54 protein-coding genes (1 of these 54 only partly in view) are annotated in these 57671 nt (G+C 46.4%); 27 read left to right on the top strand and 27 right to left on the bottom strand.

Annotated elements, in window-relative coordinates:
- From NV375_RS08240 to NV375_RS08220, 5 genes are all read left to right on the top strand, one after another.
- Positions 1 to 878: the 3' portion of a low specificity L-threonine aldolase gene (locus NV375_RS08240; protein WP_258807685.1), read on the top strand. It extends 229 nt beyond the left edge of the window; 878 of the gene's 1107 nt are visible here — the last part of the coding sequence; its start codon lies off the left edge, out of view; the stop codon is at positions 876 to 878.
- Positions 879 to 897: 19 nt separating this feature from the next.
- Positions 898 to 1704: an SDR family oxidoreductase gene (locus tag NV375_RS08235; protein WP_258807684.1), complete on the top strand. Its 807-nt coding sequence runs from the start codon at positions 898 to 900 to the stop codon at positions 1702 to 1704.
- A 52-nt stretch (positions 1705 to 1756) separates the two neighbouring features.
- Complete coding sequence (locus tag NV375_RS08230) at positions 1757 to 2029, top strand: CopG family ribbon-helix-helix protein (protein WP_258807683.1); 273 nt, start codon at positions 1757 to 1759, stop codon at positions 2027 to 2029.
- Positions 2026 to 2316 carry a type II toxin-antitoxin system RelE/ParE family toxin gene (locus NV375_RS08225; protein ID WP_258807682.1) on the top strand — a complete coding sequence of 97 codons (291 nt, stop codon included), beginning with the start codon at positions 2026 to 2028 and terminating at the stop codon, positions 2314 to 2316. Before NV375_RS08230 ends, NV375_RS08225 begins: the two co-directional genes overlap by 4 nt.
- Before the next feature lie 99 nt (positions 2317 to 2415).
- Entirely contained in the window at positions 2416 to 4011 is a 1596-nt protein-coding gene (locus NV375_RS08220) for an ABC-F family ATPase (protein ID WP_258807681.1), read from the top strand.
- Here the strand turns inward: NV375_RS08220 and NV375_RS08215 are convergent.
- Positions 4008 to 4898: an amidohydrolase family protein gene (locus tag NV375_RS08215; protein WP_258807679.1), complete on the bottom strand. Its 891-nt coding sequence runs from the start codon at positions 4896 to 4898 to the stop codon at positions 4008 to 4010. The two genes, NV375_RS08220 and NV375_RS08215, sit on opposite strands and share 4 nt — an antisense overlap.
- 193 nt (positions 4899 to 5091) lie before the next feature.
- On the opposite strand from NV375_RS08215, the gene NV375_RS08210 reads away from it, so the two are divergent.
- A complete protein-coding gene (locus NV375_RS08210) occupies positions 5092 to 6159 on the top strand; it encodes a DUF2891 domain-containing protein (RefSeq protein WP_258807678.1) in 1068 nt (355 codons plus the stop codon).
- A 22-nt stretch (positions 6160 to 6181) separates the two neighbouring features.
- Here NV375_RS08210 and NV375_RS08205 read toward each other — a convergent pair whose 3' ends face one another.
- From NV375_RS08205 to NV375_RS08175, 7 genes are all read right to left on the bottom strand, one after another.
- Positions 6182 to 6568 carry a nuclear transport factor 2 family protein gene (locus NV375_RS08205; protein WP_258807677.1) on the bottom strand — a complete coding sequence of 129 codons (387 nt, stop codon included), beginning with the start codon at positions 6566 to 6568 and terminating at the stop codon, positions 6182 to 6184.
- Between the two features lie 74 nt (positions 6569 to 6642).
- Positions 6643 to 7881 (bottom strand): RNA polymerase sigma factor, encoded by a 1239-nt coding sequence (locus NV375_RS08200; RefSeq protein WP_258807676.1) that lies wholly within the window; start codon positions 7879 to 7881, stop codon positions 6643 to 6645.
- Positions 7882 to 7886: 5 nt separating this feature from the next.
- On the bottom strand, positions 7887 to 8231 hold the full coding sequence (locus NV375_RS08195) for a YciI family protein (protein ID WP_258807674.1): 345 nt from the start codon (positions 8229 to 8231) through the stop codon (positions 7887 to 7889).
- An 8-nt stretch (positions 8232 to 8239) separates the two neighbouring features.
- Positions 8240 to 8704, bottom strand: a complete 465-nt coding sequence (locus NV375_RS08190; RefSeq protein WP_258807673.1) for an SRPBCC family protein — start codon at positions 8702 to 8704, stop codon at positions 8240 to 8242.
- 113 nt (positions 8705 to 8817) lie between these two features.
- Positions 8818 to 9249, bottom strand: coding sequence for a nuclear transport factor 2 family protein (locus NV375_RS08185; RefSeq protein ID WP_258807672.1), 432 nt, complete (start codon positions 9247 to 9249; stop codon positions 8818 to 8820).
- Between the two features lie 16 nt (positions 9250 to 9265).
- On the bottom strand, positions 9266 to 10114 hold the full coding sequence (locus NV375_RS08180; protein ID WP_258807671.1) for a CopD family protein: 849 nt from the start codon (positions 10112 to 10114) through the stop codon (positions 9266 to 9268).
- The gene (locus NV375_RS08175; protein ID WP_258807670.1) at positions 10111 to 10464 is read right to left on the bottom strand and encodes a copper resistance CopC family protein; all 354 of its coding nucleotides are present in this window, start codon (positions 10462 to 10464) and stop codon (positions 10111 to 10113) included. Before NV375_RS08175 ends, NV375_RS08180 begins: the two co-directional genes overlap by 4 nt.
- Positions 10465 to 10934: 470 nt before the next feature.
- Here NV375_RS08175 and NV375_RS08170 point away from each other — a divergent pair, with 470 nt between their 5' ends.
- The 3 genes from NV375_RS08170 (at position 10935) to NV375_RS08160 (ending at position 14847) form a co-directional block, all read left to right on the top strand.
- Positions 10935 to 11393, top strand: a complete 459-nt coding sequence (locus NV375_RS08170; protein ID WP_258807669.1) for an ATPase — start codon at positions 10935 to 10937, stop codon at positions 11391 to 11393.
- Between the two features lie 2 nt (positions 11394 to 11395).
- Positions 11396 to 13657 (top strand): cation-translocating P-type ATPase, encoded by a 2262-nt coding sequence (locus tag NV375_RS08165; protein WP_258807667.1) that lies wholly within the window; start codon positions 11396 to 11398, stop codon positions 13655 to 13657.
- A 140-nt stretch (positions 13658 to 13797) separates the two neighbouring features.
- Positions 13798 to 14847: an isopenicillin N synthase family oxygenase gene (locus NV375_RS08160; RefSeq protein ID WP_258807666.1), complete on the top strand. Its 1050-nt coding sequence runs from the start codon at positions 13798 to 13800 to the stop codon at positions 14845 to 14847.
- 7 nt (positions 14848 to 14854) lie between these two features.
- On the opposite strand, the gene NV375_RS08155 is transcribed toward NV375_RS08160, so the two are convergent.
- The gene (locus tag NV375_RS08155) at positions 14855 to 15592 is read right to left on the bottom strand and encodes an endonuclease/exonuclease/phosphatase family protein (RefSeq protein ID WP_258807665.1); all 738 of its coding nucleotides are present in this window, start codon (positions 15590 to 15592) and stop codon (positions 14855 to 14857) included.
- A 179-nt stretch (positions 15593 to 15771) separates the two neighbouring features.
- On the opposite strand from NV375_RS08155, the gene NV375_RS08150 reads away from it, so the two are divergent.
- Positions 15772 to 16599, top strand: a complete 828-nt coding sequence (locus tag NV375_RS08150; protein WP_258807664.1) for a MipA/OmpV family protein — start codon at positions 15772 to 15774, stop codon at positions 16597 to 16599.
- 8 nt (positions 16600 to 16607) lie between these two features.
- Here NV375_RS08150 and NV375_RS08145 read toward each other — a convergent pair whose 3' ends face one another.
- Positions 16608 to 18434 (bottom strand): SLC13 family permease, encoded by a 1827-nt coding sequence (locus NV375_RS08145; protein WP_258807663.1) that lies wholly within the window; start codon positions 18432 to 18434, stop codon positions 16608 to 16610.
- A gap of 706 nt (positions 18435 to 19140) precedes the next feature.
- Here NV375_RS08145 and NV375_RS08140 point away from each other — a divergent pair.
- The 13 genes from NV375_RS08140 (at position 19141) to NV375_RS08085 (ending at position 27273) form a co-directional block, all read left to right on the top strand.
- The gene (locus NV375_RS08140; protein WP_241967844.1) at positions 19141 to 19383 is read left to right on the top strand and encodes an AbiEi antitoxin N-terminal domain-containing protein; all 243 of its coding nucleotides are present in this window, start codon (positions 19141 to 19143) and stop codon (positions 19381 to 19383) included.
- Positions 19310 to 19492 carry a type IV toxin-antitoxin system AbiEi family antitoxin domain-containing protein gene (locus tag NV375_RS12640; RefSeq protein WP_405035608.1) on the top strand — a complete coding sequence of 61 codons (183 nt, stop codon included), beginning with the start codon at positions 19310 to 19312 and terminating at the stop codon, positions 19490 to 19492. The genes NV375_RS08140 and NV375_RS12640 overlap by 74 nt, the downstream gene beginning before the upstream one ends.
- Positions 19493 to 19543: 51 nt before the next feature.
- A complete protein-coding gene (locus NV375_RS08135; RefSeq protein WP_258807662.1) occupies positions 19544 to 19939 on the top strand; it encodes a hypothetical protein in 396 nt (131 codons plus the stop codon).
- Between the two features lie 11 nt (positions 19940 to 19950).
- On the top strand, positions 19951 to 20577 hold the full coding sequence (locus NV375_RS08130; RefSeq protein ID WP_258807661.1) for an RHS repeat-associated core domain-containing protein: 627 nt from the start codon (positions 19951 to 19953) through the stop codon (positions 20575 to 20577).
- Positions 20578 to 20635: 58 nt separating this feature from the next.
- Entirely contained in the window at positions 20636 to 20980 is a 345-nt protein-coding gene (locus NV375_RS08125; protein WP_258807660.1) for a hypothetical protein, read from the top strand.
- Between the two features lie 66 nt (positions 20981 to 21046).
- Positions 21047 to 21538, top strand: coding sequence for a DUF411 domain-containing protein (locus NV375_RS08120; protein WP_126772063.1), 492 nt, complete (start codon positions 21047 to 21049; stop codon positions 21536 to 21538).
- A 2-nt stretch (positions 21539 to 21540) separates the two neighbouring features.
- Positions 21541 to 21759, top strand: coding sequence for a twin-arginine translocase TatA/TatE family subunit (gene tatA, locus NV375_RS08115; protein ID WP_258807659.1), 219 nt, complete (start codon positions 21541 to 21543; stop codon positions 21757 to 21759).
- Entirely contained in the window at positions 21749 to 23512 is a 1764-nt protein-coding gene (locus NV375_RS08110) for a copper resistance system multicopper oxidase (protein ID WP_258807658.1), read from the top strand. The genes tatA and NV375_RS08110 overlap by 11 nt, the downstream gene beginning before the upstream one ends.
- 11 nt (positions 23513 to 23523) lie before the next feature.
- Positions 23524 to 24267, top strand: coding sequence for a copper resistance protein B (locus tag NV375_RS08105; protein ID WP_258807657.1), 744 nt, complete (start codon positions 23524 to 23526; stop codon positions 24265 to 24267).
- A 26-nt stretch (positions 24268 to 24293) separates the two neighbouring features.
- Positions 24294 to 24644 carry a copper resistance CopC family protein gene (locus NV375_RS08100; protein ID WP_011234483.1) on the top strand — a complete coding sequence of 117 codons (351 nt, stop codon included), beginning with the start codon at positions 24294 to 24296 and terminating at the stop codon, positions 24642 to 24644.
- Positions 24645 to 24658: 14 nt separating this feature from the next.
- Positions 24659 to 25489 carry a copper resistance D family protein gene (locus tag NV375_RS08095; RefSeq protein ID WP_258807654.1) on the top strand — a complete coding sequence of 277 codons (831 nt, stop codon included), beginning with the start codon at positions 24659 to 24661 and terminating at the stop codon, positions 25487 to 25489.
- A 17-nt stretch (positions 25490 to 25506) separates the two neighbouring features.
- Entirely contained in the window at positions 25507 to 25941 is a 435-nt protein-coding gene (locus NV375_RS08090) for a nuclear transport factor 2 family protein (RefSeq protein WP_258807653.1), read from the top strand.
- A gap of 21 nt (positions 25942 to 25962) precedes the next feature.
- A complete protein-coding gene (locus NV375_RS08085) occupies positions 25963 to 27273 on the top strand; it encodes an APC family permease (protein ID WP_258807652.1) in 1311 nt (436 codons plus the stop codon).
- 26 nt (positions 27274 to 27299) lie between these two features.
- Here NV375_RS08085 and NV375_RS08080 read toward each other — a convergent pair whose 3' ends face one another.
- The 4 genes from NV375_RS08080 to NV375_RS08065 form a co-directional block, all read right to left on the bottom strand.
- A complete protein-coding gene (locus NV375_RS08080) occupies positions 27300 to 28046 on the bottom strand; it encodes a MauE/DoxX family redox-associated membrane protein (RefSeq protein ID WP_034732797.1) in 747 nt (248 codons plus the stop codon).
- 329 nt (positions 28047 to 28375) lie between these two features.
- A complete protein-coding gene (locus NV375_RS08075; protein WP_000137810.1) occupies positions 28376 to 29665 on the bottom strand; it encodes an ISL3-like element ISPpu12 family transposase in 1290 nt (429 codons plus the stop codon).
- 21 nt (positions 29666 to 29686) lie between these two features.
- Entirely contained in the window at positions 29687 to 30199 is a 513-nt protein-coding gene (gene lspA, locus NV375_RS08070; protein ID WP_004726826.1) for a signal peptidase II, read from the bottom strand.
- A 3-nt stretch (positions 30200 to 30202) separates the two neighbouring features.
- Positions 30203 to 31099: a cation transporter gene (locus NV375_RS08065; protein ID WP_004781121.1), complete on the bottom strand. Its 897-nt coding sequence runs from the start codon at positions 31097 to 31099 to the stop codon at positions 30203 to 30205.
- Positions 31100 to 31194: 95 nt separating this feature from the next.
- Between NV375_RS08065 and cadR the strand changes: the two genes are divergently transcribed.
- Positions 31195 to 31602 (top strand): Cd(II)/Pb(II)-responsive transcriptional regulator, encoded by a 408-nt coding sequence (cadR, locus tag NV375_RS08060; RefSeq protein WP_001219642.1) that lies wholly within the window; start codon positions 31195 to 31197, stop codon positions 31600 to 31602.
- A 138-nt stretch (positions 31603 to 31740) separates the two neighbouring features.
- Here the strand turns inward: cadR and NV375_RS08055 are convergent, their stop codons facing one another.
- From NV375_RS08055 to NV375_RS08045, 3 genes are read right to left on the bottom strand one after another with little or no spacing between them, the layout of a single operon-like run.
- Entirely contained in the window at positions 31741 to 34938 is a 3198-nt protein-coding gene (locus NV375_RS08055) for an efflux RND transporter permease subunit (RefSeq protein WP_258807650.1), read from the bottom strand.
- 11 nt (positions 34939 to 34949) lie between these two features.
- Positions 34950 to 36095, bottom strand: coding sequence for an efflux RND transporter periplasmic adaptor subunit (locus NV375_RS08050; RefSeq protein WP_055437779.1), 1146 nt, complete (start codon positions 36093 to 36095; stop codon positions 34950 to 34952).
- A gap of 3 nt (positions 36096 to 36098) precedes the next feature.
- Entirely contained in the window at positions 36099 to 37349 is a 1251-nt protein-coding gene (locus NV375_RS08045; RefSeq protein ID WP_258807649.1) for a TolC family protein, read from the bottom strand.
- A 211-nt stretch (positions 37350 to 37560) separates the two neighbouring features.
- Between NV375_RS08045 and NV375_RS08040 the strand changes: the two genes are divergently transcribed.
- The 3 genes from NV375_RS08040 to NV375_RS08030 all read left to right on the top strand — a co-directional run bounded on the left by NV375_RS08040 (position 37561) and on the right by NV375_RS08030 (position 38916).
- On the top strand, positions 37561 to 37746 hold the full coding sequence (locus NV375_RS08040) for a hypothetical protein (RefSeq protein WP_034733748.1): 186 nt from the start codon (positions 37561 to 37563) through the stop codon (positions 37744 to 37746).
- 80 nt (positions 37747 to 37826) lie between these two features.
- Positions 37827 to 38348: a HindVP family restriction endonuclease gene (locus NV375_RS08035; RefSeq protein ID WP_258807646.1), complete on the top strand. Its 522-nt coding sequence runs from the start codon at positions 37827 to 37829 to the stop codon at positions 38346 to 38348.
- Between the two features lie 409 nt (positions 38349 to 38757).
- Positions 38758 to 38916, top strand: coding sequence for a hypothetical protein (locus NV375_RS08030; protein ID WP_258807645.1), 159 nt, complete (start codon positions 38758 to 38760; stop codon positions 38914 to 38916).
- A 298-nt stretch (positions 38917 to 39214) separates the two neighbouring features.
- Here NV375_RS08030 and NV375_RS08025 read toward each other — a convergent pair whose 3' ends face one another.
- From NV375_RS08025 to NV375_RS07980, 10 genes are all read right to left on the bottom strand, one after another.
- Positions 39215 to 39667, bottom strand: coding sequence for an antitoxin Xre/MbcA/ParS toxin-binding domain-containing protein (locus NV375_RS08025; protein ID WP_258807644.1), 453 nt, complete (start codon positions 39665 to 39667; stop codon positions 39215 to 39217).
- A 219-nt stretch (positions 39668 to 39886) separates the two neighbouring features.
- On the bottom strand, positions 39887 to 41425 hold the full coding sequence (locus tag NV375_RS08020; RefSeq protein ID WP_258807643.1) for an HNH endonuclease signature motif containing protein: 1539 nt from the start codon (positions 41423 to 41425) through the stop codon (positions 39887 to 39889).
- A gap of 558 nt (positions 41426 to 41983) precedes the next feature.
- Entirely contained in the window at positions 41984 to 43405 is a 1422-nt protein-coding gene (locus NV375_RS08015; protein WP_258807642.1) for a DUF723 domain-containing protein, read from the bottom strand.
- A 159-nt stretch (positions 43406 to 43564) separates the two neighbouring features.
- A complete protein-coding gene (locus NV375_RS08010; protein WP_258807641.1) occupies positions 43565 to 44368 on the bottom strand; it encodes a hypothetical protein in 804 nt (267 codons plus the stop codon).
- Between the two features lie 883 nt (positions 44369 to 45251).
- Complete coding sequence (locus NV375_RS08005; RefSeq protein ID WP_258807640.1) at positions 45252 to 46493, bottom strand: hypothetical protein; 1242 nt, start codon at positions 46491 to 46493, stop codon at positions 45252 to 45254.
- Complete coding sequence (locus tag NV375_RS08000) at positions 46490 to 49402, bottom strand: tyrosine-type recombinase/integrase (RefSeq protein ID WP_258807639.1); 2913 nt, start codon at positions 49400 to 49402, stop codon at positions 46490 to 46492. Before NV375_RS08000 ends, NV375_RS08005 begins: the two co-directional genes overlap by 4 nt.
- On the bottom strand, positions 49399 to 51654 hold the full coding sequence (locus NV375_RS07995) for a hypothetical protein (RefSeq protein WP_258807638.1): 2256 nt from the start codon (positions 51652 to 51654) through the stop codon (positions 49399 to 49401). The genes NV375_RS08000 and NV375_RS07995 overlap by 4 nt, the downstream gene beginning before the upstream one ends.
- The gene (locus tag NV375_RS07990; RefSeq protein WP_258807637.1) at positions 51654 to 52223 is read right to left on the bottom strand and encodes a hypothetical protein; all 570 of its coding nucleotides are present in this window, start codon (positions 52221 to 52223) and stop codon (positions 51654 to 51656) included. Before NV375_RS07990 ends, NV375_RS07995 begins: the two co-directional genes overlap by 1 nt.
- A gap of 307 nt (positions 52224 to 52530) precedes the next feature.
- Positions 52531 to 56370: an SIR2 family protein gene (locus NV375_RS07985; protein ID WP_258807636.1), complete on the bottom strand. Its 3840-nt coding sequence runs from the start codon at positions 56368 to 56370 to the stop codon at positions 52531 to 52533.
- A gap of 154 nt (positions 56371 to 56524) precedes the next feature.
- Positions 56525 to 57409 carry a hypothetical protein gene (locus NV375_RS07980; RefSeq protein ID WP_258807635.1) on the bottom strand — a complete coding sequence of 295 codons (885 nt, stop codon included), beginning with the start codon at positions 57407 to 57409 and terminating at the stop codon, positions 56525 to 56527.
- Positions 57410 to 57671 lie beyond the last annotated feature (262 nt).

Genomic DNA, 57671 nt, shown 5'->3' with positions numbered 1-57671 from the left:
TGGCGCAACCGCTGGCGCTACGAATTCATGCCGAACAACGCGGGCGCAAGGGCATTGCGCTGCATCCGACGTCGCATTTAGTGTTGCATGAACAAGATGGCTATCAGCAGCTTTGGGGTTTGCAAGGTCAGCAGGTGGGGCAAGCCGATAGCGTGTTGACGGCTGATGACTTAGCGGCGGTCAATGACCCTTCACAGCTTGCCGCGTTACTGCTCGAATTGCCCATGCGCGAAATTGGCGGACAACTCCCGAGCTGGGATGATCTGCAAGCGCAGGTGCAATGGGCACGCAAAAACAACATCGCAGTGCATCTTGATGGAGCGCGTTTGTGGCAGTGTGAACACTATTACCAGCGTAGCTTTGCGGAAGTCTGTGCGCTCTTCGACAGTGTCTACGTCAGTCTTTACAAGGATTTAGGTGGCATCGCTAGCGCTATCCTCGCTGGCTCGACAGAATTTGTCGCACAGGCGCGAGTTTGGTCACGGCGTGCGGGCGGTAATTTAATTTCAATGTACCCCTATGTACTGGCGGCCGAGCAAGGACTTGAAGAAAACCTGAGCGTCATGCCCAAAGTCGCAGCATTTGCACAAAAGCTGGCGCCTTTGTTGGCAAGCATTCCCGGCGTAAAGGCTAATCCACAACAACCGCAAGCAGCGATGTTTCATTTGCACATCGAAGCTAAAGAGGCAGAGCTTATTGAAGCGGTAGCGCGCCATGCAGAGCAAGAGAGCGTATTGGTCTTGCCGCTGCCACGCGCGCAGCAGAACGGCTGCTGCATTTGCGAAATACCTCTCGGTCGCAATGCCTTACAACAACCGGCACAGTTTTGGTACGAACACTTGCGGGCCTGTTTAGCGACTATAATTAAAGCTAACTAACAAGAGTGGAATAAATCAGATGGGCAGACTCAACGATAAAATTATCATTATTACGGGCGCTGCCCGCGGTATTGGCGAGGGTGTTGCGCGCGCCTACCATACAGAGGGCGCAACGGTTATTTTGACCGACATATTAGTAAATGAGATCAAGTCACTGGCCAAAGAGCTAGGTGAGCGTGCTTTCGCCCATGAACTTGATGTCAGTCAAGAAGACCAATGGCAGGACTTGATGCACTGGGTCGAGCAAAAATTCGGTCGCCTAAACGGTTTATTCAATAACGCAGGTATTACTGGCCTTGAAGCGGCAACAGGGCCCCATGACCCTGAACATGTTTCACTCGAAGAGTGGCACCGAGTGCATGCAGTGAACTTAGACGGCACTTTCTTGGGCTGCAAGCATGCGATTCAATTGATGCGTCGCACGCAAAGCGCGGGCAGCATCGTCAACATGTCATCACGTTCAGGTTTGGTCGGCATTCCTGGAGCAGCGGCTTATGCCTCATCAAAAGCTGCGATTCGTAATCACACCAAAACTGTAGCGTTGTATTGCGCGCAGGAAGGGTTGCCCATCCGCTGCAACTCCATTCACCCCGCCGCTATCATGACGCCCATCTGGGAGCCTATGCTCGGTGAAGGCGCGCAGCGCGAAAAAAACATCAAAAAAATCGTCGCCGACTGCCCCATGCACCGCTTTGGCGAAGTTAGCGAAGTGGCCGCCGTCTGTGTGTTGCTCGCCTCGGACGAAGCCAACTACATGAATGCGTCAGAGATCACGATTGATGGCGGCGTGCTCGCCGGTAGTTTTAATGCAAATGCTGGTGATTAAATCACATTCGACTATAATGTAATACATTGTAGTCAAAGATGGGTCGGAAGCCATGGGTGTTACCACTGTTCGTTTACAAGACGAGATTGAACAAGAGATTCAAGCTATCGCTGATAAATTGCATCGCTCGAAAGGCTGGGTGATCAAACAAGCGTTGTCGGAATTCATTGAGAAGCAAAAATTAGAGCAACAGCGTTGGAATGAGACCTTGCAAGCAATGGAGTCTGCTGCGCAGGGGAATGTCGTTTCAGGTGACGCTGTCCACGAGTGGCTAGCAAGTTGGGGCACTGACGACGAGCAAACTAAAAAAGGACCGCTTGAATGAGCATGAATTTGGTTTACACGGATGTGGCCATTCAGGATTTAAAGCGTTTAAGAACATTCATTGCGGTTCACAATCCTCAAGCCGCAGCACAGGCCGCAGCCAAGCTTATCGAGAAGATAAGCTTACTAAGAAGCTTTCCCTACCTAGGTTCACCGGTCACTCACGCGCCTGAAATAGGGGCTGTGCGGGACATGGTCTTCGACTATTATGTTGTGCGTTACTCCGTGCATAGCCATACCATTATCATTCTTAAGGTATGGCATAGTCTCGAACAACGGCAAGAGTAGTCAGTCGCGAAACAAAACTTCCTTTGTAATTTGCCGCTAAAACACGTAGATTACGCGCCTATTTTTTGGTCTGCCTTAGGGCAAGAAGAGAGTGCCTACGTGATTTCTGCTGCAAATGTCACCATGCAATTTGGTGCAAAACCTCTATTTGAAAACATTTCTGTGAAATTTGGCGAGGGGAATCGCTATGGTCTGATTGGCGCCAATGGCTGCGGTAAATCGACGTTTATGCGTATCTTAAGTGGCGAGCAAGAGCCTTCGGCTGGGAATGTCTCGATTGAGCCCAACATGCGCGTCGGTAAATTGCGCCAGGACCAGTTTGCCTACGAGCAATACAGTGTGGTCGATACAGTGATCATGGGTCACGAGGAGTTGTGGCAAGTCAAAGCAGAGCGTGACCGTATTTATAGCCTGCCAGAAATGAGCGAAGAAGAGGGCATGGCGGTTGCCGATCTTGAAGTCGCTTTTGCCGAAATGGATGGCTACACCGCAGAGTCGCGTGCCGGTGAACTGCTCTTAGGCGTAGGTATTCCGCTAGAAGCGCACTTCGGCTTAATGAGCGAGCTGGCGCCGGGCCTGAAGTTACGTGTGCTACTAGCGCAGGTGCTGTTTTCTGAGCCAGACATCATGCTGCTCGACGAACCGACCAACAACTTGGACATCAATACCATTCGTTGGCTTGAAGGTGTGTTGAACGAGCGTCAGGCGACCATGATTATTATCTCGCACGATCGTCATTTCTTGAATAGCGTGTGTACGCACATGGCCGACATCGATTACGGCGAGTTGCGTGTTTATCCGGGTAACTATGACCAGTACATGTTCGCAGCCACCCAAGCGCGCGAGCAACTGCTCAATGAAAACGCAAAAAAGAAAGAGAAAATTGCTGAATTGCAGCAGTTTGTCAGCCGCTTCTCGGCCAACGCTTCAAAAGCTAAGCAGGCCACCTCACGTGCCAAGCAAATCGAGAAAATCCAATTGGCTGAAGTGAAAGCTTCCAGTCGGGTCAGCCCATTTATTCGTTTTGAGCAAGAGAAAAAACTGTATCGCCTGGCGCTCGAAATGGAAGGCGTGCACAAGAGCTTCGACGACCTGCAAGTGCTAAAAAACATCAGTGCCATGATCGAAGTCGGCGAGAAAGTAGCGATTATCGGTGCCAACGGTATCGGTAAAACGACCTTACTTAAGTGTCTTGTCGACCAATATCAGCCTGACAGCGGCCTCATCAAATGGTCTGAGAACGTCAATATTGGCTATTACGCACAAGACCATGCCGATTGGTTTAAAGAAAAACTGACGGTCTTTGACTGGATGAGTCAGTGGAAGCAACCGCATCACGACGAACAAGCCGTGCGCGGTGTGCTAGGGCGCATGTTGTTTTCGCAAGATGACATTAAGAAGCCAGTTACCATTCTTTCGGGTGGTGAAAAAGGCCGCATGATCTTCGGCAAACTGATCATGCAGCGCCCGAACGTGTTGATCATGGACGAACCGACCAACCACCTCGACATGGAATCCATCGAAGCACTCAACTTGGCACTTGAACACTACGACGGCACGCTGATTTTCGTCAGTCACGACCGTGAATTCGTATCATCCTTGGCGTCACGCATTATTGAGCTGACCGATCAAGGCATGCGCGACTTCGCGGGTACCTACGACGAGTATCTTAAGCAGCAACAAATCGCTAATTAGTACGTCGGCGTAGACGGCATCGCAGACGTGGGCTCAATGTCAAAGAACCTCGCCGCATTATCAAACATGATTTTTCGGCGCTGTTCATTTGAGAGAAACTCGAAACGTTCAAGTCTCTCAACGATGTCTTTAACTGGCATATTATCGGTGCCGAGCATGATGCGATCTTCGAGACCTGCGTTTAGAAAGCTTTCAAGTAAATTTTGATGTAGGTCTACGGGCATAACGCTATTGAGTATCGACATATCGGCATAAACATTCGGAAACTCGCGCATTAACGCAACCGCTTGTTGGTGAAAACGAACTTCGCCCGCGTGGATTAACCAGATTTTCAGAGTTGGGTGTTTTTCTAATACTGGCTTAAGTAGTAATGGATCTCCGAACTCGGCTCGAAAATTCGGACAACACCCTTTGGGACGACCTCGAACCGGTGGGCCGTCAGCTGCGTGAACACCCACCGGGATAGCCATTTCTGCAGCCAGTGCAAAGTAGGGTTGAAGCCTCTCATCGGTGGGCGGTATGCCATAATAGACATACAGCAGTTCCCCCATGACGTGCATGTTGCCACTGGCAAACTGTTCCTTTAACCACTCTAGGTCAGGCCAGCCGTTACTCTCGGCAAAACAAGGGTATATACGCGGATAAATACCGTCTGTGCAAGGGAATGATGCGCCTACTAAAAATCGGCCTGGTGCCGCTTCCTGCCACTTTAGAGCAAGCTCCTTGTCTGCTCCGGAAAGGACTGCAACCTGCACATGGTTCTCGTTCATTTCGTCAAGTACCGAGGCCAACGTCGTGTTGCGTTCGAACGTTGCATGTAAATGAGCGTTGATTATGGGGCTCGTTTCAATAGTCGTTTGCGCAATCCCAGCTGCACTTGACGACATAAAAAGTACACAGAGAGAGATGTGTTTGAGCATCAGCAACCTCATTATTCTGGCTACTTCATAGGTGAAAAAACTATAGCTCAAGTTGTGGTTTTTAGCGCAAAGCTTTTCAATGGTAGTTCTTCACGGCATGATGACGCTGTTCGATAAACACTTCAGTGATACATACTTGGGTCAAATTATGCATAAGTTTATGAGTACAGCAGTTTTATTCTTCAGCGGAGTTTTAAGCCAGACGGCGCTGGCGTCCGAGCCTTCGCACCAGCTAACACTTAACGAAGCCGACAAGCTCATCACGCTACCGCTGCACTGCGTTGAAACGCCTTACCCTTATAAAACTGGCATTGTGTTGGGCAGCGCGGAAGATTTACAAGAGCCGTCGGAACATCATCCAATTTTCTATGGTTGTTTCGACTGGCATAGCGCCGCCCATGGCTATTGGTCGTTAGTTACCTTGTTGCGTCAATTTCCGGACATGGAACATGCCGCCGAGGCTCGCGCAATTTTAGAGCGTAATATCACTGCCGAGAACGGCAAGCGTGAGGCAGAGTTTTTCAGTAAAGACATTAACAAGTCCTTTGAGCGCACTTATGGTTGGGCCTGGCTACTCAAGCTTTCGGATGAGCTGAAAGCGTGGGATGACCCGATGGCCGAGCAACTCGCTGTGAACTTGCAGCCCTTGGTCGATGTGATCGTGCAACGCTACGCCGAATTTCTGCCAAAACTGGTGTATCCCGTGCGCGTGGGTGAGCATACCAACACGGCGTTTGGTCTGAGCTTTGCCTATGACTATGCGGTTAATCATGATTTATCCGAACTGCGCGATTTAATTGCACAGCGCGCAAAAGACTATTACTTCGCCGATGAAAACTGTCCGATCGCTTGGGAACCCAGTGGCTACGATTTTATTTCACCGTGCCTTGAAGAAATTGGTTTGATGCAACGCGTGTTGCCCAAAGACGAATTCCTACCCTGGCTGCAACGCTTTATGCCGCAGCTAGCAGACAAAGACTATAGCCTCCAAGTTGGCAAAGTGAGTGACCGTACCGACGGCAAGCTCGTACACTTAGATGGTCTAAACTTTAGCCGTGCGTGGAATTTATATGCATTGGCCAACGCTTATCCGCAATACGCGCACTTGAGTGCTGTGGCCGACCAGCACATGGCGTACTCGTACCCGAACTTGATTGGTGATAGCTACGAAGGTGGGCACTGGCTTGCCAGTTTTGCCATCCAGGCGATGAACCAAGCGCAGGATTAACCTGCGCTTTCCTGATGGCTCGCTAATCGCCTTGCGACGGGCACGCCATCGATTCACCATACTTCGTGAGATAGGCCGTAAGCGTTTTGATTTTGTTACCGTCTAATTCATACACATCACAAAAAGCGAAACGCTCAGAACCAAGTTCGCAGCTGATCTCAAGGTTACCGGTCAGCATTGCACGATGGCCATCCAGTAAAAACTGGTGGTGGGTGATGGTCGCTTTGCCACCATCGCCGCAATCCATATTGTTGAGCCAATCGGCGAAAGCCGCTTTACCTTCGATAACGTCGTCGCTATTGGCCATACCGAAGCGAACGTCATCGGTAACGGCGTTTAAAATGACTTCAGTATCGAAGGTTGCCCATGCGTTGCTGAAGCGCCGTAACATTGTTTCGATAGTTTGCATGATCATTTTCCTCTTGTTGAATCATCGTGCGTCATGAATTTTCATAACGTATGAATGAGTCGAACGAGGAAGGCTTAATTCGACGTCAGCAGTTCATTAAGTTGTTCGTGTAAGTAAGTGCGTTCTGAATCTTGTGGCGTCAAGGTCAGTGCACGGCGATAGCTTTGTTCGGCAGCGGCGGTATCACCAAGCTGTCGCAGTAGGTCGGCATGAAAGACATGAAAAAATCGATAGTCGGACAAGGTTTGGCTGCAATTGAGCTCCTCAATCAGTTCTATCGCAGCTTGTGGGCCGGATAATTTACTTACGACAACAGCACGATTGAGCGCCACGACCGGGGATGGGTGTCGTTCTAGCAATAAATCATAAAACGCTAGTATTTCTCGCCAATCGGTTTGCGCAAAACTTTTGGCATCTGCATGTAAACCGGCGATCGCTGCTTGCAAGGTAAAACGACCAATGTCGGCGCGCGGCAGAATCTCACGAAGTAAGGTATCGGCTTCGTGAATTTGCGCTGGGTCCCAAAGTTCGCGGTTTTGTTCCTCTAAAGTTAGCAGCCGTCCGTTGGCTGCAAGTCGCGCCCGATGACGCGCATGCTGAAACAGCAATAAGGCCAGTAAACCTTGCGCTTCGGTATGCTGCACATCGCGCACAAGTTGCCGCGCCAAACGCAACGCCTCGTCCATTAATTTACCATTGATCAGAGCATCGCCACTCGAACAAAAATAGCCTTCATTAAAAACCAAATAGATGACTTGTAAGAGAGCATCCAGCCTCTCTGTCATCTGTGTTGTTTCAGGGATTTCAAATGGAATTTTTGCTTGCCGGATTTTCTTTTTGGCGCGAACAATACGTTGCGCCAATGTGCTGGTAGGCTGCAAAAAGGCTTGGGCAATTTGCTCGGTGGTCATCCCGCAAACTTCGCGTAAGGTAAGTGCAATGCGAGCAGGCTCTGCAAGTGCCGGGTGACAACAGGTAAAAATCAATCGTAACTGGTCATCTTCGATGGCTCGCGCATTGGGTGCGGCGGCTTCGTCGGTAAGATCGGCGAGCGTCGGTAATAATTCGCGAAAGCGTTGATCACGGCGAAGTTTGTCAATGGCCTTAAAACGCCCGGTGGAAATCAACCAGGCTCGTGGTTGTTCCGGAATACCATCGCTCCGCCATTGCGTGACAGCCGCCGAAAAAGCCTCTTGTAAGGCTTCTTCGGCCAGCTCAAAGTCACCCAGCAAGCGAATGAGGGTGGCTAAAATACGCCGAGATTCCTGCTGATAAATCAGTGCAATCTGTTGTTCCGTACTTAGCCCTGGCATGGGTGCTAAACGTCCAGATGGCGGACTGGACGCACTTCTATACTGCCGACTCGCGCCGCTGGAATACCTTTCGCGTACTCAATCGCAGCGTCAAGATTGTTTGCTTCGATCATATAAAAGCCAACAAGTTGCTCTTTGGTTTCCGCAAAAGGGCCATCGGTGATGGTCACTTTGTCACCACGCGGGCGAACGGTGGTCGCTGTTTCCACCGACTGCAATGCTTCGCCGGCTAAAAATGAAGCAGCGGCATCCGTGCGCTGTGTATAAGCAAAACATTCTGAGTCCTCAGGACTTTCTGGCAAGCTATGCAGCTCGGCCTCATCGGCATACACTAAACATAAATATTTCATATGATGGATCACTCTTCGGGAAAGTCAGGCACGTCAGGTTCAACCAAATTTGCAAGCTGTGCTAGCGATTCTTGCCAACCTGCATAACAAAACTCTACCGGAATTTCGGCAGGAATGCCTGCCTGCTCAATTCTCAGTTCAGTACCGCAAGCGACAGGTCGGAAGGTCACTAGAACATCCATGACTTCGTTCATCGGGCCATCGTCAAAGCTATCTTTATGGCGAATGCGCTCGTTTGGAACAATTTCAACGTACTCGACCGTAAACGAGTGACTCGAGCCAGTGGTGAAGTTATTGAACGACATGTTGTAACCGCCACCTTCGCGCACGTTAATGCGATGAATGGTGCCCGTAAAGCCGTACGGAGGCGACCAGTATTCCAGTGCACTTTTGTCTGTGAAGGCGCGATAGACCCTTTCTACAGGGGCTTTCAGTATGCGATGCAGGTGCACAGTACCCGTTGGTTTGCTCATGGGAATTCTCCTCTCTTGTGTTGTTCACTATAGTTATCGAACAAGCAAAGGAGAAATCGACATTCGGTAACTGCAAATGTGCACTTACATCGCGTGAGCTGATTCAGTGCGCGTTAATTCGACCAATGAATCAGAATGATCTGCCAAGCTGATGAATCAAGTTTTTTGGCTGTAATTGTCTCGTTCATCGTCAAATCAATAGCTTTTTCGTTATAAGTTCCCGAGACTTTATAGCGCGACGTAACGACGGCAAGCTCGCCAGCGTTATGCGTCTCGCGTTCAAGCAATTCAAAAGTCACATGCTGACTAAACTTGATGTCTGAAGGTAAGTGGTGCGAGCGATATTCCGCGAGCGAGCGTTCGACGCCACTGCCTTCAAAAATAAGTACGTCTTCAGCGAGAATGTCGTTGATGACGTCAACTTTACCGGCAGCCAATGCCGCGCGAAACTGATCGACTGCATCGCTGGGTTGTTGTGCAGCTGCGCTTGTCGGTATAGCGACGAAAAGGGTCAATGCGCCAATTAGACTTAAAAGGTTTTTCATAAGGTGTGTTCCTAATTTAATGGGGAGAAAATGCGCTGCTGAGTGCGGCAGCGGCAGTTAAAATTCCAATCGCGAGTACGATTTCCCAAGTCACTGAAGTTTGCAGCCGCTTGGCTTTAGCAGGTGTTTGTAGTTGTGGAACGAACACCAGTTTATGTACCGCGGCGAGAAGCAGAATAAGTACCACTAAACTTAGTTTCGTCATAAACACGATATCGTACGAGCTAAACGGAGTGCTGGGCAGCCAAGAGCCTGTAGCGCTGCGGTACAATAGTACACCAGCGAATAAAAGCACAGGAACTGCCCCAGTCATGTGTGCTCCAAATTTGACCATCACGCGTTGTGCCTCTGCAATGGGTAAAGATGTCGCCAACTTGCGCAAGGAATAGAGGCTACCAAACCAAACGCAGGCGACGATAAAGTGTGCGAGTAGCGCTAATTTTCCCCACCATGCGGCATTACTCGCGTGCCCAATGCTTAAGAAGCTCATACTTACAGCGGCTAAGGTCAGTAAATAGGCTATGGCTCTTAAGTGTGGGTTTTGGATTGCACAGTAGATGAACCAAGCCAAAACAACCGCGATTTGGAACTGGGTAAATAATCCGACCGGACCTGCCCAAATGAAGCCGATATAGCTGGAGTCGGTCATTCCCGAAAGGCCTTCACCAGCAAAATTTCCGACATTGATGAAGAAATAAAGCACGCTCATTAGCAAGAGCGTTACGCCCAAGACCAATCCCTTCTTATCGACTTTGGGGCGAGCAAGAGCGGCCACATAGTTAATATAGGGTGCAGCGATTTGAGTTGCATTGAGGCCAATGATAACGGTTAAGACAACAACCCCAGCGACGGTCCAAAAGGTCATTCGCGCACCGAAAAGCTAAAGTTACCCGTTAATTTGTGACCGTCGCTTCCCATAGCCGTCCAACCAACCTTATAGCTACCGATAGGCAAGCTTTCTTTTACAGGTACCTCGAATGTTGCTTGCGGGGTCATGCTCATGACGTGATCCAGCGGGTACATACTGCCGTCTTCAGCATGCAGCATCATTTTGGCAAGACGAACTTCGCCGGCAAAACTCAGTGTAATGACCTTCGGTGATTCTGTGACAACTTCGCCTGCGGCCGGACTGCTCGATACAAGACTAACGTGCGCATTCGCATAGGCACTCAAAAGTAGGCTTGTGCCAATTAATATCTTAACTAAAGTTTTCATAATTTCTCCCGATGAATGAGACGAGTTACTCGCTTTTGTGATACTGGTTTTTGCAAACTTAACATTTTCAGTCTAACGTCATTTATGAACATGATACATAAGAGGTGTTCAATGATGAATCACGAAATGTTTGCTGGTTTAGGATTGGTTTGGTTTTTGCTGGTAGGTGCTATTTTTGTTATTCCCTTATGGCGGATTTGCCAACGAATCGGGTACGCGGGACCTCTCGGACTCTTAATACTGGTTCCGTTCGTTAATATTGCACTGATCTACTTTATCGCGTTTGGTCCGTGGAAGCCGACCGAGAGCAAGAATTAACACCACAAACCGATGCGCCAGAGAAGTAAAGGAACTGGGTGGATGTTTGATCGTGATCAATGATAAGTGGAATAGTCGAGTAGATGTTCCACGTTGGCTTTTATACGCTCAACAAACCATCATCAAAGTTTACGAAGAGTGAGAGCCTGCAAATGCAAGTAGAAACCATTCGAGATGTACTTCATTGGACGATTGCTTTCCATGAAAACTTGAGAGACTGCCTACAACATTGTGCGCAATTAAATAAAGATGAACGCGCTAAACTGATCTTGCGTTATATAGCCGAACATGAAGATAGTCTTGCCCGCATTGTTAAAGGATTCGCTAACACAGCGGAAGCGAAGGCTCTCAATACTTGGTGTTACGACTATATTGATAAACATCCTATTATCCATCACGGACATTGTGAATCACCGTTTCAGGCACTTGATATGCCGCATATCATGGAAAAGACCGTCGACCACCATACCCACGTTATCGAGCTCTTTGAGCACCTGCACACAAGAGTCGATATCGATAGCGCGAAAGAGTTGTTGCAAACCATTCAGAATGTTGAAGAAAACGAAATTAAAAGAATGGTGCAGACAGCGAATCGCTTCTCAGATCTTTAATTGTGCGTAGCTCTCCTGAAACAAAAATTCAGTTGATTGTGCCTGGCATGGGCTCTGACCATTGCGCGGGAATCGTGCGTACGAGTTTGGCGCGGTTACACGGTGTTCAACATATTCAAACGAGCCTTGCCAGCCACCGTGTTTACGTCTCGGTGGACCAAGATGGTCCGAGTATGGAGCTGATCAAGCAAGCCGTTGAACGGGCCGGTTATGATGTCGCGCAAATCACCAATTTAGCAAATGACGACCATTCGCAAGACCATGCAATCGAGGAAGCCTTCTTAAAGCTAGCCGGAAAGCGCCTGCTAATAGCTGGGCTTCCGACGACCGTTATTATGCTTATGATGATGCCACACATGTTCTGGCGCCCCATCGAGGGTTACCTAATGATCGTGGCACTACTGGCATTCCCCGTTGTATTTTTGTTTGGAGGGGCAGCAACGCATAAATCTGCTTGGCGCTCACTGATAAATCGCACATTTAATATGGATGTGTTGATATCTTTGGGTAGTCTTCCACCCTACCTGATTGGGCTATTAGGCTTTTTCTTTGAGATGACATCGTTTATTGAAATGTCTGCGACCATTATGACATTTCATTTGCTGGGTCGGTATTTGGAGGCCCGAGCGAAAGGCCGAGCGTCACAAGCGATTCGGAAACTACTTACGCTAGGCGCTAAAACCGCTCACATCGAGCGCGACGGACAAGAGATTGAAATCCCTGTGAAAGAATTAAAGCTAGGCGATGTTATGGTCATCAGGCCTGGTGATAAAATACCCACAGACGGTGATATTGTTGCGGGCGAGAGTCATCTTGATGAATCTATAGCAACCGGTGAGTCCGTTCCAGTCTATAAATCAAACGGTGATGCGGTCATCGGTGCAACCATCAACAAAGAAGGTCGCCTACGGGTGAAAGTCACCAAAGTGGGTGATGATACTTTTTTGTCGCAAGTGATTAAGTTAGTTGAGCAAGCCCAAGGTTCGCGAGTTCCGATACAGGAGTTTGCAGACCGTATGACCGGACGTTTTGTGCCTCTCGTTATTTTCATCTCATTGTTGAGTTTTGTGATGTGGATGCTTTGGGGGAACCAATTACAACCGCTATTGCATTGGGGAGCCACAATATTACCCTGGGTCCAGCCTGGGGCCGAACACTGGGTAATGGCTACGTTAGCAGCCGTGGCAGTACTGGTGATTGCTTGCCCTTGTGCGCTTGGCTTGGCAACACCTACAGCTTTAATGGTCGGGGCAGGAGTTGGAGCTGAACGTGGCATTCTGATTCGGTCTGGTGAAGCCATACAAACGTGTAAAGATATCAAGGTGATAGTACTTGATAAAACCGGAACTATTACTAAAGGTGAGCCGAAATTAATTGAAGTGGTTACTGCCAACGGCATAACGCCCCAACAATTAATGTTTTGGGCGGCTACTGTAGAGAATGCTTCGGAGCATCCAATTGCCCGTGCCATTGTTGCGGGAGCAGCAGAGCGTGACATTGGATTAGGGGAAGTTACAGAGTTCAACTCAAAGGGAGCACGAGGCGTCGCCGGTAAAGTTGATGAGCTATTCGTCCTGATCGGTAACCGTATGCTATTAGAAGAGTGCGGCGTGACGGGCTTAACTGAGCTAGATGTTGATCTGATGCGGCTGGAAAACAACGGAAGCACAGCAGTCATCGTTGCGGTTGATGGCAAAGCGATTGGGGTACTCGCTGTCGCCGACACGATTAAGCAAGACTCGATGAATGCTATCCGTGCTATGCACCAACGTGGCCTTAAGGTTGTCATGATAACAGGCGACAACCCAAGAGCTGCTCAGGCAGTAGCTGATGAAGTAGGCATTGACGAAGTACATGCAGAGATTTTACCAGCGGGCAAAGTTGACGCCATTCGCGCCCTACAAAACATATACGGGCAGCATGTGGCTATGGTTGGTGATGGCATCAATGATGCACCTGCATTAAAACAAGCAAATGTTGGCATAGCGATTGGCGCCGGTGCTGATGTAGCCATTGAAGCTGCTGACGTAACCCTAGTGCGCGGCGAGCTGTCGGGAGTTGTCGACGCATTGGAACTATCGCAGGCAACGTTTAGCAAAATTGTGCAGAACTTAATTTGGGCCAGCGCATACAACCTAGCGGCGATTCCCCTTGCTGCATTCGGCTTATTGCACCCCATGGTGGGTGTGATTGCGATGACCGCAAGCTCTCTATCAGTGATCGGCAATTCACTATTACTGAAGCGACGCTTTTCGAAAAATTAGGAAGTACGTACTTGCAGTTTTCCTTGTGATCTTATCGATTGCTATAGCATTTCAATCTAACTTAGAAACATTGGTTCGTTCATAAATTGTACGGGGCGGCCTATAGTGAGCGCAGTTACGCTAACGAGGAGCGCTTAATTATGAACGCTGCGACACTACCGATTATTTCTATGGCACAGCTTGATTCTGCCGAAGGTTTGGCACAGTTGCGCCATGCTGCCAGTGAAGTGGGCTTTTTTTACTTGGTCGATCACGGTTTAGGAAGCGATGCGCAGCAAGACTACTTGGCATTGAGCCAACAATTCTTTCAGCTCTCGGCCGCAGAGAAGCAGCAGGTCGATATGATTCATTCGCCACATTTTCGTGGCTACAACGGCGTAGGCAATGAAATGACCGCAGGTCGGCTTGATGCGCGCGAACAGTTCGACTGGATGAATGAGGAGCGAGCGCTTGCGCCAGAACAGCTGCGCGCGCCATGGCAAAAACTTATCGGCCCGAACTTATGGCCTGACGGAATGCCAGCACTTAAACCGGCGTTGCTAACCTTGCAAGATAAACTGAGTGGCATCACCGTCAACTTGCTGCAAAAGCTATGTGAATCGCTGGGCGTCGACCGCAACGCTCTTGATGCCACCATTGGTGAGCAGCCGTACACGCATGCCAAGCTCATTCGCTACCCAGCGCAGCAGTCGACGCAGCAGGGCGTTGGCGCCCACAAAGATCCGGGTTATCTCACCCTAGTTATGCAAGATTCACAAAGTGGTCTCAAGGTGGAGCGAGGTAATGAGTGGGTCGATGTCGAGCCTATTCCAGGGGCATTGGTGGTGAATATCGGCGAACTGTTGGAGCTTGCGTCGAATGGCTTCTTGAAAGCAACAAATCACAAAGTTGAGAGTCCAACGCAAGGCGTTGAACGTTATTCGATTGCGTTCTTTATGGCGGCGCAATTGTCAGCGACCGTACCGGTGCTGTCATTACCGCCTGAGCTAAAGGCACGAGCAACAGGGCCTTCGATAGACCCGAATAATCCGTTGCTCACCGATGTCGGCAACAACGTGTTGAAAGGGCGCTTACGTTCGCACATGCACGTGACTCGCAAACATTATTGCGACGACCCTTTACGGGATTTGCTCGCGAAAAACTTTGCGTACATGCCAACGGCTGATATTTGCGACGAATGTCGCGTTTGAAGGTGCGCTACAACGTAAAGCGTGCATAAAGGGGGTTATGGTCGGACACCTTGCTGGTATCGATCGCTGAGGTTTCTTGCAGGGTAAGGTCGCGATAGAAGATGAAATCGAGCGGGTGTTGCCGATAGGTTTTGATAAGGTGAGGGTCGGCCATAATAGCTTGCTTGAGGCCGACACTTTGACAAAATTGCAGCAAACTTAAGCGGCGTTGACGGCTCCACACGTTAAAATCACCAGCCACAATGAGTGGCCCCTTGTGTTCTAATAAATCTTCTTTAATGAGCTCTATTTCTTGGGAAAATTGGTTAGTACGAACAAAGTTGATCGCGTGGACATTGACGACTAAAAGTGAGCCACCCTCTGCTAACGCATGATAAGAAAGCATATAACTTTTGTGGGTAGCGAACAGACCTTCGCGCTTTCGGCTGAGTCGTGCTTGCGCCTCCCTAAACGCAAACTGGCTTGCCGTGAGTACGCCATAAATAGAGCGACGTGTTTGTATATTCGGCGCAACAGCATAAGACCAATGGGGCAATAGCCAATTGTCTTTAGCTCTCAACTTCGCTTCTTGAAGTAATAAAAATAAACAAGGAAAGTCAGTTAAAACGCGTTCCAGAGTACGCTGAAACTCTGGCGTCTCAGTAAGCTTCTGAGTATTCCAGCACAGCACACCAAACGCTTCACCATGGACAATAGGTTGTTCGTGGATGAACTGCTTAGGGCTCACTATTTTGGGTTTAAGCACACTTCCGCCTTGTTAAAAGTTCGCACTCTTACTACGCCACAACGTCAGACATTAGTTTAGTGTGAAAGATTCAATTCGCGAATTCGGGTGTGCTGTGTGATCTCATCTTAAAATTCGTACGTTCTGCTATCATTGATAAGTAGTCATTACTGACCCACACCTTCTGGAGTGACGCCGACATGAAAACGTATACTGGCTTATTTTTAGCATTGTGCCTAGTTGGGCTCGCCCAACAAGCAGCATTAGCACAGGAAAAAGAAACCGCATTGGTGCCGTTACCGTCGTTGGATGACTTCACGAAGGGTGAGAATGGTTGGGCCTTCGGACTCGGAGGGGGGATTGAATACGAGTCTGCCTACGAAGGTTCAGATGAATTTGGTTTCGAAGTCGATCCTGCTGGCGCAGTGCAATGGCGTAGCGGTGATAATATTTTCTACTTTGCCGGTGAGGCCTTGGGCTGGCGGGGTCTACGCGCTGACAATTGGCTGTTTGAGGCTACTGTTGCCTTTGAAGAGGGCCGCGAAGAAGGTGACTCCGATGAAGGTTACTTGGATGGCCTTGGCGATACCGAAGAAGGCACAGAGATTGTGCTGCAAGCACGTCGCGCCTTCGATGCCGATTGGCGCTATTGGTTAGATGGCCGGGTCATCACTGGTGACAACGGCAACATTGGTATTTTCGGTGTCGGCCGCCGCTTTGGCGAACAAAATGACGGCACCGGCTCTGAACTGGCGCTTGTTGCGGTCTATCACGACAGCGAACGCGCCAACCGAGACTTTGGCATCACCGCCTCACAGGCCGCAGCATCTGGACTCGATGAAACCTATTTGGATAGTGGCCTACGCTCGTTTGGCCTACATTACAACTATCGCCAATACCTCAATGAGAACTGGCTGATTTACGTTGAGGGACTTTATGAGCGTTACAGCAGCGACGTTGAAGAGAGCCCAATCGCGCGCAACAACTATGAAGCGGAGTTAGGCGTCGGGTTTATTTACATTTTCTAGATGGCTCGCTAGAGCGGCCACACGACCAGAAGCAGCGGCATTGAAACGGCGATGACGAGCACTTGAACGGGTAGGCCCAGCTTCCAGTAGTCGCCGAAGCGGAAGCCGCCAGGGCCCAGTATCAAAGTATTATTCTGATGCCCAATCGGTGTTAAAAACGCACAAGAAGCGCCAATGGCAACGGCCATCAGAAATGAATCGGGGTTGACGTTGAGTACGGACGAAATGCTGATGGCGATGGGGCACATGACCGCTGCGGTGGCGGCATTATTCATTAAGTCGGACAAGAACATCGTCACTAACAAAATAGCCAGCAAACCAATGATGGCGTTGCCTTGCGCAACGCTATCGACCAAGAAAGTGGCGATGAGCGCCGCGGTTCCTGTTGATTCCATTGCCCCGGCAACTGGAATTAATGCCCCCAAAAGAACAATGACCGGCCAGTCGACGGCTTCGTAGACTTTTCGTAGCGACACCGTGCCCAATGCCATTGACGCGAGTACACCTAGGGCAAACGACACTGCCGCTGGGAGCCACCCCAATGCGGCGACAGCGATAGCGCCGAGCATGACGGAGCTGGCCTGCCAGATTTTGGCGTTGCTTGGAATGCGGAGATCGCGTTGCGCTAATGGCACACAGCCGTTGTCGGCGGCAAACTCAGCAATTGCCTCCGGTGGACCTTGCATCAGCAGCAAATCACCCGATTGGAAGTTTATTGCTCGCAGCCGCTTCATCGAGCGCTTACCCTCGCGTGAAAAAGCGAGCAAGTTAATGCCATACCGCGTGCGCAAAAGGATGTCTTTGGCGGAGTGTCCAACGAGTCGGGAGCTAGGTTGAACGACTAACTCAAATAGAGCGATCTCGCTTTTTTTGCTTTCTTCGCTGTCGCCATCTTCTTGTTCGGATTTGGTGTGCTCGTTAGCGTCAGTCCCTTCTTCGTCATCTTCGACCGACTCTTCAAGCTTGAGACCCAGAATGGATAAGACATCCTTGAGCGCGTCGGCTTCCGCTTCGAGCATCAATATGTCGCCAGCATGAACGCGACGCCCAGGATTTGCAGCAATGATCTCGACTTCGTGTTGCACAATGCCAATTATTTGTGCATCGATATCTTTAAGTTCAGCCTCGATTTCATGTAACGCTAGGCCGTCAGCTTTGCTGTCGTCTTCGACCCGAACTTCGGTGATGTAAGCACCTGACTCAAAGCCTTCGAGTCCCGATTGTTTGCGTGCAGGCACGAATCGCCAGCCAATGACTGCGATAAAAATCACACCTGCAGCCGCCACGGCAAGGCCAATCGGAGTGAAATCAAACATACCGAAACTACCTAAGCCTGCTTCTTCTCGAAAGCCGGACACAATGATGTTAGGTGGAGTTCCTACCAGCGTGGTCATGCCTCCTAGAATGGTACCGAAGGCGAGCGGCATCAGCACTTGCCCCGCAGTCAGCTCGAGCCGTTGCGAAACATGCACGGCAACGGGCATTAGCAACGCCATAGCGCCGACGTTATTCATAAAGCCCGAGAGCAGGGCACCTAAACCGATCAGGGCGCTAATGCTCACGGTCGCGCCTGCATTCGCTGGCAAAGCGACGCGTGTTAGTGCATCAACCGCGCCTGAATTTTGTAGACCTTGACTCAATATGAGCACACAGGCCACCGTGATGACGGCTGGATGACCAAAGCCGTTGAACGCTGCCGTACCATCGACGAGCCCAGCAATAACACAAGCTAAAAGCGCCGCCAAAGCAACCATGTCGTGCCGCCAGCGACCGAGCAAAAACATCATCACGGTTGCCAGCAGAATGCCGATAATAAGCCACTGATCTAAAGTCATAAGTCTATGACTACCTCGGGTTCATAAGGATATGTCGCACGGCTAGCGCTCGTATATGCATTTAGGTTTCTCTTGGTAATACCTGTAAGTGTACATAAAACTAACGCGCTTTCGCTTCAGTGTATATAACCACACGTTTTTGCGCATAGTGAAATCTTAGTGACGGAGGATTGAACTGATATTGTGGTAAAGGAAGCTGCTCGTGTTTTTGAGACTTAATTTAGCCTAAACGAAGGCAATCGCTACAGGTCAGTAAAAAATGGCGCACCCGACAGGAGTCGAACCTGTGACCTCTGCCTCCGGAGGGCAGTCACGGGTTCGGTGGTAAATCGTTAAAGCTAGGTGTAGCAGGGGCTTAAGCGGTGTTTTGACTTTTTGTTTGGCGTCGAAACCGACTCTTTTTAGACCGTTTAATGACAAAATTGGTCACAGAAAACCGACCCCGAAATTTCAATTTTTGACCTTTGCCTCGCGACAAAAAATTCTGAACCTTCCGAAAAACCTGAGTTTTTAGGTGGAAAAAATTCCACCTTTTTGGCTTGGTTTTAGGCCAGAAGGAACAGGAAATATTTAGTTGGGTGACAATTTATCTAAATCCTCGATAGGCTTTGGGGTTTGAAATTTAATAAAAATTAGCACCATTAGTACTGACATAATTGAAAATATAAACCAACCTGTAGTTTGAAATGATTAACAGGTTGGTACCATGAGTGCGGATATATCATCAAAATTAAACCGGCTGCTGAGCTCCCAACCATTGGGCGTCGTGCTCTGTTCATCTTGGCTTGTTGAAAATGGCTACAGCCTCGACTTGCAGCAACGCTATAAAAAAAGCCAGTGGTTTGAGAGCATCGGGGCGGGTGCATTAATACGCTATGGCGACAAAAGTGAAACGCTTATTTCTTTATCTGGCCGAGAAAGCAAATCACGACTGGGTGCAATATCTTGATTTAAGCAGTGTAAACCTAGGCTCGGGTAAGCGTGCGATAGTAGCCAACGGTGTTTACATCCCGAAATACCAAATCACTGTACCAAAGGAACTGGAGTTAATGGAATGAACGAAGCTTATAAAAGACAGGTAAAGCTGCTACTCGATGTGTTGCCGGAAATTGCGAAAGAAGTTTACTGATGAAATCAAACGGGGCTTGTTATTCGCGCTGATTAGTAGCAATCGACCAACACATGAAATGCTTGCCCTCAACTTACTTGACCAAAGGGCAGCTTTTGAGAACCGGTTTGAAGGCATGAGTAATGTTGTATTTAATTATACTGATTTTGAAGCAACACGAAACAAGCTGATAAAGACGATACGTCGGAGTTTGAACGAGGCGGATAAGCAATTTCTGCTTAGTTTTAACGGCTTAGAACCGGACTGGTCTGTTTATGATTATCATCAATTTCCATCGGTAAAATGGAAGTTGATGAATTTGGCGAAGTTTAAAAGAGAGAGCCCAGAGGTTTATCAACTACAGATGGAAAAGCTTGCCGCCTTGTTAGTGAGTTGAGCATTCTATTTATGACTGCGCTGATTTTTCGGGGGGATTACAGTAGCGGTTATTTTAGTTATGATGCGCTTGGCAACATCATCAGTAAGACCGTAGGGAACGAAAATATCAATTATCACTACAATAGCTCCAATCGATTGGCTAGTGTGTCGGGTGCAGTTTCGCGAACCTTTAGCTATGACAGCCGTGGCAGTGTGACTTCAAATGGAACGCGTAGTTTTAACTATAATCGGACTAACCGTTTAATCAGCTCTGATGGTATCACCTATCAATATGATGGTCATGGTCGACGCGTGTCGAAAACCTCGGGTGGAATTAAGACCTACAGCCTGTATAACCAACAGGGGACGTTACTGGCGACCTACAGGAATGGCAATTACATTGAGTATTACCATTTAGGCTCGCAACTGGTAGCGCGCTATAACGATGCGCCACAGCAGTCGGATGGTCTCGGCTACACAGGTCATTTGGAAGACGATGACCTTGAGCTGACGTATATGCAGGCACGATACTATGATCCAGTTATCGGTCGTTTTTACAGTAACGATCCTATTGGATTCCGCGATGGGCATAGCTTTAACCGCTATACCTACGCGAACAATAATCCTTATAAGTACATTGATCTGCTCCTTATTTGACATTCGTTTAAATGACGTTAAACTAAAATTTATTAACTTGCAAAAAAGCAGGGTGCTCGTGCACATTCGAATTCTGTTAGTAATGGTAGTGTTATTAGTGTCGATGTCGTTTTCGCAAACGGCAGATGCTCACGCATGCCATGATGACGGGCAAATGCAGCACAGCATGGTGCAGAAAGCGGACGCAAGTGATTGTGAGCATGAAGAGCAAAAGCACAATTCGTGCTGTGCTGACATGACCATTCGACATTGCTCCGGTGGCTCAGTTTTGTTTGTCGGACAGTCTCCCTCGTTTAATGCCGCTGCAGTTAATTTCTCTACTAAAGTCGACGCACCCGTTGACACCTTCATTCGTGCTAAACACGCGTCTAATTTATTCCGCCCCCCAATAATTACCGCTTAATAAGTTACTAAAAATTTAGCACACGCTCGGCGTGTTCCTTTAAAACTTATTTGTCGGTGAATAATTATGTCTATCAAACGCAATATCGCTGTTTTAGCGATGCTGTTTTCCGTGCCTGTGTCTGCAACTGGTTCAGAGGAGCGGAAGCTAACCGTTCTAAAAGATCCGAACTGCGGTTGTTGTGAACAGTGGTTACGAGCTTTACCGGATAGCTTTAGTGTGTCTGTACAACATCCGGACAACCTGACTCAACGAAAACGTGATGCCGGTATTAGTGCGGAGGCTCAATCCTGTCACACCGCTATTTCCGATAATGGCTATGTCTTTGAGGGGCACGTTCCTCCTACATTGGTTTCTCATTATTTAGCTGGGAAGAAGTCAGCCAATGGCATTGGCTTAACCGTCCCTGGCATGCCTGTCGGTTCTGTTGGCATGGAGATGGGAACTCGATTTCAGCCTTATACAGTCTATGAAATCAAAAAAGATGGCTCAGTGACACCTTATCAGCAGATAGCAAGTTTAGAGCAGCAGCAAGCACTTTCAAATGGAGGGCTTTAGATATGGGTTTTGGCGGCTTGAGTATGGTTCAGCTAGGAATTTTACTAGTTATTGTCATCCTTCTTTTTGGTAGCAAAAAGCTACGAACCCTGGGCTCCGATCTTGGTAGTGCGATTAAAGGGTTTAAATCATCGGTTTCTGATGAGCCGTCTGGTAAGGAACAGGACGTTCAACGTTATCAAAATTTAACCTCAAAAGAGGAGCGTCATAATGAGCAATGAGTTTAACAAAGGGCGTCGAAAGTTTATTAAATCTGCATTCACTATGGCGTCTGCTTTAGCAATCGCCAAAGTAGCCCCAACTTGGGCTGCTCCTCAGGGACGCAGTTTTAAAGATCAGATCCTGACAAACGATGAGATTGATCTCACCATTGCAAAGTCCCCACTGCTCGTGGGAAATAAAGTAGGAACACCAATAACCATCAATGGCCAAATGCCGGGCCCTTTGATTCGTTTAAAAGAAGGGCAGCGAGCAAAGCTAAATGTGACTAACCGGTTGTCGGAAGACACGTCAATTCACTGGCACGGAATTATATTGCCGGAGAATATGGATGGCGTACCTGGCGTATCTTTCGAAGGGATAAAGCCAGGACGAACGTTCAAATACCGCTACGATGTCGAGCAAAACGGAACTTATTGGTATCACAGCCATTCCGGTTTGCAGGAGCAATTGGGACACCTGGGGCCGTTAGTGATTGAACCGAAAGACGGAGACATTGGTGCTGATCGAGAACATACCATTATTCTCAGCGACTGGACATTCGAAGATCCGGATACCGTGTTTCGTAACTTGAAAGTTGCGGAGGGGTACTATAACTATCAAAAACGTACGATATTTGAGACCTTCGAGGACGTGCGACAGCAAGGGTTAGAGAAAACCTGGAAGCAACGAGAAATGTGGGGGCAAATGCGAATGAGCCCCCGTGATATTGCGGATGTGACGGGCAGTACTTATACCTACCTGATGAATGGCCGCGATTCACAGATGAACTGGTCAGCATTGTTTAAGCCTGGTGAAAAAGTACGCCTTCGTATCATTAACGGTTCAGCAATGAGTTTTTTCGATGTGAGGATCCCTGGGTTGGAAATGACGGTAGTGGCCGCTGACGGGCAACCGGTGAAACCAGTGTCAGTTGACGAGTTCCGCATTGGTGTGGCGGAAACTTACGATGTAATTGTCCAGCCTAAGCAAAACAAGCCTTACACTATTTATGCTGAGAGCTTTGATCGAAGTGGTTATGTCAGAGGTACATTAACGCCCGAACTTGGTCTTGAGGCTGAAGTGCCTGAACTACGGCAAGTTCCTGAGCGAGGCATGGCCGCTATGGGCATGGGAGCGATGGCGATGTCCGGTGATATGAAAGGCAATAGCATGAATATGAAGCATATGGGCGGCAATAACAGCCATATGACGCATAAAATGACACATAAAAAAGAGCTCCCGGTCGAAAACATTAAAATCAAACACCGTGAGTCCGGACATGGCGCCGGGGCGGCTATGATTGCTACAAACCCGGTAAGCCGTTTGCATGAACCCGGGATTGGATTGGAAGACGTTGATCATAGAGTCTTAGTGTATACCGACTTGGTCGGCGCGCATGAATGGCCGGATACGCGGGAGCCCGAACGACAGATAGAGCTGCACTTAACGGGTAATATGGAGCGTTACATGTGGTCTTTTGATGGTCAGAAGTTTACCGAAGTGGATGGCCCGGTTCAGTTTCATCATGGAGAACGACTGAGGTTGGTGATGGTAAACGATACGATGATGGATCACCCCATACACCTACACGGTATGTGGATGGAACTTGAAAACGGACAGTATCCACGCCCACGCAAACATACGATTAGCCTGAAGCCGAGCGAAAAAGTGTCGTTATTGATAACGGCAGACGCGCCGGGTAGTTGGGCGTTCCACTGTCACCTGTTGTATCACATGAAAGCGGGTATGTTCCGTGTGGTCAATGTCGCATAAGGAGGACAATTATGTACGGTAAATCATTATTAGTGGGTGCGGCGTTGTTGCCAGGTTTAGCAGTCGCCGGACATGCGAAAGAGGACTGGCCTGAACCCGTCAAAGAATATTACACCGGGCAAGTACTGTTCGATCGGTTGGAGTTAACGCGAACCAACGAGGAAGAGAACGTTGCCGTTTGGGACATGATGGCTTGGTACGGTGGTGATTATCATCGGTTTGTCTTCAAAAGTGAGGGGGAAAATATTCAAGATGACGGAGAGCCCACTGACTTGGAAAGTGCTGAGTTGTTATACGGCTACCTGATGTCTCCGTTTTGGTCGTTTCAGGCCGGTGTTGGTACGCGAGGCTCCTTATCGTCCGATGCCTCTATGGAAAATTATGCCGTTGTTAGCTTCATGGGGCTGGCTCCGTATTGGTTTGAAATGGACAACTCGTTGATGGTGAACGAAGAAGGCGATGTCCAGTTTGTCAGCGAAACTGAATATGAGTGGCAGTTAACGCAAACATCGTACTTACAGCCTCGCATTGAGTTTACAGCCAATCTGACAGATTCAGACAAATATGAACGGCAAAGTGGCTTGAGCAACTTGCGTGTGGGGTTGCGTTATCGTCACGAAATCAGTCGTGAGTTTGCACCCTACATTGGTGTTTATTGGAACGGCGCGTTAGGCAACACGGCAGATGAAATGAAACGAATGGGTGAGGACACCGCAGAAACAGGCGTGGTCCTTGGGGCCAGAGTTTGGTTTTAATTGATAATAAACAAAGAGGAAACAACATGAAAAACATACTTAAGTTAGCCTTCGGTACCACGTTATTTTTTAGTGCATGGGCCAGCGCTCACGTCGGCCTAACATCCAGTAGCCCGGAGGACGGTGCGACTTTGTCCGAGTCACCAACGGAAATTACGATGAATTTTTCCGGTGATGTTCGTCTGGCTAAAATTATGCTGCACTCAGATGACGGTAAAATGCATCCGCTGGACTTTTCGATGAGCATGACTCCCAAAGCAGCGTACGAAATTGCTGTTAAAAACAATTTGGCGTCAGGTGGTTATACGGTTTATTGGACGGCAATGGGTGGGGACAGTCATAAAATATCGGGTGATTTTAGCTTTGAGGTGAAATGATGACCCTTTGGAGTGTGGCCAGCGTTTTAACGTTGGCCTTTATATTCTGGCTTAACGCGGTGATGACCGCCTCGCCTTATATCGTTTATTTGTCCGGTTTAAAAAAGCAGTCTGAACGAAAGAATAGCCTTGTTGCGTTGCTTCTATTACTGGCAAGCCTTCTGTATTTTTTTCTGAAAGTCGGTAGTTTTGCTGCTGAAGGCTTTGCCGGCATGATTGACACGACCTACATGCAGTTTATATGGACCGGCCCTGTTGGGTTGTTCATGCAACTCCAGGTAACCGTTGCTGTTGTCTGGATTTTTTACTCTGTTGTTAAGGTAACAAGCATACAGTGGATGCTACATGTTGCGGCGGTTGGACTCATGGGATGGAGTTTTTTAAGTATCGGCCACGGTAGTGATGCCGTCTGGTGGGGAAAGCTAGCGCTTTTAACACACTTGTTAGTCGCTTGGGTTTGGTTCGGCAGTCTTAACTCATTGCGAAAGCTGGCAACGTCGGTACCGCTTGCTAAAGCGAAAGCCATTATGGAGCGTTTTGGTGTGCATATGTCTGCAGCGGTTCCAATACTCCTTATTGCGGGCTTGGTTATGTATCGTAGTGCAACAGGGCGATGGATGCCAGAGCTGCCGCTTACGTCGTATGACACGGTACTACTAGCGAAACTTGTGTTTGTGGCGCTGATTCTCCTTGTTGCCGCATTGCATAAATTAAAGTTCGTACCGCAATTAAATGATAACGCGGCCGCCAAGCGACTCAAAAACTCCATAACGGCGGAAATGGTATTGGCTGTCACTATTTTTACCCTGGCCTCTTCGCTAAGCAGCGCGTTTTCCCCTAGTTAATGTAAGGAATAATAAGAATGAAATTATTCATGAGTGTTTTTATGGTTTCGGTGCTGTTTATTTCAGCGTCTAGTAGCGCCGAAAAACTATCTGAACCGACAGTTGTGCTTGATAGGTTTCGAACGGCTTTGACTGAAGGTGACACGGAAGTCGTTAAAGATGTGCTTTCCAATGATGTGTTTATCTTTGAAGGTGGTGGTGTTGAACGATCCTTGGCCGAGTACAGTGCTCATCACCTTAAGTCAGATATTAAGTTTAGCCAGGCGGTTCCTTCACAGTTGCTTGAAAGGACAGTACAAGAAGCCGATGGCCTTGCTGTGATCACTTCTCGGTATAGCGTTTCCGGGGAGTATAACGGGCGTGAGGTTGATTTAACGATGAATGAAACCGTAACCGTATCAAATACGACTGAGTCTGGCTGGAAAATTATCCGGATCCATTGGTCCAACTGAGTTCAATCACAGGAGCTGATTATGGCAGAACACGATCATGAACACGGACATCAGGACTATCAGAAAAGCAGCCTGAGTCTTTGGGGGGCGGTGTCGCTGGGGACTGGTGTGATGATTGGCGCTGGTATTTTTGCACTGACCGGACAAGTTGCTCAGCTGGCAAGAGAGTGGTTTGTCCTGGCGTTTGTGTGCGGCGGTATCATTGCCGGCTTTAGCGCTTACTCTTACGTTAAGTTGGCGAAAGCCTATCCGTCAGCGGGCGGTATTGCGATGTTCCTCAGTAAAGCTTATGGAAAAGGAAGTGTGACGGCGATATTCGCACTCTTGATGTACTTTTCTATGGTGATTAATGAAAGTTTAGTCGCTCGGACATTTGCGTCTTATACCAGCCAGTTAATTTCTTTTGAAGCGCAGTGGCTTATCCCTTTGTTGGCGGTGGGTTTGCTGGTCTTTGCGTTTTTTATCAATATTTTGAGTAATCAGTTTATTCAAACGTTCTCATTTTTTATGGCCTTTGTTAAGACTTTAGGGTTGGTCATTTTAGCGGCTGGTGGTTTGTGGGCCTCAGGCATTCAGTTTGAATCGATATCGGCTATTCCAGAAGAAGCTACGGGTGGCGGTATTTTAGCGGGGATTGCTTTAAGCATACTTGCGTACAAAGGGTTTACAACAATAACCAATAGTGGCGGTGAAATTGTTGAGCCTAAGAGAAATGTCGGGCGTGCCATTATTATTTCGCTGATTATCTGCGCGTTAATATACGTTCTGGTCACTCTGGCGGTTGGCTCGAGCCTGTCCATAGATGAGATTGTGAAAGCGAAAGACTACGCGCTTGCTGAAGCAGCCAGACCCGTCTACGGTGAAACTGGACTCTGGGTGACGGTTGCGTTTGCAATTGTAGCAACGGTATCAGGAGTGATTGCCAGCGCGTTTGCCGTTTCAAGAATGTTAGCCATGTTGACCAATATGGAGCTTGTTCCACACAGTCATTTTGGCATGCCAGGTTCCATTCAGAAGCATACGCTGGTTTACACCATTGTTATGGCTATGATCTTAGCGGCATTCTTCGATTTGAGTCGAATTGCGTCACTGGGCGCTATTTTTTATATCGTGATGGACATTGCGATCCACTGGGGCGTATTACGGCATCTAAGGCAAAAGGTGAATGCCAATATTTACATACTTGTCAGCGCAATCACGCTAGACGTCATCGTTTTAGTCGCTTTTATATGGGTGAAATGGACGAGCGATCCGCTGGTGATTTGGGCGTCTCTTATCGGTATGGCATTGATTGCCGCTGGTGAGATTTTGTTTTTACGTAAAAAGCGTTAAGAAAAAGAGCGCTATGCGCTCTTTTTCTAGTTCATTGTAAAAAACATCCAGACAGCCATAGCGACCATCATGAGGTTTTCAGTGAGCGAAATGAAGCCTAACGGCACATTACTGGAGCCACCGACACAGGCACATTTTAGCTCGCGTTTGTCGACATAAACGGCTTTAAACACCGATATAGAGCCTACGATGCCGATGAATAATGCGACGGGTATGGATATGACATGGGCGAATTCGGCTGCCATTAACAGACCCGCCAAGCCTTCGGCATAGGGATAAATACGGCCATAAGGCACCCATTTTTTGGCGAGAAGATCGTAATTGAGAAACATGGTAGAGAATTTCTCTACGTCCTGGAGTTTGAGCAAGGCCAGAACCACCATAGAGAAACTGATGAACCACTCGATGGTTTGTACGGTAAATACGCGACCAAAAGACAACCACGACGTGGCTACAGAGAGGAGTGCCGTCATAATAAATAATGCAATAACGGGCCGGTAACTGGTTGCGTCAGGGTCAGGAAGAGGCTTTCCAAGAAAGGCTCGAACCTCCTCGTACCCACCGATACGTTTATCACCAATAAACACTTGTGGAGTGGTATCGACGTCGTGCTTTTTCTTGAATTTGTCGGTTTCTTCTCGGCTTTCCAACAGGTTGTCGTCCACATCGTAACCGTTGGCTTTAAGTAAGTGCCTGGTTTTTAAACCAAAAGGGCATTGGTGGTCAGGTGTCGACATTCTGTAAAGCGTGGCTTTTTGAGTTGATTGACTCATAGTGACGTCTCCTTACTTAAAAATGGTACATCTATATACGCATTATAGTCGCTGGAGGATTAGCATCTCTAATTGTGAGATTAAAAATTCATAAAAATTGAAAATATATTTTAAATTTTGAAAAACTGGACAACTTTTTTTGATGGCTTTTTAACCGTTTATAAGAGCTGATTTTTAAAAGAGTTAGGATATTTAAGGGGGGTAAAAGTTGAATATACAAGCTCTACAAGCGCTGCTATTAAAGAGCTTTGTATACAACTTTAGTTTTTTTGGGTATACGGATTTAATGGTTGATGGGGCACCTTCACCCCATCAATCTGATACCACCCTCAGATGGTTGATAGATCGACTCCGTAGTTGAGTTCCTCTGCGAAGTCCGGCAGTCCGTAACCGATGGTTTTCTTGTAGAAAGGAGAGACCTTCGCAGTCGGTGCCTTCTTCTTGTGCTTCGTGGTGTAGAGCATTCGTGCCCGCATCACCTCGAAGGAGTAACCGCGCCCTTCACGGTTCTTGTCCTTGGCCAGTCGGTTGATGGACTCCGTGTAAGCGTTGGTGACGGGCATGTCCGTCTCGAAGTAGGTCATGGTCTCTTCGCGCCAGTTTCCCACTGCCCTGACCAGATCGCTCCAGACTTCCTTTTGGCCCTTCGGGATGGTGGCTATCCACTCGTCCAGGGCGGCTTCTGCCTGGAGCCGTGTGGTGGCGTCCCAGATGCCATAGAAGCGCTCCTTGTGCTCGTAGGCGGCCAGCAGTTGCGGGAACGCGCCTGTCCAGGTCTCCATGATGAGGCGCTCCCGGTCTGAGACTTCGTGAGCGCGTTTCAGCAGGATTTTCCGGTCTCCCTTGAGAGTCCGGCTCTGGGACGGTTTCAGCTCCTTTCTGAGGTCCTTGCGCACTCTCTCTAGGGCATCGTTGGCCATGCGCACCACATGGAACTTATCGACCACGATACGGGCCTGGGGCAGCACAGCCTTGACCGCTGCCCGGTAGGGGTTCCACATGTCCATGCTGACGATCTCGACCTTCTGCCGGTCTTTCAGCTTCATCAGGTAGTTGGTCACCACGTCCTGGCGGCGGGTGGCCAGCAGGTCGAGCAGGGTCCGCTCCTCAATGTTGGTCAGAATGCAGCGGTAGCGCTTGTTCAGGTATAGCTCGTCAATGCCCAGGATGCGGGGCGTCTCGAAGCGGTGCCAGCGCCCCAGCAACTCGGCGCGGGCGTTGAAGATGTCGCGCACCGTCTTCTCGTCCAGGCCGGTCTGTGCCGCCACAAAGGTGTAGGGGTGGTTGAAGGATTCCTTCTCCACGTACTCATGCAGCCGCAGTGTCATACGGAATCCGTCCACCATCTCCGGTAGCTGGGGCCTGAATGTTGTCTTGCAGGCCCGGCAGGTGTATCGGCGGCGGACCACCCAGAGAGTGACCCGCTTGCCGTGGATGGGCAGATCACGATAGGGAACGTCACGCTTGCCGAACCGTACGAACTCACCCTGCACGCCGCATTCCTCGCAGGCGATGGGATCGGGCACGTCCACCTGGAAGTGCATTTCGTCGTCGGTTGATTTGCAGCCCAGTACTTGGTATTGCGGCAGGTGAAGGATGTTGTCGGGAAGTTCGGTCATGGTGTTGTATAGGCGTAGGTGTCAGTCAGATCCATCCGACTCGGCATTGGTGTTTGCTTTTTTACCCAACAAGCTGCTGGAAACTAAAAGTAAGGCACCGAGGACAATTGCAATATCAGCCAGGTTGAAGGCCGGCCAATGCCAGTCTCGCCAATAGAAATCAAAGGAATCCACAACATAGCCGCGAAAGACCCGGTCAATTAGGTTGCCCATGGCGCCACCGAGGATAAGACTGTAAGCGATGGCTTCTCCTTTATGACGATTTTCAAGGATCAGCTTGATCAGAAAAATCGAGACCACTACCGCGATTCCGATAAAAAAGTAGCGCTGCCAGCCTCCACCATTCGCAAAAAGACTGAATGCGGCACCGGTATTCCATACGTGTACCCAGTTAAAGAATGAGGTCACTGAAATAGACTCGCCATATGCCATTGATTGTTGCACCAGCCATTTTATGGCCTGATCAGACGCTGCCAGCAGGCCCGATATGGACAACAGAGCGTACGGTGACAGATGTTTGCCAAAAATGGACATTGCTTAATCCTTGAGCGCCAGAATGCGTCTAGCACCGTTAAGTACAATTACCCCCGCGATGGTGCCGATAATCAGATCCGGATAATTGGACCCGGTCCACGCGACCAGAGCGCCGGCGGTGATGACCCCCAGGTTGATCACCACGTCGTTGGCCGAGAATATCCAGCTTGCCTTCATGTGCGCCCCGCCCTCCCGATGTTTGGATATGAGCAGCAGACAACTGGTATTGGCAATCAATGCGACGAATGCGATAGCCATCATCACCAGCGATTCAGGCTCACTACCGAATACAAAGCGTCTCACCACCTCTATGAGTACGCCCACAGCCAAGATCAGTTGCAGTACACCAGCAAGATGCGCGGCACGTACCTGCATTTTCACGCTATGTCCAACCGCATAAAGGGCAAGCCCGTACACCGCCGCATCGGCAAAATTGTCCAGGGATTCTCCAATCAGGCCGGTGGACCGGGCGATCAGACCGGCAGTCATTTCCACCACGAACAGAAGTGCATTGATGCCGAGCAACCAGCGCAGGGTCCCGGATTCTTGCTTAGCAGAAGCTGCCGAAAACTCGGCGGCCTTGATGGTCTCCGGATTTGCAGCGACGGTTTCCTGAAGCGAGGCGCCTAGCCCCAAGGTCTTCAGTTTCGAGGTGACGGGCTCGACCTCACCGTCATGCACGACCTTCAACCGGCGGTTCGACAAGTCGAAGGACAGTGCCCGAATCCCCTCAACGCCGTTCAGGGCCAGGCGAATCATGCGCTCTTCTGATGGACAGTCCATCTTCGGCACGGCATAAACACTGACCCATTCCCCCGACGCATCGGAGGAGGCCTGCATATCGGTATCCGCCGCAGGCCTTGCATGGTCGCCACAGGGGCCTCCGCAGTTTTTACTCATGATATGACTCCACTTGAATGTGATCGGGTTTTCATTTAAAACTATATAGTAGCTATAATGTCAATAGCGTAGAGAATCCGTTGCGGAGGAACCCGATGCGTATTGGTCAGTTGGCACAGTCAGTAGGGGTAGATACACAGACGATCCGCTTCTACGAACGGCAGGGCTTGTTGCCGCCGCCTGGTCGGCAGGAGAACGGTTACCGTGTCTATACCGAGAAACACGTTGAGCGGCTGGCCTTTATTCGTCGCTGCCGCATCCTGGATCTGTCACTGGCAGAAATTCACGAACTAAAGCGCTATCAGGACGACCCTCATCAGTCCTGTACCGCTGTCAATGCCTTGCTCGATGATCACATCTCTCATGTGCGCTCGCAGATAACCGCTCTACAGGCGCTTGAGAAACAACTCGTTTCACTAAGAGCGCGTTGCAACGATGACCGGGAAGTTAAGGCGTGTGGGGTTCTTGCTGGAATTAGCGAGGGAAGCATGCATCAGCAGTAGGTTGGAGTGCCAACCAGATAATCCGATGAGATGCCGGTTTGCCTCACTCTCATGCAAAGGTAAGATCAACCATTTAATCCGCTTACCCTTTTAATAAAAGGGGGCGACAATAACCGCCCCCTTAAATGCTATTGAACCCTAACGGCTCAGATCCTTAATTTTTTGTTTCGAAAACCAAGGATAGAGCACGGGTAAGATAACCAATGTCAGCAGAGTAGCTGATACCAAACCACCAACAATGACGGTAGCCAGTGGGCGTTGAATTTCAGCCCCTGCACCGGTTGCAAACAGCATGGGAATGAGTCCTAACGCTGAGGTTATTGCTGTCATTAATACCGGGCGTAGTCGCGACCACGCGCCATCAAACACGGCATCATTAACCGCATGCCCATCGGTTATTCTCTGGTTAATACTCTCGACCAGAACCACACCGTTTAGTACCGCCACACCAAACAGTGTGATGAAACCCACGGCGCTGGGCACCGATAAGTACTGTCCTGACACATAGAGTGCCACAATACCGCCGATGACTGCCAATGGTACATTCACCAAAATCAACATGGCTTGACCCATGGTGCCGAAAGCAAAATAAAGCAGCAGGGCGATGAGTGCCAGCGATATGGGAACGACAATGGACAAGCGCTCCTGTGCTCGTTGTTGACTTTCGAACTGGCCACCAATATCGACTGAGTAACCGGTTGGTAAATCCACCTTCTCGTCAATCGCCTTCCGAATATCGGCAACCACGCTACCCATGTCACGACCCTGAACGTTCGATTGAATCACAACGCGACGCTGTACGTCATCACGACGGATTTGCGGTGGTCCTGATTCAATTGCGACGTGGGCGACTTCGCCTAAGGTTACCCAGGCCCCTGAGGGAGTTAACAGGCGTAACGAACGAATAGACTCCGGCGTATCGCGGAATTGCTTGGCCAGCCGCACGTAAATATCATAGCGCTCATTACCGCGAATGATCTGGCCTGCCGAAGCGCCACCCAAGCCATTGTCGACAACGCTCAGTACATCGGTGACATTTAAGCCGTAGCGTGAGAGTTGCTGGCGTTTCGGCGAAACCACGAGTTGTGCTTCACCTTTTATTTGCTCCATCGCTACAGCAACCGCCCCGTCAACTTGCTTGACGGCACTTTCTATTTCCTGGCCTTTACGGGCCAACACGTCAAGCTCGGGTCCAAATAGTTTGATGGCTAGCTGCGATTTTACACCTGAGAGCAGTTCATCAACCCGTGTTGCAATAGGTTGTGAAAAATTAAACAACAAGCCTGGGTGATCATCTAGTTTTGCCTCCATTTTTTCTTGTAAGGCGTAGCGATCCGATGCTGTTGTCCATTCAGACTGCGGCTTAAGACCCACATATATCTCGATGTTGCTGATAGGCTCTGGATCGCCGCCCACTTCGGCTCGTCCAATGCGGCTGAGTGCGTAGGTGGTTTCCGGGAACGACATCAGGATTTTTTCAAGCTTCGGAGCCACCTCTAAGGCCGTTTCAAGGTTAGAGGAGGGGGCTAATGTCACGCGAATATTAATCGTGCCTTCTTCCAGTTCGGGCGCAAACTCTGTGCCGAGACGAGGCACTAACACCAAAGCGCCGACAAACAGCACACCGGCCAGGGCAATAACAGCCTTTTTACTGCGTAACGCCACCGATAATAGTCTTTTATAACCATTATCTAGTGGTTTAAGCAGCTTATTTTCACGAGGCTTAATACCCCGACTGAAAAAGTAACTGGCTAATGCCGGTACAACCATGATGGCCACAAAAACCGCGGAGATAATGGCCAGCATAATACTGATAGCCATGGGCTCAAATAATTTAGCTTCAACACCCTGAAAACTAAACAGTGGCATAAAGACCACCAAGATAATCATGGCGGCAAAGAATACCGGTCGTGCCACTTCGTTAGCCGCTTCCTTAACTCGCAGCTTGATACCATGACTATCGAGTTCGGCTGCCTGAGGATCCGGGTCGCGGTGCTCTGTGCGTTGCTCGGCGTCGTCTTGGTGTTCACTATCCGGACGACTTAAGTGCTTAAAGATATTTTCAACCATCACCACGGAGCCGTCGACCAGCATACCAATGGCAACAGCAATCCCGCCCAGCGACATCAGGTTAGCCGACATGCCCATCGCGGACATTACCATCAGGGCAATGGCGATAGAAACGGGAATGGACAGTAACACTAAAAAAGTAGCGCGTATGTTGAGCAAAAACAGTGCTAATACTGCGATAATAAACACAAAGGCAATGAGCAGTGAATACGCGACCGTAGATACGGCTTTTTGTATTAAATCGGCCTGATCATAATACGGCTCAAAGGTAACACCCTCGGGTAATGCTTGCTGAATAAGCGGAATGCGCTTTTTAATACCGTCGATGGTGGCTTTGGTATTCGAGCCCATGCGTTTGAGCACAATACCCGACACCACTTCGCCCAGCTGGTTGACCTCGCCGTCGACTTTACGCGACATTGAGACCGCTCCCTGGCGAATTTCACTGCCGATTTCGACGTCGGCAACCTGGCCCAGTGTTACGGAAACGCCGTCAACGGTTTTGAGCGGTATTTGTTGTATCTGCTGTAGACCTTTTTTACCGCTTTCCAGCCAGCCGGTGCCGCGAATAACCAACTGCTCCTGACCGCGGGGCATATACCAACCACCAACGTTACCGTTATTCTTGTTGACCGCGCCCATGACGTCTTGCTGGGTAAGGTCGTAAGACAGCAGCTTGGCGGGATTGAGGTTAACCTGATATTGCTTAACTTCACCGCCAAAGGACAAGACTTCGGTAATTCCCTCAACGGGCATCAGTAGCAGTTTAACCACATAGTCGTTAAGACTGCGTAGCTCCATGCTACTGACACCAGAGCCCGGCTCGGCAAGTAGCAGATACTGATAAACCTGGCCGAGACCGGAAGAGTTAGGGCCCATTTCGGGCGTGCCGACTCCCTCTGGAATCAACTCCTTTGCCGCTTGCAGCCGCTCGAATACCAGTTGCCGGGCAAAGTAGATATCGACACTCTCGTCAAATACCACGGTAATGCCCGATAAACCTGTTTTTGAGATTGACCGAACTTCTTTGACGTCGGGCAGGGCATACATCACCGACTCTATCGGATAGGTAATAAGCTGCTCGACTTCGGTCGCTGCTAATCCTGGTGCTTCCGTATTTACCGTTACCTGAACGTTGGTAACATCGGGAAAGGCATCCAGTTTAAGTTTGGGAATAATAAAAAATGACGCAATGCTGATGCTGAATAAAGCCAATACCAATAACAGGCGATTGGCGACAGCAAACTGAATAATGCGCTGAAACATACAACCTCCTGTTAGTGGTTATGTGGGTCAAAACCGCCTTTAGCGATTTGTGAGCGAACGAAAAACGCGCCGTTGTCTACGTATTTTGTGCCTTCGTTAACGCCTCGAATAACTTTCCACGGACCCTTTTCATCAACCAATTCGACTTTCTTCGGTTCAAACTTTCCGGGTTCGTGCTCAATGAATATCTGCCAGTCACCATCAGGGGCCCGCATTAAGGCTGAGTCCTTAACTGCAAGCACCGGTCCATCCGACTTGACTGAGAAATAAACATCCGCAAATAAACCAGGGTGTAATTGGTCCTTTTCGTTATTTACCGCAAGTCGTACCGTTCGGGTGCGGGTTTTATGGTCTATTGTGTGGCCTTCCTGAATGACTTTTGCCGCAAAGCGCTGATTGTCGACACTCACTGTAACAGGATCACCAAACTGCACACTAAGGTCAGCTGAGCCTGGTAGACGAGCATTAACCCACAAGGTTTCTTCTTGCAGCACTTCAACCAAGTGATTACCGGCATTAACTTGCTGGCCTTGCTTGAAGTTATCGCTAACCACAATCCCGCCAATTTCTGAGGTCAGTTGGTATTCGCCGATAGGGTAGTTAGCTTTACTTAAACGCTTAATGTCGCTGGCTGACATACCAAATGCTTTGAGTTGCGCTTGCGCTGAGGTAAAGGCGTTTTTCGCTTCGACAAAGCGTTTTTCACCCACCGTTGACTCACCGAGTGACTGCACGCGTTGCCATTCGTTAAGTGTGACCAAATACTGACTTTGCGCCTCCGCCATGGTGGCGCTGAAGAGGGTTGCCAGTGGCTCACCTTTTTCGACGTGATCGCCAATACTGACAAAACGTTTGAGAACGGTCGAATCGATGCGCGGACTCACGATATAGCTATTAAAGTCGTTAGCAACCACCTCGCCCGGGGCATAAACCGGATATTCAATGACTTGAGTTTGCAAGGTTCGCGTGGTGATATCTGCCATGGATAGCTGCTTGCTGGATAGCTCCACGCCTGAGCTTTCCTTATGTTCACCTTGCTCGTGTTTGCCTTCTTCCTTGTGGGTATCTTCTTTTTCGTCGTGTCCGTGTTCATCCTGCGCCATAACCGAAAAGCTCAGCGCAAGTGCTATTGCTGCGTATAAAGGTTTTACTGACATCGTTTACTCTCCAATCTCTGCGTTTGTTGGCTGGCTTAACGGCGATAACGTCAGTGCTTTACTGAGTTCGCCCGAACGGTACAACCATTCAATGGCGGCCAACCGATATTGTGTTTGCAGCGCTATCCCTGCAAATTGGCTATCGAGCTGCTGTTGCACAGCGGTGAGGTAGTCTGTGGTGGATAGGTCACCGGCGAGCCAGGACTGCTCAATCACCTGCATCGACTCATCCTGCCGAGATTGAAAGTCTCTTTGCCAGCTTTGCCACTGTTTTTTCACAAAACGATAATTGTTAAGAGACGATTTCAGTGCTGCTTGCCATTGTTGCCTTAGTGCAATCAAACGTTTTTCTTCAGCAACAGCTTCGCTATTGGCTGCGCGCACCGCATCGCTGTAGTTATTGCGAATCTGTAGTGGAATGCTGAATGATAAGCCAATTACTGTTTCGTTATCGCTCTCGCCCGCTTCGACGCCTACGGTTGGGTTGGCGGTGGTTAACGAGCGTTTCCAGTCGACATCGGCGCGCTTTAATTGCCATTGCAGGTAAGCGGCTTTTAACGCTGGATGTTGTTGCCAACGAGCCGTTAACGCAGGTTCAACGTTAAATAGCTCCTCATTAATGGAGAGTTGACCGACATCAGACGTTGTTAGCAGAGCGTTTAACTCTGCTTCAGCGGATTGCAGTTGTTGATAAGCCGCTGCCGTTTGTTGCAGTTGCCGACTTAGCGCGAGTACCGTCAGTTGTTCGTCGACGGCACCTAAGTCACCGGCTTTACGTCGTTCGGCAACCAGGCTTATCGCCTGTTTAACGATTTTCTCTTGCTGCTCAGCCAGTGCGTAACGCTGTTTTGCGTCCAGCCATTGCACATAGGCATTCAACAAAGTTTTAGCATGCGATGTCGCCGACTGGCGATAAATACTCACTGCCATAGCCGTCATGGCGTCACTCTGACTGGCCCTTGCTTCATTGCGAGTGCTCCAGTCCAGCGTCTGGCTTAGACCAACAGCGTAATTATTGATGTCACCCTCGCGCTCTAAGCGTGACGATAAGCTAGGGTTGTACAAAGGCTGATTTAATTGTTTGCCCTGTTGGATCAGCGCTTCAGCCTGCTGTTGAGCGGCTTCAACACTGGGGTGTTGCTGCACAGTTTTTTGCCATTGCTCGGGCAACTGTTGTGCATTGGCGTAGCTTGAACTTATTGCCAGACTTACGGCAATAAACAAGCGTTTGCTATGTGTCGAAAACGGACCCATAGATAGACTCCTCAGTCATATTACTGCGTAAAATAATGATTTTTTTGCGCTGCTATAGCAGCTTATTAGGCAGTTATGAGGAGATGGGAGGCCGGAACAGCGGAGATGATAGAGGGTTAGTGTAAAACTCAGTATACCCAGGACGTATTGTGCCCATTCGTGGTAACGCGAGAGTTTTTTCAGTCTTCATGGCATATAAATGAAATGAGCCATGGCAGTGACAGCAGTGATGGCAGTCAAAGCTGATTTCTCCACTTTTAGGGAGATTGCGCTTATCGATGTGGGATTCGTCATGCTCAAAATTGAGGTGTTGCTCAGAAGAGGACTGGTGAGATTGATGCACATCAGCAACCGCCTGACTGATTTGAGTCAGAACAGCAACAAGCACCAGTATTAAAAATCCGAGTCTAAGCATCATTACCTACAGTTCTAAATAAGCAGCTTAACGGTACACTAATTAAAAATAGTTCTCAACTAGTGGCGATTCACACAAATACTTCTGCTGTATACCTATGCACGAATCAAGAGCTTCAGGTAGAAGCGCGAGAAGAAGGTTTTGATTTTATATTTGGTACCGATGTGGCAAATAATGAATTGAGTTTTTTATTCGAGTCAAAATTCGAGCCTTACCAAGAATATTCAAGGACAGACATTAAAGGAATTGATCTCGTACTAAAACTCGGTGACTCATTTATTCGAGCCTTGGAAGTTAAGCTTACAGTTATTCCGGACAATACCACTGCAAACGACAGAGAGTCTGACTGGGGTACCGAGTTGGTGATTAGACCTGCAAGTACTTCTTACGCCGCGCTAGGTATTTTTGATTCGATAAAACCATTTAGAGCGAGACTAAAGGAAATCTTAGAGCCTACCTGTTCGACAATTCAACATTGGGATAATACTGTTGAAATGTTGAGTAAAAGGGAGGAAATCATTGGGTGTTTAAATAAAATATTTACAGAGTGTAGTGGTCAAGAAAAACTGGCCACCGATTTATAGTTAATCCAATATGTTGTCCGGACATATTTGGGCCGCGCTCTCGGGGAATCAATTCTCCGTTGGTAACCCTCAGCTCAAACCGTAAGGTCGGTACGAATGCACCATTACTACCGATAATTGGCATTATCGGAAGCTCATCCGCGAGCGTTTTAGTATGTGTTTATGGGTGCGAGATGTATAGAAAATCAGTGGCTACTCAGTTGGTACAAGATTGAACGTTTAGACTTACCATCGACACTTTGCGTGCTAGTTAAAACAAACGAGAGCGCTTTGTCCCAAATATCGAGAATTTCCAAATCAGCCTTCGGTACGAGGGACTCAAAAAGAAAGAGCCTACTGAAAAGCAAACGCTGATATGAAGTGATTATATGCTACACTAATGAAGAATCCTTAACGTAAGGACATTGTTATGAGCACAACACAAGCTACCTTACTTTTATTTGCCCCGATCGTAATGCTTATCGGTGGTTTAGCTATGTTTTACTGGTCGCACAATAATAAAAAACAGCGTCTAGATGCGAAAGCATCGTTAAAGCGCCTAGCTAACGACTCAAATGAAGCTCAATAACGAGCTTGTCTGAGCCGGAAGCAAACCCCGCTCAATAACACCTTTAAGCACCACTTTAAACAAACATCAAGCAACTTTGTTTTCACAGCATTCTCATAGAATTTTTAGGGAAATTGAATCGAAAGCCCTAAACGGCACATCTGGCTTGATTCGAACCTATAGCCTCTAACTAAGGAGACATTCAGCGCAGACAATCAGCGCCTGTCACGGTTCAATAATGCTACTAATAATTGCTGATTAAAATGGGGGTACAAAGCGAGCGGATGTTTTGTCGCGGCAGTGTTTTTAACTTCATTCGCTAATTAAAAACACCGTATTCCAATCGATGGATAACAGCGATCACCTGCTGAAATTCGAAGAACGAGTTTACATTTTCAACTGGTAAACGCTTACCAAGTGCTTTGCAAGGCTTTTTAAGCCAACGAATAGCATCAGGAAAATTTCCATCAAAAAGCACTTCAGCGGCTGTTATAACTTCAATTAAAGCATAAATGCGATTGCTTTCTGCAGTGTTAAAGCATCGGTGCTTTCTTCTTTGGACTGTTGTCCGATGAGGAAGATTAAGCGCATTCAAAATCTCGGTTGCCGACAACCCTGTTTCGTGAGCTATAGAAGAGACGATGTCAAACTTAAAACCTTTTACGATGGCGCGGCTGATTTCCGGGTAGTTTTCAGGCAACACGAGCTTCTCTTTAAGGTTGATTACTAAAGCCTGTTGCACGGGTTTTGGGATATAGTGGCCGTGGTGCATTTTAAGTCCCCCTAAGCGAAAGCTCTGTCGGCTCATCTCTTTGTGCACTGAACAAAACTTATATGAAGTTGAATATGTAACATAACAACCGGAATTGCCGGCACACAAATCAATAATGACCCACTAAGAATAGCATTTTCTTTCGGCTCTACAGCTAGTTTGTCGATAGAGTTAATTTTTACACTCTCAAAAAGTGTCCGGAAATCTAACCCTTAGCAGTTAAAAGCTTTCTATTTCCGATTTTTTTCGTGCGGCCACAGCTTCTTCGTACGTTTCAAAAACTCCTAGCGTTTTCCTGCGGTTAAATGCTCTCCATCTTTGTTTGCGTTGCGAGTCGCGCATCACACCACTACAACCGGATGAATTACTTTTCATTAATGGCAAATTAGAAGAATTTTGTTGGTGCGTAACCAAACGTAAATTGTCAATTCGATTGTCGAGCGAATTTAAGTTTATGTGGTCAATTTCTAAATCTGTATCTGGCACCCAAACCCCATAATTATATAGCCAGGCTAAATGTGAAGAGGGATAATCTCTACCGAGGAGACAGCAGTAGTGATACCTGTTTCTTTGAAAACCTATAGGTTTATCTTCATCGACCTTTGAGTTAAAAACGGCATCTCCTTTCGTCCTAAGCTGTCTTCTTTTATGAAAAAAGTTGCCAGTTTCGGGTTCGTATCGAAGCAGTCGTTTTAAGATAGCTTGCTTCTTTATCGGATCGTATTCACTTTTAAAGTAATCAAAGCAATCTTCAGCAGGTATCCAATTATTTGGTCTTAAATCTTGTTTATCACCATTCAGGCATATAAGGCCGTTAGAAGGTTTGGGCTTGCCCATGTATGACCAAACTAGTTCGTGGCCGACATATCGACTCTTATTGAAATTAATTAAGACGGGTTCAGTACCTGTATATCGGCCCGCTCTTTTCCCTGCGAAAAGATTATTGAATCGTTTATCACTCGCTGTTCTTTCTTCACGTTTACGCCAGATTAATTGACCTTTTATCGTGTCATAGATAAATGTCTTTCTTACTGCTGAGGTACTAGGAAACTCATTCTTTTTTCGGTAATTTTTAGGTGCGGCTGTCGGAATATACTTTGCTCTGTTACGACAATTCTCTGCTTGTGTCACTGCTCTGAGATTATCCCTCGAATTGTTGGTTTTATCTCTATCTATATGGTCTATTACTAATCCCTTAGGCGGGAATTTACCGTAGAGATAAAGCCAAGCCCATTGATGTGCCTTCCTTTCTTTGTTGGCTATTTTGAACGTCAAGTAACCATCGTGAAGTCGATATTTTACGTCTTTACCTGCGTTTTCTCTGAGAAAAGTTCTATCGTTTGAATTGCGAGGCCTGCGATGTTTCCATACGAATTGTCCTGTTACCTCATCGTAATCGACGAACTCTTTGATGTTCTCGCCATCAATCTCAATAGTCTCTAAATTTTGTTCTGCCCAATTTCTCTTTGAAAAATCGGTATTATCACCGTTCAATGAAAATATGCCATCGCTGCTAGGAAGTGAGCCGTGATTCAGACACCAGACAATAGCAGACGCGTTTAGTTGAACAACTTTACCCAGAATTTTGTTCGCGTACCTTAATCGCAACCTATCCTTCTCTGCATAAAGCATTACAGCTTCTCTAGTATGGAAAGGACCGGAATCTTTTTTCCATTGAAGTCCGAACTCCGGACACCATGTAAATAGTTCTTTAATCTTCTTGGCTGAGGGGTAATTACTAATCTTTAATTTCTTCAAAATACTAACCTCTCCGAGTAGGTTAACAGTATTAATCGTAGAAAGTTGACGGTTAAAAATCAAGCGGAAAAGTTAGGTAAGCCACTGAAATATAATAATTAAAATAATAGTTGATGCAATTTTTGTTTATGTAGAAAAAGATCTGTAAAACGAACTTCAAAAAAAGTGAGGACAAGAGATGCGTGAATTTTATCGAGCCTAGAACTACCTCAAATTGCTTTAACTAAAGAAGACTCTGGTAATGGCTAGCTATCGAACAAACAGTTAAACTAGGTGAGATCAAAAAATTAAAATATAACTGATTAAGATACATCATAGCTGTGGTGACTATTATTAACACAACAACTGATAGTAATGCGATATCGACTCAGGATAATAGTTCACCAAAAAATAGCTCGTCAAATGTGTTATCGAAGCAGTTGGTAAGGCGTCATATTTCTGGAGGCCTTTTATCGTAAAAAGTGATAATGATCATATAAAATGTATCGTGCCCAGTGGTGTTTGATATTCAGACACTTAGTTCAATAGTGGCGTAATTAGAATATATGCGATCCATTTCTAATACTGTTCGAATGTAAATTGGGGGTTTTTACCTAATTCCTGAAATAGTGATATGAGTTCGTTTATTTCACTTACGGCAACGGTTTCAGTATAGCCATCCTTCATGGCCTCTTTTGTTAGTATACCTGTTAAGCGTTTGACTTTGAGTGGTATAAGTATATTTCTTTCTGCCTCATAAATTAACGAACCTGAATGACAGTGAACAGTTGCGATAAGTATATGCTCAAACTCAGTCCAACTGCTTTGTTGAGCCATTCGTATCAGAGGTTCTCGATTTGTGATACCTACTTTTAAGGCTACTAATTGATTTTTATCAATAATTTTTTGCAAGTATAAGAACGCTGGTTTCAGCTTGTCGAAACCACCGGATGATGTAGAGCAAGCCGGGCATTGACGACCAGAGAACAACGCGTCAGGAGATGTTTCCCAAATGAATGCACCGCCCACTTGATGAGGCTTATTGCACTTGAGTGCTACTCTACTTTTTACGCCTTTAAACTCTGCAGATTTAAATTCGACTAACTCGTAAGACATGTGGCTAATTTTCTTTTTAATTTCTTCTAAGGTGTATACATATTTTTTTTGGCATTTTGGACATCTACCGCCTTTGAGTAGATTATTTAATGAAGGGAGCCATGGAGTGCCGAAATCTTGCCCATCACCATGGACGGGGCATTGCAGATTTACGCATGTATGTTTACCTTTAACTGGTTCAATAAAGTTAATAAGTTTGTATGGTGTAGTGAGCTCTACTAAGTCTTTATATTCTGCAGCAGAGCTGTTATATAAACCAGCGCATTTCGGGCAGCCATTGCCACGCAATAAATCCTCGAATCGTGGGATCCACGGAGTTTCAAAGTCTTTACACACACCGTGGATAGGACATGAAACTATTATTCTGCTGCGTTTTCCGACAAAATCCTCGGATAGACCGATATAGGTGTATTTAGTTGCATTAACAACGTCTATCCATTCTGATAGTGAACGCTTGTATACTCTAGAACATTTAGGGCAGCCTTTATTATGAGAGATTAAATTATTGAACGAGGGTATCCACGGTGTTTCAAAATCTGAACCAGTTCCATGGACAGGACAGGACAGTACAACTTTAGATTGTATTCCTTTAAACTCACCAACTAGCGATGAAAACTGGTAGCCTCTACTTTCAACGGCTTCGATATACTCTTCCAAAGTGTATCGATACTTTCCTGCACACTTGGGACAACCTGTACCATTTATCACAGAGTTGACAATCGGTACCCAAGGCGTTCCAAATTGGTCGCCTCGCCCGTGAACAGGACATTCAAGTACTACACGGGTTAACGACTTAACGGGCCTAGATAGAAAATCAATCAATTCATATCGTCCATCGATGGCGTCTCTTAAATTCTTTTCGACCATACCAGAGGGGTTAACCAAAGCGCTCTCCTTAGACTTAGAATGTACTACGCTGATTTTCTTTATTGGGAAGCCACAGAGTAAGTTTTCCGAGTGGACTAAAATCGTTGAATCATTTGGCTAAAAATTCATTATGCCTTACTCTAAACAAAGAAAAATTAAGAACTTGCTTTGGGTTCCTTACCCTTTAGAGTCTAATCGCCATGACTGCAGGTTAGGGTAGTCAAATTCGGCAGATACTGAGAACCCGTCAAATTCATTTTCTAGAAAAAGTGCGAGGGCTGCAACAAGCAGTATTATCCACGTCAATCTATACTGTCGAGTAGCCCTTTGTAATTCAAGCTGTTGAAAATAAAGAAACAATACTATTGAGAAAAGTGAGACCATAACAAAGGCGGGTATATACCGATAATAATTCTCTATGCGTGATATTTCTCCATAGTAGTCCTGCCAAGTTTTCAAACTAAGATTTATTTTTCGGACACCTATGATTTCGCCAGTGACTTCAACAGATGGTATACGCTTACCAATGTATAAATAGTCGATGGCACATCCGTCATTGTTTTCCATAATTCGATACGCAACCTGGAAAGTTGAGCTGTCAATTTGTGTGATTTCACAGGAAACGACGGGACGACTCGATTTAGAAATACTAACGTCTAGTATTGTGACTTCTTTAGGATTGAAGCGTATTCTAAACGGCTCGAGTATATCTGTATCGAGAATTGGTTTTTGTCCCGCGTTCCAAAAATAGTGTGTCGCAATGTAGATATCCTCATGAATGGGTTCGCCTGTATTCGAAATCACTTTTAACGGAAGATCTCTATCACCATCATTAAAATCCAAAACTGTTCTCGGATAATCATCAACGGCATAGATAGGATTCCTATACTGTTGACTCTTATCGTAGAAATGCCACGAAACAATAACGCCTACTAATATACTAATAAAACTAAGAATGTAGCCTGAGAATTCTTTCTTCATGAGTCTCTCGTTTCACGCTGGTTATCGATACTCTAGTTATTAGACTCTTTAAGTTCGTCAATTTTGACTAATATTTTATCAAAGCACGATTCACAGAAATCAAAGTTAAACCTTTCAGAATCACGTTTCGAACCGTACCCAAATCGAGCGACCAATTGAGCATACTCTTCAAAATCGTCGAAGTTGGTAATAACTTTCTTATGAAAATCAGAGATCACGCTTTTATTGCAGATATCGCAGAGAATGTCCGTGACGACAGTTCTTTCTCGTAAACCTTGTTTTCGCATGATTATGTTTTTCCTATACCAATGAGCGATATCGAGAGATTTAATCTAGGGTAATACAAAGTCGCTAATATTGTTAGTAAGTTGCAGAAAGTCCAACTGGTGAGTTTGGCGCCCAATCACTACCGATAATAACCATTATGGGAAGTAATGCGATTTGCTAGACATAGAAGTATGCGTTCAGTATTTTTCGTGACGAGACTAACTGGAATTATTGCTTGAATTTTCGGTAAGGTTCAGCAAGAATGAAAGCGTAAGGATGAAGAACGTTTCGATTAATAGCCCGTCAAACTATTAGTCTCTTGAATAGCGCTCAATCTGAGCGCCGTTCGGACTTCCAGTCGATTTGTCTATTGGCCCTCTGCTTACAGAGTTGTTTCTGCTTCTCGTTTTGATTGAAATTCTAAACTTCGTGTATGTCTGAGCAATACTGATTTTGTTATTCCGAGTTTTTCAGCAAGGAACTTTGCTGATTTTCGGTGTTAGTGGCGTCGAAGATACTCGTCCATTTTAGCTGTCCAAACAATTCTCGTGGTCATCATATTTGCTTCATTTGAAGGCCGCCAAACAGCGGCCTTTTTATCATTAAAAAAAGAAATTTAAGACGCCGCGCTTGGATTCTGTAATTTCTGCAAGGCGACGTAACTTGTGAAAGACGAAGTTGTGACATAGAACTCGTCACTCGAGTTGTCAGGGTTATGCAAAAGCAGATTGACGTCATCGTTGAAGATTTTTAATGCTGCGATTAACGACGATCGTAGCGTTTTAATTTCCTCGAAATCCTCGAGTCCGATGTGCGTTTTAATGACTAAAGAGAGTTGGCCAGCCTCTGGCTCTGACTCAAACTGAATCAACTTCTCTGTGTCGTTTTTAATCAAAGAAATGAAAACGAAATCCTCAATTTTTTTCTGTTTAGCATCGAGCTTTTCGAGTGCTTTGATACACATTTCTTTGTTTAATGTGAGTGCGTCTGCTTCGCTAAACTTCGGTAACGCGCAAACCATTGGGCGATGAATGTGCTCCTGTGTCTTAAGAAAAACAACAGAATCCTTAGTACGCAAAATGATTCGTTCATGCTCTTGTGTGAACAATATTTGCGCATCCGCTGTTGCCCTCAGCAAGTTGATCATCTTTCTTAGCGCGTGAAGCGTACCAGAATCGAGAACCGAGTTGATGTGTAACTCTTTATCAATTGATTGTGTCTTAATGCTAAAGTTACTTGATTCAAAAACTAGAGCACCTGATTTGTTTTGGATGGCGACATAGTCTGCCACGGATGCGCCTTGTGTTTTGTTAAAATCATCGATGAGACTGATTGTGCTATCTGAAGATTTGCTCAACTGAAATGCTTCTTCACTGTGACTGACTGGCGGTAAATCATAGTCAGAAAGTGTGTCTAATATCTTAATGTTCTGTCGAAGTGTCGATGAAGCATCACTCGGAATAAATTTATCTTCATTCGGAAAGAGGTCCGCTTGATTATCGTCGACTGGAGCCTTGCCTGATAGGATTGCCATTGATGCCGCGACCGTATTAATTTCGAGTTTTATATGGCGTGCGAATAATGTTTTTTCTATCAGCGTCGAGAAAAAGACAGCATCAAGTTCTATCCATAATGAATCAGTGAACTCATCATCAAAACTGGCATCTAGCTTGTGCCAGGCCCAGAGCTCTTCGTTTAAAGGTGAGGCAAGCGTAAGTGTGCTTGAGCTTGCATCACAGATGAGAACAATTGCATTGCGATGCAGTGTATCGCGATGTTTTTGAAGCAATGTCGTCTCTTTAAATAACTTCGCCACACGTTTGAGCGGGATGAGGTCAACAATAGTATTCATATTCATAATGAATTTACTTCCTTTTGGTTCGATTCGAATGTGATGTATGAATCAAGAAGATTCAGAATTTCAGGTAAGTAACGCCAGAGCGGCCAGCGCAGGCTCAGCGGCTTGGTGGCAATAGAAATGCAGCCATCAATATCGTGCTCTGATAGTGATTGTGAAAAACCATTTTTATCAATAAGCCGCTTCCATTTTTCTGCTTTCGCATCATGTCCCGATAAGTGAAGTGCGATGCTCAAATTTGTAAGAGAAAGAAGTTTAAGCGCGCGGAAATGTCTCTCAGCGATGCGTAAGTTAGTAATTGAATCTTTTTCAATTGTCTGGCGAAGTGTTTGAATCGCGCGCCGATTCTTGGGGTTCCAAGCTGTATTCGAGACGCTATCAAGAAGCCGAATCCAAGCTCGATTATTTGACGTAAATGGCTTATCGCTTAAGAAGTTGATATCGAGTTCGCCAGCGTGCGCTACGAAGTGAGTGAGTAGGGCTTCTTCGATGCTGCCCCCTGGTGATTGCTTGTAAAGCTTCAGTGCATTCAGATAGTCACTAAATGAAAACTGCTGCGTGACGAGGTCATCATTCTTCGTGATGATTGCTGAACACTGAAGTACATACTTTAACCCGCGGGTGTAAGACTTAAACAACAGCTGCTCGCAACGAGATGCATCGGGTAGGTACGACTCGTATTGTTTTTTGAATTCAAATCGATAATTGCTGGTGGAAACAAGTGCGGCAGCAAGCTCCGATGATAGCGCCTGCGCACGTTGCGCATCGTGCATAAAGAACAAGACGTCGAGTAAGTGTAGATAGCTTCGCGCTGTGACGGCGGGGCTGACGTGACCGAGGATTTGGGCAGCGACATCTAACGTTGGGAAAAATAGGTTTGCTGACTTCCCAATTTTTTTAAGTGATTGCGAAATGCTGCTTATTCGCGCATCAGAAAACGTGTCGTTTTTTAAAAAATATAAACGCTCTCGATAGTCTAAAAGCCCTAATACACAGCACATTGCAAATAGCAGAACTAAGTTGTTTGCTGCTGAATGCCGGAGCGAGTGATTAACGAGCTCATCGTTATTGCATGTTTCACGCAAAATGGCTAAAAACTCGTCATCGAGAGCAGTAAGAGTCGCTTCGTCAAACACAGTTGAATAGCCGAGCCGGCGGCGCTCGTCAATATGCGTTTGTAGCTCGAGCTCAAGTTCAGCTGACAACAGACATGTCGGAATGTGTCGAACGGCTCGCATAGTTTTACGTTGGGTGAGTTGGGACACATAAATCGTCTCGAGATTGAAGCGCACGTCATCAATTTCAAGCAAAGTTGCTTCTTTGCGTCGCAAACCAGTCGCGTAGCTGAGCTTAATAAACAGAGCGAACTGATGACGTTCTGCAATGTTCGACTTAGCAAGAAAAGCTTCGCATGCCTCATTCAAATCTTGCGTGTTTATATAATGAGCGCGCGTCTCAACGCTACCTGCACCCGAATATTCCAGTTCTTGCGCATCGAAAAACTTGAGTTTTGTGGCTTGTGATAAGTACTGTAAAAAGCCAAGCGCAGTGCCTTGTTTGCCGGCTTCGCCAATGGTGCTAAGCGCATCCGCAACGGACTCGGTGAGTTCTTCGAGTTGTTCGTTTGATTCTTGCGCGTTACGCAAAAGTAACTCATCGCACCATGCCGATTTTGCGAAAACTGTTAACGTTGATAAGTACGTTTCAATCGTACTCATTCGTAATTTATCTTTGAAATGACTGCCGTGCAGAGCTAAGTCGATAAGATAGGTTGCGACAGCCGTAGCAGTTAAACTGATATCACTATGAGTATCATATGCGCTTGATAACGCTGCTATCAGATTTACTTTTAGTAGTTTAAATGCGGCTGTATTTCTACGCTGGCGTTTATCTGCCTTTGCGAATGCTTGTACTGCCTTTCGAATACTATCGAGTAATTCAGAGTCGGATGATGCTGTGCGTGCGTCAAATGCAAATTTTCGCATAGCATTGCATTCAAAAAGCTCTGTGAGTTTCTCTAGCTTTACAAATTCTTTCGTGGTGCGTTTGTTTCGCCTTACCTGCGCTGGTGTCGCATTATCAACGAAGGAAGAAGGCGCATCTATGCCAGTCACGGCTTTTATAAAGCTCACATCACTTAGCTGCGAAAAAGCATCTTCAAACGTCGTGGCGGCGATGCTTTGACTAAAAAAAGACACAGCTTGGATTGCGCTTGATAACGTAACCGCTTTTTCATTAAAAGGCTGTTCAGTCGAGTAGGATAGCCAGAGCGATTTAAGTTGAGCTGCGATGACAGTTGTTCTCAGCTCGCGAGGTGGACGGGACTTTAAGAGCTTAAAAGCTTGTAGTGCAACTGCGTCGAGTAAAAATCGCTTCGAAGCTGTAGTTAGTGATGCGAAAAGCGCATCTTTAAAAACCACCAAATCATTGAAGTCAGCGCTAAGGGCAGCGGTTAATTGCGCAACAGAATTTATATTGGCGTGACGGCAAAGGAGCAGCACCAAAACAACGGTCGGTGCTTGAGATTTCTCACGAATGAGCTCTTGTTCAATCATCGTATTAAGAACATCGATGAAAGCAAAAGACGGACTGTCATCGCTAATGACCGGTTTTACTTGCTTAACGGCTAAGCGCGCGGTTGGCGTTGTGAGCGCGTCGTTATACTCCCGACAATATTCGTATAACGCAAAGAAACAAATGCGAACCGCATTGAGTTCGACATCTCTTTTTGCATGCGCGTAAACTTTTTGAGCGCGTTGCGAGAAATAATTTTTTGGCATATTTTCAGACTGAGATAACGCTTTCGCACACTCATCTTGAATGACTCTGTATGCGAAACCAGCACAATCGCGTATGCCTTTCGTTTCAGCGCTAAGTTTTTCAACAAAGAAATCAAAGTTTAACTTCATAACTTGAATTCCTTGATGAGGCGCTGCAGAAGTTGCAACGCTTTTGTATCGTTTTCATGATGATGCGCATCATAGACCTCAAGCTGCTTACGTTGACTCGTGATGAAGTCAGTAATTGAGAGCAGGCTGTGATTGCTAAGCGCATAGACATTGCTGCGTGAATGATTAAGAAATAAGTTCAAAGCAGACTGTAAGAACTGACCTTGCGTTATTGAACTTCGCAAAAACGATTGAGCTGCCGCATGACGGAGCGAATGACTTGTGACTTTCGCAGTAAGTAGTTGAGTCAGTTTGTCGTTGACGAATGCGCTTGAAAAAGACTCCCAATTTTTGTTATCGCTGATTCGTGACACAATTCGCCGTGGTGTTAGAATGGCAAGCATTGATGCGAGAGCTTCAGCAACTGCAATGTGTGCATCAATCAGTTCACAAAGTTTTGATGTGAATACAATCAGTCGTCGCTCTTTTTTATGATGAACTGCTTTATCTTTGACGCTCATGACTCCCAGTTTACTTGAGTAGAATTCGTGATTAGGGAATGGTTCAGCAACTGGTCGCAGCCCAACCGTCATTGAGACGCGCAAATAAATATAAAAAGCTAGCTCGTTGAACGCATGAAAAGCCTCCGTTTTTAAATGTTGCGAGGCTGAATTGACGCTGTGCGCGAGAATTTCATCGAGCAGAGAGCTTCGCAGTGTCATTTCAGAGCCAGCGTGAGAGAGATGCTCTGAGTGCGATACGCTATCCACACGCGTTATCCTCGTAAAGCCGAGTGTTGCGATGAAGCTGCCCCAAGCTTTGTTGATCTGTGTCGCAATTTCGCGATGAAATTGCAGGATGTAATGCTGCTGAACAGTTCCTTGTTGCCTGATCAAGTTGAGTGTTGCTTCCGTCGTACTCTCTCGAGCGTATTGTAAAAACACCCTTTCAAATGCACTTCGCGTTATACCAAACTTATTAAACTCGGATTTTTTAATTTGCGTGTTTATCCACGTGTTGTAGTTGTTTTCGTCAATGCCAAAGGCGTGGGACATTTCACACTCATGACGACGATTTGCATCGATACGAGACAGTGCATTCTGTAGTAATGAAATCAACGGCTCTGGAAGCCGAATCGTTATGAGTTCACTCGTGTAGTAGTACAAGCGTCGTGATTCCTCCGCCGGTCCTTCCACATCAATGAGGCGCGCATTCACGGTGAGTCGTGCATCTTCGAGTTCGTTTTTTACACGTTTTTTTAGTAGATAATCAATAGAGCTTGCCCGAATCATTGATTCTGAAAACTTTGGGGAGCCTCGATTGATGAGAACTATTTCAAGCGGCCTTGGCGTGCCTAAAAGTTTTAGAAAAAATATAAAGAGATAAGCTGACGTTGTTGCATCGATTTGAGAAAACCTTTCGAGGATGAGGTTTTTATCGATATGATTCAAGAGCGCTGCTAGCTCGGCTGGTGTCGCAGCCGCTAAGGTCCATGCCGGTGCGAGTTCTGCATTGTAAAGTGCGCGTTGAACACCTGTGATTTTCTTCTGAAATATTGAATACTCCTGGCTTGTAAGCTTCGTAAGTTGGGGTGTGATATGAAGCACGCTCGCCAGGTGCTCCCCGTTTTTGTTTAACGCATCGATTAAATCTGCGCGGATATCACCGTCGAGCTGTAAGCGTTGGCGAAGATACTTCGCTGCAGTATTAAAGCCGTTTGAGTGCGCTTCGTTCGACGTTGGCTCGCGGGGCGGCTGGTAATATCTCGCAAGCTTTTCGAGTTCGGTATTATTTCGATTTAACGCGACTTTTCGTAGTTCGACTTGCACTTCATAAATGCTCGCGCGAGTCACGAAGTTCGTGCTGAAAGGAAGCTGTGCGTCGTTGTTTCTGATGAATGTTTTATAAAACTGCAGGTATGCGTCGTAATCATCTGTACCGCGCGAGCAATAGAGTCGCGCCAACATGACACACTGGAATTTAAATTGATGAAAATTGGCGTGATTTTCATTAAACGCAGGTATGAGCATCATCGTCACTGAAAACGGGTGTGACTCAAGCTCGCCATGGAATTCTGCGCGGCGAAAATTCGTTATTTCAACTTCTTTATTACTGCACAAATACTCATGAATTTTGGAAAGTTCTGAGCACTCCTCTGCGCTATTTTCATTTATCTCAAGCACAGCTTGGCATACTAGACGAAGCCGCACGGCAACTTCAGTAATTGCGAGACTTGGCTGAATATGAAAGTGCTTTTCGATAAGTTCACGCATTATGCATTCGCTCGCTTTAACTTGGGCGCGGGAACGTCTTTGAGTAACTCCTCAGTATTTATGCTGCTTGCTTGTTTCTCGGCATTCAATACAGCGCTTTTTGTGAACGCTTTTTTCTTCTTTTTGAGAGTGCTTGCTGTGCATGCAATGACTTTGGCGTAGTCGCATTGACGCAATAATGGTTTATTCGCCTCAGCGGTGTGTGAAAAAGCATAGCCAGATTTGGCATCTAAAGAGCATAGCGATTCGAGCTCTAATCTATTGAGAACTCTTTGACGCAGGGTAAGCAGTGTGGGTGTGCTTTTTAGGCGCGTTACAACAACGTCAATATGAAGTTCAGGAGCCATTTTTGAAAGGGCACAGAATACGAACGCATTTTCGTAAAAGTAGAGTTTTTCGCGAAATAAAACTACACAAGCGGGAGTCATTAATTCAAGAAATTGCTCAAGCTGGCTTGTTTCAAATAACAAACGCAACATTCGGCGTATCTGGGCTTTATGCTGTGCATGAACATCAAGCTCGACACTGTCGATGTCACGCAAACGTAATTTTTTAATTGATTCGGCCATTAAAGCGTTCCCGTAGATTTTTCCTTTTGTTGCTGAAAAATGCTACGGGCTAAAGTTTGAATAGTGAAGAGCACAGACAAGCGTTTTAGAGGGTGTCTGTACTCACACATATATGAAAATGCTCAATTTTCGCCCAAAAGGTAGTCGATTTCGATTTATTGAGGTTTTCACACGCACTGAAAGTTGATTTTGTTGAGAGAGGCGATGGATTTTTTTGTTGAGGGAAACTAGGTCCGCTTGGTGCCAATTGCGGACGGTGGGTACTTTTAATTGTAGCTCCGACTGTTGGATAAAGCCGAAAATCGAACTAATTATCATTTAGCCTAGATTTCAACTCGATAAGTTTGGGGTCATTTGAAAGTTTGGGAGAAATACGTTCGATATGCTTTAACACTTTCGCTGCGCCATAAGGCCATCTCTCTATCTGGTCAGGAAGTATTGAATATAATAAATTAAGGTAATCTTCTGGATATTTAGATGCCAAATTATCGCCTTCCTCCTGGTCCCCGGCCATTTCCTGAATTCGAGGTATATGGACATATTCCATGCCCACTTTGGAGACGAGTTGTGAAACCTGTTTGCTAACAGCTGGAAAATTTTCTTTTTGTGTTAATGCAATTTCACACAGCCGCGCAGAGGTTTTGCTGGTTCTAACTTTCTTATGCTTTGGCCAAACTCTCTGCAAAAAGTGAAGTACTTTCTTATCCCACTTACTCTTTTTATCTTTAGACCAACGCCCCAGATGCCAGAGAATATAACTTCTAAAGTCATCCCCTGCTACTAAAAGTACATTGCGCAATTCTTCATCAGAAACATACTGCAAGTTTTCTTTATTTTTCGAACCCCAGCCAGACAATAGAAGACCAGACAGAACTTCAGCATGTCTGCGTTTACCTGACGCACTCTGATTAGCCATTTCGAGCATGTGAGGCTTTAATTTAATGTAAAGCTCTGCATTTGGAACTGTAGCCCCCCACATAAAGCCAGCCCATATAGCTGCTTTATCATCGCTTGATGTTTTATCACTTTCAATTACATTTATGAGATTTCTATCAGTCCACTCGGGATCTATTTCGTAAAACCAAGATAGGTTATGCGCAAAAATTACCATTGCATAACGATGTGCATCGTTTGGCAGACACAGCAACTGCTCAGCTTTTTTAAGCCATAGTTTTGGATATCCTTGCCCGCGCTGTAAATGTTCTGTTGCAGGGCTTGTCATATGCAATTGAGCAAGATGGCCTGATGCTGAGTTTATAGCTTCCCCTGTCCAATCAATTTCTTTATTCTCTTGTCTTACAAGTGCTGAGCCAATAGCATTTTTATCTTCTTTAATGGTCGAAATAAATTTTTCCCAAACAGCTTCAAATATTTTGGGGCTCATATCTCTCAGTTCCGGACCATAGTCTTTATACCACCGGGAAGCAGTCAAAATAATGTCTTTAAAGTCAGTATTAGGAACTTGTGTAATTCTTCCAGCTGTAAGAAGTTTGAGTCGATATTTGTCTTTCTTTCGAGTTTCTCTTGATAAATAGTCTCTCCACAGTTCTGCGTGGAATTTCCCCTTTTTCAATTCTATTGACAAAGCAGTGATTGCCCGCAAAGGCCAGTCATCACAAAGGCCTAAAAATGGCTTATACTCCGTGAAATCACGAAAACTCGTATTCCTCTTTTTATTTGCATTTTCAATGATTTTTGATGGTGGAATACCTTTCAGATCACTCCAGTCAGTATCCGTTCTAACCCAACCAACACGAGATTCTCGGCTTTCGGCCGCGCTTTCGGCATATTCCGGCTTCCAATCCGGCGCCTTTGCTCTATACCTGTTTGTAACAATATCCAAATCGAAAGAGAATATGCACCCTTGGCTATTTAGCCAGTGTAATCTATTTAACAGTCTATATGCGGAGCGAACAACATGATCTTCTCTAGAAACCCATCGGGGCTTACGCGGGCCCTTTAGTATTCGTTTCTCTATAAGCTTGCGATTATTCTCAGACAGTTCACTCCACTTGTTTTTAATTGAAATCAGTAAGTCTCGCTGGCCCTTAAGCGCCCAAAAATCGTCATCTGAAAGCAACATAACTTCGCTAGTAAATTCAGCCTCATTCACGAGGCCTTCTAAACCACAGGCCCAAATTCTTAGCCGATCAAAAACGAGATCTTCTCTTCGCCATTTGTTAAATTCGCGCTTTGCTTGCACAACGTCTAAATTCAAAAGTCGTCGGAACAGCTCCACAAAATTTAAAACATAGCAGGATAAACCATGTCCTCTATCAATATCTCCGCAACTAGAAGTATCATCAGGTTCAATAGCACAAATTTCGTCAACCCATAATGAAAAATATACTTCCATATCTATAGCAAGCTCTAGGTTTGTCCGATGAGCGTTTACTATTTTTTGAAGATATTCATCGGGTACCTTGATGTCAAAAACTGTATTTGGATAATCGACATCTACTTTTACCAGAGAGTACTTCTTCAAACTTCTCCGGTTATCCCTTGGAATAGAATTCGTATATAAAAGGTTCCTTTTTAAAATAGGAGCTGAAATTTTTGCATGTTCGCGAACAACAAAGTTACTCCAGCCAAATAACTTGATGCGGTCCTTTAAATCATACACTTGATATTCTTTTCTACCGTAAAAAGAGCTTAACTCAAAAATTATATTCCAAGCCTCAAGGATGGGTTTGGGAATGATTCTATCCTTTATTTTCGTTAGCTCTAATTCCACGTTTCGAATTAGATCAGGATGAAGAGAGGGTTGTCGGCCCGCCCACCAAACCGTAATCCTTTGCTCCGCAACTTTGGAAATCCAACTCGCTATATAACTTAACCTCAATGGAAGCCTTGCTGGGTGATTAGATCGAATGCTCCTGAACTCTGGAAAATTTACCCCACCTAAGTCATCTATGTCCTTTTCACTCAAGTCAAAAGCATCCCAAACATCAGATTTAGTCCCTTGGCTAAATAGTTCATTACGGTCAGAGGGCGGAGGGTCATTATCAATTCCATACATTTGATATGGATTTATAACTTCTTCGTTGGGATTCAAGTAGCCTTTCTCTTCAACCTGCTGAAGTCTTATCGATGAATCCAAGACGCAAAGCCACTCAGCAGGTAACGGAGGGGTCGCCTGTTCAAAAGCTCTTGCGCCCCATGGTGACTTAACCAAATGAACAATCATTCCTCTTTCATGAGGCTTCAATTTTGTCGGCCCTTTACGCGCCTTTGAGAGCACCCTTTTGGCCCAAGCATCAGGATTTCTGGTCCTATTACCCCAAGCATCTAGAGAATCCCATAAAGGGGTATGCGTGTCGTTTTGGTCTAAATTATAGACTATTGGCTTTACGCCCTTTTCATCCCACTGAGCAATAGCTTCATCATCTGCGTTTTGAAAAGCGTATATCTTATGATTAGCACCATCACTCTGCTGCAAACCTTCTAGTAAATACCTAATAGGCGGATCATCTGCAGAGTAACCTACAAAAACAGCTACAAACTTTCCCAACACATCTTTAACAAAATTTCTTGCCCAACCTTGTGCAAGATACGCATCACCAAACTCCGAGCTTGACAGAACAAAACCATCGTTGTCGGGGCCTGAATAATCTTTATTCACTTTCCCGTGTAAGTGGACTATTCCCCAATCATTATCGGAAAATTCAATACGAGGAAGACTTGCTCGAGTGACTGATGTGAGGCGACTATTAGAGGACTCAAACAACAAATCAAAGTTCGTAGTTATTAGCCTCGTCTGCCCTCCCTGTGATCGTGCAAGCTTAAGAATTATTTTATGAGCAGTAAGATCAGGATTACCGTTCGGCAGAAGACTTCTAGCCACCGAGCAATTAATGTCGTTCCGATCAAAACTTCTTATCAGTCCGCTGAATATATGATCAGCAGACATCACGCCACGAGTATGCGGATCTTTGTTCAACTCCATGAACTTGGAAAATAGCTTTCTTGCTTTACTTTCTTTTGTGGCACCGAGGTCTGTTATGACTTTCTCTGCTAAATCACCAAAACTGGATAGCTTCGCATGAGCCATAGACACTCCTGCGCCGCAAAAAAATACTACGTTCCCTTCATCTTGAGCGAATAAAAGGTCATCTGGTATATCTGGCCCATCCTGTACAAAGCGCAAATTATAATCCTACAGTCTTGACAATAGGTGTATTAATTAACTTTCGATTTTGATTGAAAACTAGATTATCAGACAATTTGCAGATTGTCTGTTATTCGCTCATTGTTACCGTTCAAAGCAGTCTCATTATCCGACTTATGCTAATTGTGGACGTTTAGCAGTTATCTTTTATGTCCCACCCCCAGTAATCCCGATTGTCGGGTTCTGCTGACAAATATGGAGTGTCAATGCCCAACATAGCAGCAATAAGCTTTGTGTTAAATGAAGTCAACTCAAGGCTGTAGTTCTCATCTGGGTAGGAAAATCCGATAGGATTTCCACCGTACGTTGCTTCATGTACAAGTTCATTTCTTTGGGTGCTGAGCACGCTTTTTTTACCCGTTGAATCTAACTTAGCCCACGATGGCAATTTTAAATTATACTTTCTTGCAAGCTCTACGGGACGCCCAGCATGGAATGCAGCTTTAACCCCCGATATATTATAAAGGCCGTCGAGCGTTTTATACTGAGAATCAAATCTATCCCAATCGAAGTAATACGACTGACCGATTAAATGCCAGTGTATAGAGGCAAACATCTGTTTCCTTACTTCGCAATTGTTCGAAAGATAGAACTGATTTATAGCCTCCATGCCATTAACGTAATCATCGCCTGATAGGCGTAAACCATTTAATTTACCCGGTTTATAAGCTGTCCGACCTAAATTTAAATAACCTTCCGGAGTTAGGTATACGCCTTGTAAAAAACTATAACCCAGTATTAGGAATCGAAGATGCTCTTCTGAGCACGCATTTGAAGTTATTTCATGCGTCGTGCTTATACGAAAGAAAGACAAACAATTAACAGGACCGCGTTCTTTAAACTTTCTACTTTCATTTGTAGTTTTCTTAAGTTCTTGTTCTGGTCCGTAAAACCAGCCATTGCTGACATGAGCTGATTGATAAAACTCTTCCATAACACAATCAAATTCTGAAAGAGGAGCTACTCTAAAACAGCTGCACTCAAATGAAGTTTTGTCGATTAGAAACCCAAATTTCATAGTTGCAGCCTTTTAAATATCAGGTTACGTCTTTGCCAGAGCGGCATATACTCATAATCCACTTGAACAATTTCATTAGTGAATTAAGAAACTCAAACACCAACAGGCTAATATGACCTGTATTCAGTGAAATTTCTAGCCGCTACGGATGTCGAAACGTCCGCTCTTCGCTCAAAGCTGTCGAAATGCTTCGTATATGAAGATATACAAAATAAACACTTCTTCGTCTAGAATAACTCTCAGCGAATTTGTTGAGGAAACC

This window comes from Pseudidiomarina sp. CB1 (genome assembly GCF_024752025.1).
In the GTDB taxonomy this organism is placed as follows: Bacteria; Pseudomonadota; Gammaproteobacteria; order Enterobacterales; family Alteromonadaceae; genus Pseudidiomarina.
This window is presented reverse-complemented; position numbering and strand designations above follow the sequence as displayed.

Bases quoted from the DNA above. Each gene is read 5' to 3' on its own strand.
- NV375_RS08235 (WP_258807684.1), top strand. From the start codon at position 898: ATGGGCAGACTCAACGATAAAATTATCATTATTACGGGCGCTGCCCGC.
- NV375_RS08230 (WP_258807683.1), top strand. From the start codon at position 1,757: ATGGGTGTTACCACTGTTCGTTTACAAGACGAGATTGAACAAGAGATT.
- NV375_RS08225 (WP_258807682.1), top strand. From the start codon at position 2,026: ATGAGCATGAATTTGGTTTACACGGATGTGGCCATTCAGGATTTAAAG.
- NV375_RS08215 (WP_258807679.1), bottom strand. From the start codon at position 4,898: ATGTCGTCAAGTGCAGCTGGGATTGCGCAAACGACTATTGAAACGAGC.
- NV375_RS08210 (WP_258807678.1), top strand. From the start codon at position 5,092: ATGAGTACAGCAGTTTTATTCTTCAGCGGAGTTTTAAGCCAGACGGCG.
- NV375_RS08205 (WP_258807677.1), bottom strand. From the start codon at position 6,568: ATGCAAACTATCGAAACAATGTTACGGCGCTTCAGCAACGCATGGGCA.
- NV375_RS08200 (WP_258807676.1), bottom strand. From the start codon at position 7,881: ATGCCAGGGCTAAGTACGGAACAACAGATTGCACTGATTTATCAGCAG.
- NV375_RS08195 (WP_258807674.1), bottom strand. From the start codon at position 8,231: ATGAAATATTTATGTTTAGTGTATGCCGATGAGGCCGAGCTGCATAGC.
- NV375_RS08190 (WP_258807673.1), bottom strand. From the start codon at position 8,704: ATGAGCAAACCAACGGGTACTGTGCACCTGCATCGCATACTGAAAGCC.
- NV375_RS08185 (WP_258807672.1), bottom strand. From the start codon at position 9,249: ATGAAAAACCTTTTAAGTCTAATTGGCGCATTGACCCTTTTCGTCGCT.
- NV375_RS08180 (WP_258807671.1), bottom strand. From the start codon at position 10,114: ATGACCTTTTGGACCGTCGCTGGGGTTGTTGTCTTAACCGTTATCATT.
- NV375_RS08175 (WP_258807670.1), bottom strand. From the start codon at position 10,464: ATGAAAACTTTAGTTAAGATATTAATTGGCACAAGCCTACTTTTGAGT.
- NV375_RS08170 (WP_258807669.1), top strand. From the start codon at position 10,935: ATGCAAGTAGAAACCATTCGAGATGTACTTCATTGGACGATTGCTTTC.
- NV375_RS08160 (WP_258807666.1), top strand. From the start codon at position 13,798: ATGAACGCTGCGACACTACCGATTATTTCTATGGCACAGCTTGATTCT.
- NV375_RS08150 (WP_258807664.1), top strand. From the start codon at position 15,772: ATGAAAACGTATACTGGCTTATTTTTAGCATTGTGCCTAGTTGGGCTC.
- NV375_RS08145 (WP_258807663.1), bottom strand. From the start codon at position 18,434: ATGACTTTAGATCAGTGGCTTATTATCGGCATTCTGCTGGCAACCGTG.
- NV375_RS08140 (WP_241967844.1), top strand. From the start codon at position 19,141: ATGAGTGCGGATATATCATCAAAATTAAACCGGCTGCTGAGCTCCCAA.
- NV375_RS12640 (WP_405035608.1), top strand. From the start codon at position 19,310: ATGGCGACAAAAGTGAAACGCTTATTTCTTTATCTGGCCGAGAAAGCA.
- NV375_RS08130 (WP_258807661.1), top strand. From the start codon at position 19,951: ATGACTGCGCTGATTTTTCGGGGGGATTACAGTAGCGGTTATTTTAGT.
- NV375_RS08120 (WP_126772063.1), top strand. From the start codon at position 21,047: ATGTCTATCAAACGCAATATCGCTGTTTTAGCGATGCTGTTTTCCGTG.
- tatA (WP_258807659.1), top strand. From the start codon at position 21,541: ATGGGTTTTGGCGGCTTGAGTATGGTTCAGCTAGGAATTTTACTAGTT.
- NV375_RS08110 (WP_258807658.1), top strand. From the start codon at position 21,749: ATGAGCAATGAGTTTAACAAAGGGCGTCGAAAGTTTATTAAATCTGCA.
- NV375_RS08105 (WP_258807657.1), top strand. From the start codon at position 23,524: ATGTACGGTAAATCATTATTAGTGGGTGCGGCGTTGTTGCCAGGTTTA.
- NV375_RS08100 (WP_011234483.1), top strand. From the start codon at position 24,294: ATGAAAAACATACTTAAGTTAGCCTTCGGTACCACGTTATTTTTTAGT.
- NV375_RS08090 (WP_258807653.1), top strand. From the start codon at position 25,507: ATGAAATTATTCATGAGTGTTTTTATGGTTTCGGTGCTGTTTATTTCA.
- NV375_RS08085 (WP_258807652.1), top strand. From the start codon at position 25,963: ATGGCAGAACACGATCATGAACACGGACATCAGGACTATCAGAAAAGC.
- NV375_RS08080 (WP_034732797.1), bottom strand. From the start codon at position 28,046: ATGAGTCAATCAACTCAAAAAGCCACGCTTTACAGAATGTCGACACCT.
- NV375_RS08075 (WP_000137810.1), bottom strand. From the start codon at position 29,665: ATGACCGAACTTCCCGACAACATCCTTCACCTGCCGCAATACCAAGTA.
- lspA (WP_004726826.1), bottom strand. From the start codon at position 30,199: ATGTCCATTTTTGGCAAACATCTGTCACCGTACGCTCTGTTGTCCATA.
- NV375_RS08065 (WP_004781121.1), bottom strand. From the start codon at position 31,099: ATGAGTAAAAACTGCGGAGGCCCCTGTGGCGACCATGCAAGGCCTGCG.
- cadR (WP_001219642.1), top strand. From the start codon at position 31,195: ATGCGTATTGGTCAGTTGGCACAGTCAGTAGGGGTAGATACACAGACG.
- NV375_RS08055 (WP_258807650.1), bottom strand. From the start codon at position 34,938: ATGTTTCAGCGCATTATTCAGTTTGCTGTCGCCAATCGCCTGTTATTG.
- NV375_RS08050 (WP_055437779.1), bottom strand. From the start codon at position 36,095: ATGTCAGTAAAACCTTTATACGCAGCAATAGCACTTGCGCTGAGCTTT.
- NV375_RS08045 (WP_258807649.1), bottom strand. From the start codon at position 37,349: ATGGGTCCGTTTTCGACACATAGCAAACGCTTGTTTATTGCCGTAAGT.
- NV375_RS08040 (WP_034733748.1), top strand. From the start codon at position 37,561: ATGGCAGTGACAGCAGTGATGGCAGTCAAAGCTGATTTCTCCACTTTT.
- NV375_RS08030 (WP_258807645.1), top strand. From the start codon at position 38,758: ATGAGCACAACACAAGCTACCTTACTTTTATTTGCCCCGATCGTAATG.
- NV375_RS08025 (WP_258807644.1), bottom strand. From the start codon at position 39,667: ATGCACCACGGCCACTATATCCCAAAACCCGTGCAACAGGCTTTAGTA.
- NV375_RS08010 (WP_258807641.1), bottom strand. From the start codon at position 44,368: ATGAAGAAAGAATTCTCAGGCTACATTCTTAGTTTTATTAGTATATTA.
- NV375_RS08005 (WP_258807640.1), bottom strand. From the start codon at position 46,493: ATGAATATGAATACTATTGTTGACCTCATCCCGCTCAAACGTGTGGCG.
- NV375_RS08000 (WP_258807639.1), bottom strand. From the start codon at position 49,402: ATGAAGTTAAACTTTGATTTCTTTGTTGAAAAACTTAGCGCTGAAACG.
- NV375_RS07995 (WP_258807638.1), bottom strand. From the start codon at position 51,654: ATGCGTGAACTTATCGAAAAGCACTTTCATATTCAGCCAAGTCTCGCA.
- NV375_RS07990 (WP_258807637.1), bottom strand. From the start codon at position 52,223: ATGGCCGAATCAATTAAAAAATTACGTTTGCGTGACATCGACAGTGTC.
- NV375_RS07980 (WP_258807635.1), bottom strand. From the start codon at position 57,409: ATGAAATTTGGGTTTCTAATCGACAAAACTTCATTTGAGTGCAGCTGT.